Consider the following 47362-nt stretch of genomic DNA (forward strand, 5'->3'; position numbering starts at 1 on the left):
ACGGTCGTCACGACGCTCGAAACCCCGGTCGCCACGGTCCTGGTTGAAGGAACGACGCTCGCCACCGCGGTCGTCACGACGCTCGAAGCCACGGCCGCCACGGTCGTCACGACGCTCGAAGGAACGGCCGCCACGGTCGTCACGACGCTCGAAACCCCGGTCGCCACGGTCCTGGTTGAAGGAACGACGCTCGCCACCGCGGTCGTCACGACGCTCGAAGCCACGGCCACCACGGTCGTCACGACGCTCGAAGGAACGGCCGCCACGGTCGTCACGACGCTCGAAGGAACGGCCACCGCGGTCGTCACGGCGCTCGCCACGGTCGCGGTCGAAGGGACGGCGGCCCGCCGGGCGCTCGTCGCGCTCGGTCTCCCGGGCGGCCGGACGCTCCGCCTCGGCAGTCGCCTCGGCCACGGCCTGCTCGGCCGACGCCTGCGCCTCGGCCACGGCGGCCTCCGGGTCCTCTCCGCGCTCACGGGCGACGCGCGCCACCAGGCGGTCGGCCTCCTCGCGCAGCTCACCGGCGCGGCGCTGGGCGCGCTCCAGCTCCTTGACCAGGCCGGCGACCTCGCGCTCGGCCTGCTGAGCGGCGTTGCCCGCGGACTCGGCCTGCACCTCGGTCATGGACCGGGCGCCGGTGATCTCGGCGACCTCGGGCTCGAAGGCGCCGGCCCCCTGGATGATGTGGCGCGCGGCGTCGACGCCCGCGTCCTCCATCAGCCGGAAGATCTGGCGGCGCTGGTGCGGCAGGGACAGCGAGACGACCGTGCCGGAGCGGCCCGCGCGGGCGGTACGGCCGGAGCGGTGCAGGTAGTCCTTGTGGTCGCCCGCCGGGTCCACGTTGAGGACCAGGTCGATGCCGTCGACGTGGATGCCGCGCGCGGCGACGTCGGTGGCGACGAGCGCGTTGACGTAGCCGTCCTTGAAGTCGGCCAGCGTCCGGGTGCGGGCGCCCTGGGTCATGCCGCCGTGCAGCGCGTCGGCCTTCACACCGGAGTCGCGGAGCTGCTCGGCGATGCGGTCGGCGCCGAGCTGGGTGCGCACGAAGATGATCGTGCGGCCCTTGCGGGAGGCGATCGCGGCGGTGACCGGCGCCTTGTCCTTGGGCTTCACGATGAGGATGTGGTGCGACATGGTCGTGACGTTGCCCTGCGCGCTGTCGACCTCGTGCGTGACCGGGTCGGTCAGGTAGCGCTTGACCAGCGTGGAGATCTCGTTCTCCATGGTCGCGGAGAACAGCATGCGCTGGCCGCCGGCCGGGACCTGGTCGAGCAGCTCGGTGACCTCGGGCAGGAAGCCCAGGTCGGACATCTGGTCGGCCTCGTCGAGGACGGCGATCTGGACGTCCTCCAGCGAGCAGGCGCCGCGGTTGATGATGTCGCGCAGACGGCCCGGAGTGGCGACGAGGACGTCGACACCGCGCTCCAGGGCGTAGATCTGGTTGCCCATCGAGGTACCGCCGCAGACGACCTTCATCTTCAGGCCGAGCACGTCGCCGTAGGGCTGGAGGGCGTCGGCGACCTGCATCGCCAGCTCGCGGGTCGGCGTCAGGATGACGGCGCGCGGGCGCTTCTTCTCGGTGCGGCCGCCGGCCAGCGTGGCCAGGGTGGGCAGACCGAAGGAGAGGGTCTTGCCGGAGCCGGTGCGGCCACGGCCGAGGATGTCCTTGCCGGCCAGGGCGTCCGGGATGGTCGCGGCCTGGATCGGGAAGGGGGTGGTGACGCCGTTCTGCGCGAGCTTGCGCACGACGCCCTCGGGGAGACCGAGGTCGGCGAAGGTGATCTCGGGGGTGGTGTCGGTGGTGTCGTCGGCCTCGACGACACCGGTGACCTCGTCCGCCTCGTCCACGAGGGCGGTCACGTCCTCGGGGTTCTCGGGCGCGACGAACTGGTCAGTACTGGAAACGGACATGCGAATGCGAAACCTTCCGGAGTCTCTCGGCACGCGCCCGTCAACTCCGTGATTCGCACAACACAACCGCCTCAATGCGGTCTGTCACGGCAAAGGAGAGTACGCGCCACACGGCGCGCTCTGCGATGGCGCCGGGCAAATGGGATCAAACGATCTACCACCATACGCACCCCCCACCCCCGAAGGCAAACCGGCTCGTCAACCCCGGTTCGGCGCCCTCGGAGGACTCACACCGCGACCCGGACCGTGGGCACCGGAACCCGTCGGCCGAGCTGCGGGGCGGGGTCCTCGTGGGCCGAGGACGACGGCTCGGCGGACGGCGGCTCGGTGACGGGCGGGGGCGGGGTCGACGCGGTGGGCCCGGGCGGCGCGGAGGTCACCGAGGGCGGTGTCGGTTCAGCCCCCGTGGGCACCGGCTCGCCGGGCCGCACCGTCTGCCCCGGCCCGGACGGCGCCGCCGAGTCCCTCTCGCCCGGCTCCCGTTCGTCCGCCGAGGCGGAGGCCTGCTCGCCGTGCTTCTTCTTCTTGCCGCCGTGCCCGTGCTTGCCGTCGCCCCGGCCCGCGTCGTCCGCCTCGGCCCCGCCGCCCCCGGGCACCGGCCCGCCCCCCGGGTCCGCGCCCTCCCGCTGGGCGGCGGAGTGCGGGGTACGGCGGGGGCCCGCGTCGTCACCGACGTGCACACAACCGGAGGCGGCGGCCGCGGCGAGCACCGCGACGACCAGACGGACGGGTACGTTCAAGCGGCACACGACGGCCACCTCCGACAGCGGGGGATCGGGAACGCCCTGCCCAACTCCCGCCGCCCGCGCAAGGACACGCCACCGTCCCGGCCCGCCGGTGCACGGCGGACCGCGCGGGCACGCCCCGCGCCGGGCGCGCTTGGCCGACAATGGGCCTGTGCTGGAGATGACACGCGACAGGTTCGAAGAACTGGTGAGCGAGGCCCTGGACCGGATCCCGCAGGAACTGACGCGGGTCATGGACAACGTGGCCGTCTTCGTGGAGGACGAACCCTCCCCCGACGACCCCGAACTGCTCGGCCTGTACGAGGGCACCCCGCTGACCGAGCGCGGCGAGTGGTACGCCGGGGTCCTCCCGGACCGCATCAGCATCTACATGGGCCCCACCCTGCGGTACTGCGGGACCACCGAGGAGGTGGTCCACGAGGTGGCCGTCACCGTGGTCCACGAGGTCGCGCACCACTTCGGCATCGAGGACGCCCGGCTGCACGAACTGGGCTGGGGCTGACCGTCCCGCATGTCCGGGCGGCGGTCCGGGCATAGGGCACCAATGCCCCGAGTCGCCGTCGCCGCAGCCCCGGAACCGCCCCACGGCCGGAAGTGGTGGCGTCCCCCGCACCGGGCGGGCGACGGCCGGTGGCGGAGGGCGTTCGGCCTGACGGGTGTCGTGCTCGCCGGGGCGTGGCTGGGCCTGCTGGTCGTCGGCGACGTCCGAACCCCGGTCGGCCCGATGGACACCACCATGGCCCTGCGGCCCTCGCTCAGCGGCGGCACCGAGGTCGACGTCTCCCCGCTCGGCGCGCTGACCCTCGACAGCCATGTCGCGCCGGTCCGGCTGGACGTCGACGTGGACCGGCTGGACCCGGGCCGCGCCCAGGCGCTGGTCGACCACCCCGAGCGACTGTCCGGGCTCCAGGACGAGGTGGCCCGTGACGTCGAGCGCGGCACGTTCGATCTCGCGGTGCGCTCGTGCGTGGCCGTCGTCACCGGCGCGACCGCGCTCGGCCTCGCCGTCTACCGCCGCCCGCGCCCCGCGCTCGCGGCCGGCGGTCTCGCCCTCGCGCTGCTCGCGGCCTCCGGGGTGTCGGCATGGGCCACCTGGAAGCCCGAGTCGGTACTGGAGCCGAAGTTCTCCGGCCTGCTCTCCTCGGCACCGTCCGTCGTGGGCAACGCCCGCAGCATCGTCACCGACTTCGACGTCTACCAGCAGGAGCTGGCCCGTCTGGTGACCAACGTGACCAAGCTGTACGACGTCGCCTCCACGCTCCCCGCCTACCAGCCCGACCCCTCCACGATCCGGGTCCTGCACGTATCCGACATCCACCTCAACCCGGCCGCGTGGAAGATCATCGGCTCGCTGGTGGACCAGTACAAGGTCGACGTGATCGTCGACTCCGGCGACACCATGGACCACGGCACCTCGGCGGAGAACGGCTTCCTCGATCCGGTGAAGGACCTGGGCGCGCCGTACGTCTGGGTCCGGGGCAACCACGACTCGCGCTCCACCCAGCGCCGCCTGGAGGGGATCGAGAACGCCCACGTGCTGGACGAGGGCGCGGCCGAGACGGTCGCGGGGGTGCGCTTCGCGGGCACCGGCGACCCACAGTTCACCCCTGACCGCTCCCGGGCCACCGGCGGCGACGCGGCGCAGCGGCTCGCGGGTGCCCGGCTCGCCTCGGCGCTGCGGGACCAGAGGGCCAAGGGCACCCCGGTGGACGTCGCGGTGGCCCACGAACCGGTGGCCGCCGCCGAGACCGACGGCACGGTGCCGCTGGTGCTCTGCGGGCATCTGCACACCCAGGGCACGAAGGTCCTTCCGCTGGGCACCCGGCTGCGCCGCGAGGGCTCGACCGGCGGCAGCGGACTGCGCGCGGTGGAGGGCCAGTACCCGGCGCCGATCGAGGCGTCGGTGCTCTACCTGGACCGCGACACCCGCCGGCTGCAGGCATGGGACGCGATCAGGCTGGGCGGGCTCGGGCGGACCACCGCCGAGGTCAGCCGGCACCTGGTGCAGCGGTGAGCTCCCGGTCCCGCACCCTCGTCGCGGCGAAGGGTTTTGCCCATACCGCTCGCGATCCCCTATGCTGCACACGTCCCCGACGCGCCGCGATGCGGCGCCCAGGCGGGCCGATAGCCCTCATCGTCTAGCGGCCTAGGACGCCGCCCTTTCAAGGCGGTAGCACGGGTTCGAATCCCGTTGGGGGCACCACAGCGGACTTGTCATGAAGGCCCGCCCTGATCCAGGGCGGGCCTTCGTGTTTGCCCACGTCCGGGCCCCGCCGGGCCGGAAAAGCGCGGTACGGAGCACCGCCCCCGCTCTGATACGCTTCTCCAGCGACGTCAGCCCAGCAGATGCGCACCTCACCCCGGTGGGGGGCGTGTTGGGAAGGCCCGCAACCTTGTGCGACACTGTCGTACAGCGCCTGGTCCTGTGGAGCAGTTTGGAGTGCTCGCCACCCTGTCAAGGTGGAGGCCGCGGGTTCAAATCCCGTCAGGACCGCTGAGGTTTCACGTGAAACCTCGTGGCTGGGTAGCTCAGTTGGTACGAGCGATCGCCTGAAAAGCGATAGGTCGCCGGTTCGACCCCGGCCCCAGCCACAACCGCCCGATCCGGGCCGAACCCCCTCCAGTCGCTGGAGGGGGTTCTTGCGTTTCCAGGCCATCGGAAGCTCGGTTGCAGGCAGATGGAGCGGGACTAGAGTGAAAAGCGTCCATTCGTGGGGAAAAATTACTTTAGGGGGCACTCCATGCCCGCCACGAACAGAAAGCGGACGGCTGCCCTGTGTTCGGTCTTCATGGCCGCCGGCGTCGTCCTCGCTCCGATCGGACTCCAGCAGGCGTCGGCGGCGCCCGCCCCGTCTCACGTGACGACGACGACCAAGGCGCCCACGTCCCAGGAGGACTACCAGCGCGGATTCCGGGACGGGTTCAGGTCCGGCTTCCGCGACGGCCGGCACTGCCACCATCACGACGGCGACCACCACGTCGGCATGGGGATGTCGCTGAGGGACGTGGACCGCGACTACCAGCAGGGATTCAAGAACGGCTACAAGTCCGGCTTCCGGCTCGGCATGAACTCCTGCTGACCCGGCCGCCCGCCCGGCGGCCCGGCGTCAATTCGTTCGCGTGGAATTTCCCCGAGGTGAGATCCTGGATCGCGTATGTCTACGCATCCCGCCCCCGCCTTGGGGTCTCTCGCCTCCCGTCTGACCGACCTGTCGCTGCGTGACGCGCACCGGCTGGGGCGCAGGCTCGAGGGCGCACGCAAGATCCGTAAGCCGGAGGCGCGTGCCGCCGTTCTGGCCGAGCTGGAGGGCGAGGTCGACAAGGCCGCCTCCCGGATGGCCGAGCGGCGCTCCCGCGTGCCCTCGGTCAGCTATCCCGAGCAGCTTCCGGTCAGCCAGAAGAAGGACGAGATCGCGGCCGCCATCCGCGATCACCAGGTCGTCATCGTGGCCGGCGAGACCGGCTCCGGGAAGACCACGCAGATCCCGAAGATCTGCGTGGAGCTGGGCCGGGGCCTGCGCGGGATGATCGGGCACACCCAGCCCCGCCGCATCGCCGCCCGGACGGTCGCCGAGCGCGTGGCCGAAGAGCTGCGCACCCCGCTCGGCGAGACCGTCGGCTGGAAGGTCCGCTTCACCGACCAGGTGAACCCGGACGCCACCTTCATCAAGCTGATGACCGACGGCATCCTCCTCGCGGAGATCCAGAACGACCGCGAGCTGCGCGCCTACGACACGATCATCATCGACGAGGCCCACGAGCGGTCCCTCAACATCGACTTCCTGCTGGGCTACCTCGCCCAGCTGCTGCCGAAGCGGCCGGACCTGAAGGTCGTCATCACCTCGGCCACCATCGACCCGGAGCGGTTCTCCCGGCACTTCGGGGACGCCCCGATCATCGAGGTCAGCGGGCGCACGTACCCGGTGGAGGTGCGTTACCGGCCGCTGCTGGAGGAGGACTCCTCCGACGCCGACCGGGACCAGATCACCGCGATCACCGACGCCGTCGAGGAACTGATGGCCGAGGGGCCCGGCGACATCCTCGTCTTCCTCTCCGGTGAGCGGGAGATCCGGGACACCGCGGACGCGCTGGAGAAGAAGAAGTACCGGACGACCGAGGTGCTGCCGCTGTACGCGCGCCTCTCGCACGCCGAGCAGCACCGGGTCTTCCAGCAGCACACCGGGCGCCGGATCGTGCTCGCGACCAACGTCGCCGAGACCTCGCTGACCGTGCCGGGCATCAAGTACGTGATCGACCCCGGCTTCGCCCGGATCAGCCGGTACAGCCACCGCACCAAGGTCCAGCGGCTGCCCATCGAGCCGGTCTCGCAGGCCAGCGCCAACCAGCGCAAGGGCCGCTGCGGCCGTACCTCCGACGGCATCTGCGTCCGGCTGTACAGCGAGGACGACTTCCTCGCCCGGCCGGAGTTCACGGACGCCGAGATCCTGCGGACCAACCTCGCCTCCGTCATCCTCCAGATGACCGCGGCCGGCCTCGGTGACATCGAGAAGTTCCCCTTCATCGACCCGCCGGACCACCGCAACATCCGCGACGGCGTCCAGTTGCTCCAGGAGCTGCACGCCCTCGACCCGGCGCAGAAGGACCCACGCAAGCGGCTCACCGACACCGGCCGCAAGCTCGCCCAGTTGCCGGTCGACCCGCGTCTGGCGCGGATGGTGCTGGAGGCCGCCAGGAACGGCTGTGTCCGCGAGGTCATGGTCATCGCCGCCGCCCTGTCCATCCAGGACCCGCGGGAGCGTCCGGCCGACAAGCAGGCCCAGGCCGACCAGCAGCACGCCCGTTTCCGTGACGAGACCAGCGACTTCCTGGCGTACCTCAACCTGTGGCGGTACCTGCGCGAGCAGCAGAAGGAGCGCGGCTCCTCCTCGTTCCGCCGGATGTGCAAGCAGGAGTACCTGAACTTCCTGCGGGTGCGGGAGTGGCAGGACATCTACCTCCAGCTCCGCACGGTCGCCAAGCAGATGGACATCCATCTCAACGAGGACGACGCCCCCGCCGACCGCGTCCATGTCTCGCTCCTCGCGGGCCTGCTCTCCCACGTCGGGATGAAGGACGTGAAGGACGGCAACAAGAACGAGTACCTGGGCGCCCGCAACGCCAAGTTCGCGGTCTTCCCCGGCTCCTCGCTGTTCAAGAAGCAGCCGAGGTTCCTGATGTCCGCCGAGCTGGTGGAGACCTCCCGGCTCTGGGCCCGCGTCAACGCCAGGATCGAGCCGGAGTGGGTCGAGCCGCTCGCCGGCCACCTGCTGAAGCGCACGTACAGCGAACCGCACTGGGAGAAGGACCAGGCGGCCGTGATGGCGTACGAGAAGGTGACGCTGTACGGCGTGCCGATCGTGGCCCAGCGCAAGGTGAACTACGGGCGGATCGACCCCGGGATCTCCCGCGAGCTGTTCATCCGCAACGCCCTAGTCGAGGGCGACTGGCGCACCCACCACAAGTTCTTCGCCGACAACCGCAGGCTGCTCAGCGAGGTCGAGGAGCTGGAGCACCGGGCGCGGCGCCGGGACATCGTCGTGGACGACGAGACGCTGTTCGACTTCTACGACCAGCGGGTGCCCGAACACGTCGTCTCCGGGGCCCACTTCGACTCCTGGTGGAAGCGCAAGCGGCACGAGCAGCCCGAGTACCTGGACTTCGAGCGGGAGATGCTCATCCGGGAGTCGGCGGAGGCGGTCACCAAGGCCGACTACCCGGACAGTTGGCGCCAGGGCGAGCTGAAGTTCCGGGTGACCTACCAGTTCGAGCCGGGCGCGGACGCCGACGGCGTGACCGTGCACATCCCGCTCCAGGTCCTCAACCAGGTCACCGGCGAGGGCTTCGACTGGCAGATCCCGGGTCTGCGCGAGGAGGTGGTCACCGAGCTGATCCGCTCGCTGCCCAAGCCGATCCGCCGCAACTACGTCCCGGCGCCGAACTACGCCAAGAAGTTCCTCCAGCGGGCGGTCCCCCTCCAGGAGCCGCTGGCGACCACCATGGCGCGCGAGCTGAAGCGCATGGTGGGCGTGCCCTTCGAGGCCGAGGACTTCGACTGGGCGAAGGTGCCGGACCACCTGAAGGTCACCTTCCGCATCGTCGACGAGCGGCGCCGCAAGCTGGCCGAGGACAAGGACCTGGAGGCGCTCAAGCTCCAGCTGCGTCCGAAGGCCCGCAAGGCCATCTCCCAGGCTGCCGCCGCCACCGCGTCCCGGCAGGGTGGTCCCTCGCTGGAGCGCTCGGGCCTGACCGACTGGTCGATCGGCACGCTCAGCCGGGTCTTCGAGACCCGCCGGGCCGGGCAGCCGGTGAAGGCGTACCCGGCGCTGGTGGACGACGGCGACACCGTCTCCGTCCGCCTCTTCGACACCGAGGAGGAGCAGGCCGAGGCGATGTGGAAGGGCGTACGCCGGCTGATCCTGCGCAACATCCCGGTGAACCCGGCCAAGTTCGCGTCCGAGAAGCTGACCAACGCGCAGAAGCTCGCGCTCTCCGCCAACCCGCACGGTTCGGTGCAGGCACTGTTCGACGACTGTGCCATGGCGGCGGCCGACAAGCTGATCGCGGACTTCGGCGGCCCGGTGTGGGACGAGGAGTCGTACCGGAAGCTCTACGACAAGGTGCGGGCCGACATCGTGGACACCACCGTGCGTGCGGTGGGCCAGGTGCAGCAGGTGCTGGCCGCCTGGCAGGCGTGCGAACGGCGCCTGAAGGCCGTCTCCAGCCCCGCGCTGCCGGCCAACCTGGCCGACGTGCGGCAGCAGTTGGACGCGTTGGTGAAGCCCGGCTTCGTGACCTGGGCGGGGATCGCGCGGCTGCCCGACCTGATGCGCTATCTGGTGGCCGCCGACCGGCGCCTGCAGCAGATGCCGGGCAACGTCCAGCGGGACACCACCCGCATGCAGAAGGTCCACGAGATGCGGGACGAGTACGCGTGGCTGCTGGAGCAGCTCCCCCAGGGGCGGCCGGTGCCGCGGCAGGTGCTGGACATCCGCTGGATGCTGGAGGAACTGCGGGTCAGCTACTTCGCCCACGCGCTGGGCACCGCGTACGCCATCTCCGACAAGCGGATCGTGAAGGCGATCGACGCCGCCGTGCCGTAACCGCGCGGTCGCACCGGGTGAGTTCGACCCGGGCACCCGGACTCCTGTACAGTCCTTCTCGCAGCGCAACGCAGAAGCGAAGCGCCGCACCAGATGGTCCTGTGGAGCAGTTTGGAGTGCTCGCCACCCTGTCAAGGTGGAGGCCGCGGGTTCAAATCCCGTCAGGACCGCAGCAAGGAGAAGGGCCCCCGGAAATCCGGGGGCCCTTCCGCCGTTCCGGATGCCCACGGGCACCCCGTGGGGCCTGCGGAGGCGGCGCACGTCGGCCTCGGCCCGGCACGGGGCACGGGCGCCCCTGGGCGGGCACCTGAGGGCCGCTCGGCACCGCCGGCGCCCTTTCCCGGCCGCTGCCCCAACGCCTGTTCCCACAGGGGACGGTGAGGCCGGAGAGGATCAATAGCGCACTCGTGCAGGAGGCAACAAGCATCTCGGCGTGTGACGGGAGTCACGGCATGAGTTTTTGAAACCCGGGTTTTTACCGCTGTCCTACAACGGGTCGATTTAATATGTGCAATTGCACTCTCCCCCGGGGTGTCCCACGGGGCTTCCGCGGCAGGCGAGGGGAACTTCCCGCAGCCCTCCCCAGACTCCGACAGGGCCGCTCACCCGGCGGCCCGCGGGCACCCGTGAGAGCACAAAAAAGATCGCGCTGGACCCGGCGGAGTCCAGCGCGATCGATGACGCTCTCGGTGCCACGTGCCTTCCGGAACTCGTCCGGCGTGGACATGGGGCCTGTTGGGGCAGGCCCGCGTCGTTGTGGAGCTGGGGTTCGGGCGTCCCGGCCGGTTGGGGGGCCGGTCGTTCTGCCCGGTTGTTCGGTTGTTATGCCTCGCTGCGCTGCTGCGGGATGCCCGCCAGCAGGGCGCGGACCTCCGCCTCGCGGTAGCGGCGATGCCCGCCGAGCGTGCGGATCGACGTGAGCTTGCCGGCCTTCGCCCACCGCGTGACCGTCTTGGGGTCGACACGGAACATGGTGGCGACCTCAGCCGGGGTCAGCAGCGGCTCGGCATCAGGGGTGCGAGCGGTCATGAGCGGCCTCCTCGGGAGAACCGAACCTTCTCGGTTCTTTCCTCTAAATTCTGCACCTTGACCCGCGTTGCCCGAAATGGCGGACGCGAGTCGAGTCGGTTATAGGACGAACGGCTTGTCCTCGGCACTACAACTACACCATCTGTCCAGCCGCGTCGGCCAAACCGATGGAATTGCCCTCCCAGGTGTTCATCCACGACGGAAGCCGATGGACCATGCCATAGCGGACAGTCACGCCGATGTGACGATCAGTCACATGGCGCTCGGGAGTCACAAGACCCCCCAAAGCTAGCAATGCAGAGAATCCACCCATAGTGGAGCACAGACGGGCAGACAGAGCCCTCCCCGGACTCCTTGTCCTATTTTGGCACGAGGAGTGGCAAGAGACGCAAGGGCCGTGTAAGTGCCGTCCATCACCCAATGAGGCAAAAGCCCGGTTCGAGGCCAACGCCCCGTCAAACGGTCCAAGTTCCGTAGACCGTACGCTGTTCGAGCCCATTTCGACCGTGACGTGCGTCACTCCGGGGCGGCTCAGTTCGCCGAGCGCAGGTCCCGGACCGAGCGCCAGCGGGTCGCGAGGCGGGTGTAGGCCCGGGTCGCGGCGCTCTCGTCGCCCCGGCGCAGCGCGTCGATGCCGGCGGCCACGTCCGCCGCCGAGTGGTCCTCCTCCAGGACCCCGCCCGGCACCGCGTGCACCAGGCCGCCGTAGTCCAGCTCCACCACCGAACGCGGGTGGAACTCCTCCAGCCAGCGGCCGACGTCCAGCACACCGTCGATCAGCGGACTCTCCTGCACGGTGTCCCGGAGCGTGCGCAGCGCCCGGGCCACCCGGCGCCGGGCCTGCACCATCGGCGTGCGGTAGCGCAGCAGGGCCGGGGTCTCGCCGCTGCGCGGCTCGAAGCGGCGCTCCTCGTCGGCGACCAGCACGAACCAGTTCAACGGGATCTGCCAGGCCGCCCCGCGGATCCAGGGGCGCGCCCCGGGGTTGCGCTCCAGCCAGCGCTCGTAGTCCTGGGCGGCCTGGTCGCGCACCAGGGGCGGGAGGACCGCGTCCAGCACCGGGGCGGGCAGCTCCTCGCCCAGGTCCGCCAGCGCCTGCCAGCCGCGCAGCCGGGTGCGCCAGGGGCAGACGAAGACCACACCGTCCCGCTCCAGCACGAACGCGTCGGCGCTCTCGTGCACCGGGACCGCGACGGGCGGGGTGGGCAGCAGGTCGGCCAGTGAACGGCGCAACTCGTCCTGGTAGGTGGGGCGGTCGGCGCGACGGGCGTAGCGGGCCCAGTGCTCGCGCTCCGGCTCCGGGAAGGCGGCCAGCGGCTCGTACACGCGCAGGTAGGCGGCGTAGGGGACGATCACCGAGGACACCTTGGCCACGCCTGCTCCCTCCCCGTCGGGGTCACCTCGAAACCACTGCGAATCGTGCCACGCCGCCGCCGGGGCGTCGCACCTGTGGGTGATCCTCGCCGGAGGCCGGTCACGGGCCGGGCGCAGGCTCTACCCTCAGCCGTGCGGCCCAACCGCCGCGTGGCAGCACCCCGCCGCCTCCCCCGCCACCAAAAGTGTGGGGGAACCCCCAGGGGCCCCGGCCCCGCCCGCCGCTTCTTACACAGGAGTCACCACAGTGACCGAGGTAACCGGCGCCACCGCAGATGTCCTGCACACCCTGTTCCACTCGGACCAGGGCGGCCATGAGCAGGTCGTGCTCTGCCAGGACCGCGCCACCGGCCTGAAGGCCGTCATCGCCATCCACTCCACCGCCCTGGGCCCCGCGCTCGGAGGCACCCGCTTCCACCCGTACCCGAACGAGGCGGCGGCCGTGGCCGACGCGCTCCAGCTCGCGCGCGGAATGTCGTACAAGAACGCCATGGCCGGGCTCGACCACGGCGGCGGCAAGGCCGTGATCATCGGTGACCCCGCACGGGACCGCACGGAGGAGCTGCTGCTCGCCTACGGCCGCATGGTCGCCTCGCTCGGCGGCCGCTACGTCACCGCGTGCGACGTCGGCACCTATGTCGCCGACATGGACGTGGTGGCCCGCGAGTGCCGCTGGACCACCGGTCGCTCCCCCGAGCAGGGCGGCGCCGGCGACTCCTCGGTGCTCACCGCGTTCGGCGTCTACCAGGGCATGCGCGCCTCCGCCCAGCACCTGTGGGGCGACCCCTCGCTGCGGGACCGGGTGGTCGGCATCGCGGGCGTCGGCAAGGTCGGCCGCCACCTGGTCGGGCATCTGCTCGCGGAGGGCGCGCGGGTCGTGGTGACGGACGTGCGCGGCGAGGCCGTGGACGGCATCGTCGAGGCCCACCCGGCCGTGCGCCGGGTCGCGGACACCGAGGAGCTGATCCGGCTGGAGGGGCTCGACATCTACGCCCCCTGCGCGCTCGGCGGGGCGCTGGACGACCACACGGTGCCGGTGCTCACCGCGTCCGTGGTGTGCGGCGCGGCCAACAACCAGCTCGCCCACCCCGGTGTGGAGAAGGACCTCCAGGACCGGGGCATCCTCTACGCGCCGGACTACGTGGTGAACGCGGGCGGGGTCATCCAGGTCGCCGACGAGCTGCACGGCTTCGACTTCGAGCGGTGCCGGGCGAAGGCCGCGAAGATCTTCGACACCACGCTGGCGATCTTCGCGCGTGCGAAGACGGACGGGGTTCCGCCCGCCGCGGCGGCCGACCGGATCGCCGAGCAGCGGATGGCCGACGCGCGCGCCCCGCGCTGACCGACACGCCGGGGAGACACGGACCCGGTGATCTTGCCCGGCCCGCGTGCGGGTGGGCACCCGAGGGCCCCCGGCGGTACCCGCCGGGGGCAACTTGGAGAGAACTGTCACTTCCGTCGGCGGGTCGTAGCCGGATAAGTGGTTAAAATCGCCATTGACCAGCGAGGACAGGGCTCCTCGCGGGTCCTGTGCACACGCGCGTGCTGCGGGCGACGTACCGTATGGGCGCGGGCTCAGGTACCGTGGAAGCCCTACGGACCGGCCTCTCTGCGGGGAGTCCGTTTCGGATCATGAACGCGTGTCAGACTCTGGGGCCGTTGAGCCCCGTCACCGAGGGGGTCGAGCCATGGGGCGCGGCCGGGCCAAGGCCAAGCAGACGAAGGTCGCCCGCCAGCTGAAGTACAACAGCGGTGGGACTGATCTGTCGCGTCTGGCCAGTGAACTGGGCGCATCGACTTCGAACCAGCCGCCGAACAGCGAGCCGTTCGAGGAAGATGAGGACGACGAGGAAGACCTCTACTCCCGTTACGCCGACCTCTATGAGGACGACGAGGACGAGGACGACGGTCCCTCACAGCAGCGTCGCGGCGCTTGACCATGCACTGAGCACGTTGCGATGAGCAACGGAAAGCCGGTCGGTGGCACTGCCACCGACCGGCTTTCCGTGCTGTCCGGCCACCGGCCGGCGGCGGCGCTAGACCGCGTAGTCGCCGACGAGCCCGGCGGCGCTCTCCTGCTCGCCGCGCTCGGCGATCGTGCCGGCCACCCAGGACTCGACGCCCCGGTCGGCCAGCGTGGTCAGGGCCGCCTCCACGGACTCCGCCGGGACGACGGCCATCATGCCGACGCCCATGTTCAGCGTCTTCTCCAGCTCCAGCCGGGCCACGTCGCCGCTCCGGCCGACCAGGTCGAAGACCGGACCCGGCGCCCAGGTGGAGCGGTCCACGGTGGCGTGGAGGCCGTCCGGGATCACCCGGGCCAGGTTGGCCGCGAGGCCGCCGCCGGTGATGTGCGAGAAGGCGCGCACCTCGGTGGTGCGGGTCAGCGCCAGGCAGTCCAGCGAGTAGATCTTCGTGGGCTCCAGCAGCTCCTCGCCCAGCGTCCGGCCCAGCTCCGCGACCTCGCTCTCCAGCGCCAGCCCGGCCCGCTCCAGCAGGACGTGGCGAACCAGGGAGTACCCGTTGGAGTGAAGCCCGGAGGACGCCATGGCGATCACCACGTCGCCGGAGCGGATGCGGTCGGGGCCCAGCAGCCGGTCGGCCTCCACCACGCCGGTACCGGCGCCGGCCACGTCGAAGTCGTCCGGACCGAGCAGTCCGGGGTGCTCGGCGGTCTCGCCGCCCACCAGGGCGCAGCCGGCGAGCACACAGCCCTCCGCGATGCCCTTGACGATCGCGGCGACCCGCTCGGGGTGGACCTTGCCGACACAGATGTAGTCGGTCATGAAGAGCGGCTCGGCGCCGCACACCACGATGTCGTCCATGACCATGGCGACCAGGTCGTGCCCGATGGTGTCGTACACGCCGAGGCGGCGCGCGATGTCCACCTTGGTGCCCACCCCGTCCGTGGCGGAGGCGAGCAGCGGGCGCTCGTAGCGCTTGAGGGCGGAGGCGTCGAAGAGGCCGGCGAAGCCGCCGATGCCGCCGAGGACCTCGGGGCGGCGGGTCTTCCTCACCCACTCCTTCATCAGCTCGACGGCGCGGTCGCCCGCCTCGATGTCGACGCCCGCGCTCGCGTAGCTGGCGCCCGTGGTCTCAGAGGACATGCTTGAGAGAACTTTCCTGTCGTACTGCTCGGACGGCGCAGCTCAGGGACGCCGGATGGCGTCGGCCGCGGCGGTGGTGGCGGGCCCGGCCGCCAGCTCGGTCTCCAGCAGCTGCTTGCCGAGCAGCTCGGGGTCGGGCAGATCCATCGGGTACTCACCGTCGAAGCAGGCGCGGCACAGGTCCGGCTTGGCGATGGTGGTCGCCTCGATCATGCCGTCGATGGAGATGTACGAGAGCGAGTCGGCGCCCAGGCTGGTGCCGATCTCCTCGATCGTCATGCCGTTGGCGATCAGCTCGGCACGGGTGGCGAAGTCGATGCCGAAGAAGCAGGGCCACTTCACCGGGGGCGAGGAGATCCGGATGTGGACCTCGGCCGCGCCCGCCTCGCGCAGCATGCGGACCAGGGCCCGCTGGGTGTTGCCGCGCACGATGGAGTCGTCCACGACCACCAGGCGCTTGCCCTTGATGACTTCCTTGAGCGGGTTCAGCTTCAGCCGGATGCCGAGCTGGCGGATCGTCTGCGAGGGCTGGATGAAGGTCCGGCCGACGTAGGCGTTCTTCACCAGGCCGTTGCCGAAGGGGATGCCGGACGCCTCGGCGTATCCGATCGCGGCCGGGGTGCCGGACTCCGGGGTCGCTATGACCAGGTCTGCCTCGGCGGGCGCCTCCTTGGCGAGGCGGCGGCCCATCTCGACGCGGGACAGATAGACGTTCCGGCCGGCGATGTCGGTGTCCGGGCGGGCCAGGTACACGTACTCGAAGACACAGCCCTTGGGCTTCGCTTCCGCGAATCGGGAGCTGCGCAGACCGTTCTCGTCGATGGCGATGAACTCGCCCGGCTCGATCTCCCGGACGTAGGACGCGCCGCAGATGTCGAGCGCGGCGGACTCGGAGGCGACCACCCAGCCGCGCTCCAGCCGGCCGAGGACCAGGGGGCGGATGCCCTGCGGGTCACGGGCGGCGTAGAGGGTGTGTTCGTCCATGAAGACGAGGCTGAAGGCGCCCTTCACCTTGGGGAGCACCGCGTGGGCGCCCTCCTCGATGGTCAGCGGCTTGCCGTCCTCGTCGGTCTGCGCGGCGAGGAGCGCCGTCAGCAGATCGGTGTCGTTGGTGGCCGCGACCCGGGTGGAGCGGCCGTTGGTGTCCTTGGGCAGGTCGGCGACCATCTCCGCCAGCTGGGCGGTGTTGACCAGGTTGCCGTTGTGGCCGAGCGCGATCGAGCCGTGCGCGGTGGCGCGGAACGTCGGCTGGGCGTTCTCCCACACGGAGGCGCCGGTGGTCGAGTAGCGGGCGTGACCGACCGCGATATGACCCTGGAGCGAACCGAGCGAGGTTTCGTCGAAGACCTGGGAGACCAGGCCCATGTCCTTGAAGACGAGGATCTGGGAGCCATTGCTGACCGCGATTCCCGCGGATTCCTGACCCCGGTGCTGGAGGGCGTAGAGCCCGAAGTACGTGAGCTTTGCGACCTCTTCGCCAGGCGCCCAGACACCGAAGACGCCGCAAGCGTCCTGGGGGCCCTTCTCGCCGGGAAGCAGATCGTGATTGAGTCGACCGTCACCACGTGGCACGTCCCCGAGTGTAGGCGAGGCCGACCACTGGGCCGAATCAGGGATATGTGGCCCCCGCCGAACCCGGACTCGCGATCACTTTGGTGGATTTTGCGTTTATGCAGGTCAGAGAGGTGATCGCGAGTCGGGGCAGGGGCGGCCCGGGCTCAGGTGAGCGCTCCTGGGGCCTCTGGGGGCGGTCCTGAGTGAGTTGTCGCACATCATCCGGCCGCGCTCTGCGTGAGCTGTACGCGCCCGCCCTTGCCCGTGGTGAGCGTGAGCGCCCCGTCGTCGCCACGGGCGGTCAGGGCGCCGGAGCCGAGGGCGCGGGTGAGCGCGCGCTCGAAGGTCGTCCTGGTTTCGTCGCAGGCCATCCGGGTCGTGCGCAGGGTGCCGAAGTCGATCCGGCCGCCGTCGACGGTGGTGGGCGCGGAGAAGGTGTTGCAGCCGAGGTTGCCGCTCGCGCGGCCCTCGTCGTCGATGCGGATGCGGGCGGCCGCGGGGGCGCTGAGCGTCGTGCCGCCCTCGGTGACGCTGTCCACCCGCCAGTCGGTGCCGGTGAGCTTCGGCGGTGGGGCCACCGAGCCGCTGCCGGTGTCGACGGTGTCGTTCCCACAGGCCACCGCGAGCGGTACGAGCGCGGCGGCCACGGTCAGTGTCATGCGCTGCCTGTGCCGGTCCATACCCCTCCGACGTGCGCGGCGCGGCCGGGGTTCCCCGCTATCCGCCCAGCGGCAGCAGCCCGGAGAGGTCCGCGCGCTCCCCGCTGGCGCTCACCTGGGCCCGCGCGACGGCGTCCGCCCAGCTCAGACGGCCGGTGGCGAGGCGTACCCAGGTGAGCGGATCGGTCTCGACCACGTTGGGCGGGGTGCCCCGGGTGTGCCGGAGCCCCTCGACGCACTGCACCACGGCGTAGGGCGGCACCCGCACCTCGGTCGAGCCGCCGGGTGCCTTCGCGGCGAGGGCGTCGGCGAGCAGCCGGGTCGCGGCGGCGAGGGCGTGCCGGTCCTGCGGCACCTCCAGCCCCGGTACCGCGTCGGACAGGTCGTCGGCGGCGAGGACCAGTTCGACGGCACGGGTGACCAGGTACTCGTCGAGCGGCAGCACCCCGGCACCGGTGTCCACCAGCGGGCTGCCCGGGTGGTCGTCCAGCAGGGCACGCAGATCGGCCTCGGCGCCGGCCAGACCGACCGGCACGGGAGGGAGGGCGGCGTCCCCGCGCAGCGGCCACTCCGCGAGCGGCAGCGTCTGCTTGGACCGGGCCGGCCGTTCCACCGCCTGCCGTACGGCGACGACGGACGCGGCGACCTGCGCCGCCAGCTCCCGCACGGTCGTCCCGTCCCGCCTCGTGGGCAGGGCGAGCCGACCGGGATCGAGTCCCTCCACGGCCTGACGCACCGCGCCGAGCTGCGCGAGCACGGCGGCACGGGTCCGGAGGGGGTCGTACTTACGGGCGCGCTTCTTGGCCGGAGGCATGGAGCGACCCTATGCCGGGACGGCCCCCGCCCGGCATGGGCGGGGGCCGTCCGCGGTCGTCACGCCAGCAGCGCCGGAATCGTGTTCTCGTGCGCCTCGCGCAGCTCGGCCAGGGAGAGGGTGAACTCGCCCTGGACGTCGACCGAGTCACCGTCGACGACACCGATCCGCGTGGCCGGAAGGCCCCGCGCGCCGCACATGTCGGTGAAGCGCAGCTCCTCCGAGCGCGGCACGGCCACGAGCGCGCGGCCCGCCGACTCCGACAGGAGGAAGGTGAACGCGTCCAGACCGTCCGGGACGATCAGCCGCGCGCCCTTCTCCCCCAGCAGCGCCGACTCGACCACGGCCTGGATCAGGCCGCCGTCGGAGAGGTCGTGCGCGGAGTCGACCATGCCGTCGCGGGAGGCGGAGATCAGGATCTCGGCCAGCAGCCGCTCCCGCTCCAGGTCGACCTTCGGGGGCAGTCCGCCGAGGTGGTCGTGGACCACCTGGGACCAGGCCGAGCCGCCGAACTCCTCCAAGGTGTCGCCCAGCAGGTAGAGAAGCTGGCCCTCCTCCTGGAAGGCGACCGGGGTGCGCCGGGCCACGTCGTCGATGACGCCGAGGACCGCGACCACCGGGGTCGGGTGGATGGCGGCCTCGCCGGTCTGGTTGTAGAGCGAGACGTTGCCGCCGGTCACCGGGGTGCCGAGCTGGAGGCAGCCGTCCGCCAGACCGCGCACGGCCTCCGCGAACTGCCACATCACGGCCGGGTCCTCGGGCGAGCCGAAGTTCAGGCAGTCGGAGACGGCGAGCGGCTTGGCGCCGGTCGTCGCCACGTTCCGGTAAGCCTCCGCCAGCGCGAGCTGCGCGCCGGTGTACGGGTCGAGCTTGGCGTAGCGGCCGTTGCCGTCGGTGGCGATCGCGACGCCGAGGCCCGTCTCCTCGTCCACGCGGATCATGCCGGAGTCCTCCGGCTGGGCGAGGACCGTGTTGCCCTGCACGAAGTGGTCGTACTGCGAGGTGATCCACTTCTTCGACGCCTGGTTCGGCGACGCGACCAGCTTCAGGACCTGCTCGCGCAGCTCCTCGGGCATGGCCGGGCGGGGCAGCTTGTTCGCGTCGTCGGCCTGGAGCGCGTCCTGCCAGCCGGGGCGGGCGTAGGGGCGCTCGTAGACCGGGCCGTCGTGCGCGACGGTGCGCGGGTCGACGTCGACGATCTTCTCCCCGTGCCAGAAGATCTCCAGCCGGTCGCCGTCGGTGACCTCACCGATGACGGTGGCGATGACGTCCCACTTCTCGCAGATCTCCAGGAAGCGGTCGACCTTCTCCGGCTCGACCACCGCGCACATGCGCTCCTGCGACTCGCTCATGAGGATCTCCTCCGGCGAGAGCGTGGAGTCGCGCAGCGGTACGTCGTCCAGGGTGACGCGCATGCCGCCGGAGCCGTTGGAGGCCAGCTCGCTCGTCGCGCAGGACAGGCCCGCCGCGCCGAGGTCCTGGATGCCGACGACGAGCTTCTCCTGGAACGCCTCCAGGGTGCACTCGATGAGGAGCTTCTCCTGGAAGGGGTCGCCGACCTGCACCGCGGGGCGCTTGGAGGGCTTGGCGTCGTCGAAGGTCTCCGAGGCCAGGATCGACGCGCCGCCGATGCCGTCGCCGCCGGTGCGGGCGCCGTAGAGGATGACCTTGTTGCCCGCGCCGGACGCCTTGGCGAGGTGGATGTCCTCGTGCCGCATGACGCCGATGGCACCGGCGTTGACCAGCGGGTTGCCCTGGTAGCAGGCGTCGAAGACGACCTCGCCGCCGATGTTGGGCAGGCCCAGGCAGTTGCCGTAGCCGCCGATGCCGGCGACGACGCCGGGCAGCACGCGCTTGGTGTCGGGGTGGTCGGCGGCGCCGAAGCGCAGCGGGTCCACGACGGCGACCGGGCGGGCGCCCATGGCGATGATGTCGCGGACGATGCCGCCGACGCCGGTGGCCGCGCCCTGGTAGGGCTCCACGTAGGAGGGGTGGTTGTGCGACTCGACCTTGAAGGTGACCGCGTAGCCCTGGCCGACGTCCACCACACCGGCGTTCTCGCCGATGCCGACGAGCATGGCGTCCGACTGGGGCGCCTTCTCGCCGAACTGGCGCAGGTGGACCTTGGAGGACTTGTACGAGCAGTGCTCGGACCACATGACGGAGTACATGGCGAGTTCGGCGCCGGTCGGGCGGCGGCCGAGGATCTCGACGACCCGCTCGTACTCGTCCTTCTTCAGGCCCAGTTCGGCCCAGGGCAGCTCGACGTCGGGGGTGGCGGCCGCGTGCTCGACCGTGTCCAGAGGCGTCCGGCTCATGCGTTGACCAGCTTCTTCAGGATCGAGGTGAAGAACGGCAGGCCGTCGGTGCGGCCGGTTCCGATCAGCGGCTCGACGGCGTGCTCGGGGTGCGGCATGAGGCCGACCACGTTCCCGGCCTCGTTGGTGATGCCGGCGATGTCGCGCAGCGAGCCGTTGGGGTTCATGTCCAGGTAGCGGAAGACCACCCGGCCCTCCGCCTCCAGCTTGTCGAGCGTGTACTCGTCGGCGACGTACCGGCCGTCCATGTTCTTCAGCGGGATGTGGATCTCCTGGCCCTGGCGGTAGTCGCCGGTCCAGGCCGTCCCCGCGTTCTCCACCCGCAGCTTCTGGTCGCGGCAGATGAAGTGGAGGTGGTCGTTGCCGAGCATTCCGCCGGGCAGCAGGTGCGCCTCGGTGAGGACCTGGAAGCCGTTGCAGATACCGAGGACCGGAAGGCCGGCCCTGGCCTCGTCGATGACGGACTCCATCACCGGCGAGAAGCGGGAGATCGCCCCGGCGCGCAGATAGTCGCCGTAGGAGAAACCGCCCGGCAGCACCACGGCGTCGACCTGCTTGAGGTCCTTGTCCTTGTGCCACAGGGCCACGGGTTCGGCGCCGGCGAGGGTGATCGCGCGCCGGGTGTCACGGTCGTCGAGACTTCCCGGGAATGTGACGACGCCAATACGAGCGGTCACTCCGCGGCCCCCGCGACTTCCTCCACCTTCACGGTGAAGTCCTCGATCACGGTGTTGGCGAGGAAGGATTCCGCCAGCTCGTGGATGCGGGCGAGCGCGGCCTCGTCGACCGGCCCCTCTACTTCCAGCTCGAATCGCTTTCCCTGGCGGACGTCCGAGATCCCGGTGAAACCCAGGCGCGGCAGCGCACGCTGGACCGCCTGGCCCTGGGGGTCGAGGATCTCCGGCTTGAGCATGACGTCGACTACGACGCGTGCCACTGGCACTCCCGGTGTGTGGTGCTGAGCAGGTTCCTTCAGACTACCCGTACAAAATTTCTACGCGGGTAGAGTTGGAGGTTTCTACGTGACCCGCATCACGATCGGGTGTCGGGCACCGAACCCGGCGGAAATTTCTGGGAAAGTTCTGCGGGCCACTGGCGATGCCTATTGAGTCCGGACACGCGGATGTATTCAGTAGGACTTCCCATTTCATTGGCGCGCACTGTACAAATGAATTGGCAAAAGCCGATACTCGGCACGTCATTGCCGGTCAACACCGGTGGACCGACGTGCCGCACGAAGGGACCGATATCCGTGGCGCAAAAGGTCGTGGTCACGCTCTTCGACGACATCGACGGCTCGGAAGCGGCGGAAACGATCGCCTTCGGACTCGACGGCAAGTCGTACGAGATCGACCTGAACGAAACCAACGCCAAGAAACTGCGCAAGGCGCTCGCGCCCTACGTGGAGGCCGGCCGCAAGCGCGCCCGGTCCGGCAAGGCGTACCGGCAGACCGAGGTCGCCCCCGACCCGTCCGCCATCCGCGCCTGGGCCCAGGCCAACAAGATGGACGTGCCCGCACGCGGCCGCATCCCCAAGAAGGTCTACGAGGCGTTCAGCGAGGCCCGCTGAGCCCGTACGGGCGAACCCCTCAGGGCCTGGACCCGCGGGCCCTGAGACTCGTTCACCCGCCCCCGGCGGGCCCCGACTTGCGCAACCCCCCTGCTGATCGGCTAATGTCTGGCTCACGCCGAGGGGCGAGGCCGAAAGGCCGAATCCCACGGACCGTGCGGGTGTAGTTCAGTAGTAGAACACCCCCCTTCCAGGGGGGAGGCGCAGTGTGCGATTCCTGTCACCCGCTCTGGCACCGGTCATGACCATCCTTTTGGATCAGGTAGGCTGGTGCTCGCACCGATCGGTGGGAGCCGGTCGGGAGCAGTGCGGACGTAGCTCAGTTGGTAGAGCGCAACCTTGCCAAGGTTGAGGTCGCGAGTTCGAGCCTCGTCGTCCGCTCAGCGAAAAGGCCCCGGTCTTCGGACCGGGGCCTTCTTCATGCCGTCGGCAGGCTGACATCTGTCATGCCGGCCGATGACACCGCGCACTGCCGGGGCGCCCGGAACGCCGGGACGCTGAAGTCATGGACTCCAACCCACACGATCCCGTGATCGAGGTCACCGGACTGCGCCGGGTCTACGGCTCCGGATTCGAGGCCGTACGCGGCATCACCTTCTCCGTGGCCCGCGCCGAGATCTTCGCCCTGCTCGGCACCAACGGCGCCGGCAAGACCTCCACCGTCGAACTGCTGGAGGGCCTCGCGGCACCCTCCGGGGGCCGGGTGCGGGTCCTCGGCCACGACCCCCGCACCGAGCGGGCCGCCGTACGGCCGCGCACCGGCGTGATGCTCCAGGAGGGCGGCTTCCCCGCCGACCTCACCGTCACCGAGACCGTCCGGATGTGGGCGGGCTGCACCAGCGGCGCCCGGCCCGAGGGGGAGGCGCTGGAGCGGGTCGGCCTCACCGGGCGCAGCGGCGTACGCGTCAAGCAGTTGTCCGGCGGTGAACGGCGGCGGCTGGACCTGGCGCTCGCCCTGCTCGGTGACCCGGAGGTGCTGTTCCTGGACGAGCCGACGACCGGGCTGGACGCCGAAGGACGCCGGGACACCTGGGAGTTGGTGCGCTCGCTGCGCGACGCCGGGACCACGGTGCTGCTCACCACGCACTACCTGCAGGAGGCGGAGGACCTGGCCGACCGGCTGGCGATCCTGCACGAGGGCCGCATCGCCGCCTCCGGCACCCCTGCCGAGGTGACCGCGGACCGCCCGGCGAGCATCTCCTTCCGGCTGCCCGAGGGGTACTTCCCCGGCGACCTGCCTCCGCTGGCCGAACTCGGCGTGTCCGCATACGAGTTCACCGGGCGGAAGGTCCGGCTCAGCACGTGCGGGCTCCAGCGGTCGGCCACCGGGGTGCTGGCGTGGGCGGAGCGGGCCGGGATCGAACTGCACGGCCTGGACATGCGGTCCGCGTCACTGGAGGAGGCGTTCCTCCAGATCGCCGGAGAGCGTGAGGTGGCCGCATGAGCGCGGAGACCCTGCCGGCCGGAGCGGTGAGCCGACCGCTGCGACGGATGCGGGCGCTGGCCCGTGCCGAACTCACGCTGCTGGGGCGGAACAGGAGCGTGGTGTTCACGGCGCTGCTCGTGCCGCTGACGCTGCCGCTCACCGCACGGCAGGCCCTCGACCGGCCGGAGCTGGAGGGGCTCGGCCTGAGTGCGGGCACGGTCATGCTCCCGGCGGCCGTCGGCTTCACCTTCCTCTTCGCCGTCTACGCCTGCCTGGTCAACGCCTACGTCGCCCGCCGCGAGGAACTCGTCCTCAAGCGGCTGCGCACCGGTGAACTCTCCGACCCCGAGATCCTCACCGGCACCGCCCTGCCCGCCCTGGGCCTCGGTCTCGCCCAGGCGCTGCTGCTCTGCGCGGCCTGCACGGCCCTGCTGCACCTCGGCGCTCCGAAGGCACCGCACCTGGCGCTCCTCGGGCTGCTCGCCGGGCTCGTGACCAGCGCCGCCCTGGCCGCGCTCACCGCGTCCTTCACCCGCAGCGCCGAGAGCGCCCAGGTGACGGCGCTGCCGGTGGTCTTCGTCTCCATGCTCGGTTCCGGCATCATGTTCCCGATCGAGGCCATGCCCGACCGGCTCGCCCGCCTCTGCGAGTTCCTCCCGCTCTCACCGGCGATCCGCCTGGTGCGCGGCGCCTGGACCGGCCATCTGGGCGCGTACGAGGCTCGGGGCGCCGCGGCGGCCGCGCTGGCCTGGGCGGCCGTGGCGGTGTTCGCCGCGAGGCACTGGTTCCGCTGGGAACCGCGCCGCTGACACGGAGGGGGAGCCGGGTGCTGGAGAAGACCGCGAGCCGCGTGGGATCGCGGGGGCTGGGCCGGGTACGCGCGCTGCGCGAGCGGCACTGGCGGGCGCGGAGCAAGGCGGAGCGGGTCGAGCTGACCACGCTCGGCATGTGGCACGTGTCGCCGTGGCTGCTCACGGTGAGCTGGCTGCTGATGCCCCTGGCCGGCGGGGTGCGCCACCGCCCGGTGCCGCTGGCACTCGGCGCGCTGCTCCTCGTGGTGGGCGCCGCGCAGTGTGCGGCGGCCGACCGGCTCACCCGGCCCGCCCTGGACCACTACCTCGGCCGGACCCCGCTGCCCGGCCGCGCGCTGGGCACACCGGTCGCCCTCCTCGGTGCCGCTCTCGCCCTGATCGTGGCGCTGACCGCGCTGGACGGCATCGAGAGCTGGACGGCCCGGCTCGCCGTGGGCGCGGTGCTCATGGCGTTCGGGCAGCCCTACGCGCTGCTGGTGCCGATGGCGGTGTACCTGCGCCGGGCCGGGGCGCTCACCGTGGTGCTGGTCGCAGCGCTCGGGCCGGCCCTGCCGGACGGCGGAGCCGGCGTGCTGGGCGTGGGGCTCACCGTGGTCTTCGTCGTCCTGCTCGCGCTGGCCGCCGGGCGCACCGGCGCGTGGACGCTGTCGGTGCTGTGGGAGGCCGAGCGGGCGCGGGAGGTCCAGGCGCGGCTCGCGGTCGCCGAGGAACGGCTGCGGTTCGGGCGGGACCTGCACGACGTACTCGGCCGGAACCTGTCGGTGATCTCCCTGAAGAGCGAGCTCGCCGTCCAGTTGGCCCGGCGCGGCCGGCCGGAGGCGGTGGAGCAGATGATCGAGGTCCAGCGCATCGCCCAGGAGTCGCAGCGTGAGGTGCGCGAGGTGGTGCGCGGCTACCGGGAGGCCGACCTGACGGCCGAACTGGCGGGCGCCAAGGGCGTACTGGGCGCCGCCGGTATCGAGTGCGCGGTGCGGGCCGAGGACGCGGTGCTGCCGGTACCGGTGCAGTCCGCGCTGGCGTGGGTGGTGCGCGAGGCGGCCACCAATGTGCTGCGGCACGGGGACGCGCGGTACTGCGCGGTGGAACTGGTGGCGGGGAAGGATCACGTGGTGCTGACGGTGGAGAACGACGGCGACGGCGAGGCGGAGGGGGACGGCGGCTCCGGTCTGGCCGGGCTGCGGGAGCGGCTGGCCGCCGTCGGGGGCACGCTGACGGCGGGACCGGTGGGCGGGGACCGGTTCCGGCTCCGGGCGCGGGTGCCGATGGGCGGGGTGTCCGCGTGAGCGGGCCGGTACGGCTGCTGCTCGCCGACGACGAGCACCTGATCCGGGGCGCGCTGGCCGCCCTGCTCTCCCTGGAGGACGACCTGGCCGTCGTGGCGGAGGCGGCGAGCGGACCCGAGGCGCTGGCGATGGCGCGGACGCACACCCCCGACGTGGCGGTGCTGGATCTGCAGATGCCGGGCGCCGACGGTGTGAGGGTCGCCACAGCACTGCGGGCCGAACTGCCCGGCTGCCAGGTGCTGATCGTGACCGGGCACGGGCGGCCGGGCCACCTGAAGCGGGCGCTCGCGGCAGGGGTGCGGGGGTTCGTGCCGAAGACGGTCAGCGCCGGACGGCTCGCCGAGATCATCCGCACCGTGCACGCCGGACACCGCTACGTCGACCCCGAGTTGGCCGCCGACGCGATCTCCGCCGGGGACTCCCCGCTGACCGCGCGGGAGGCCGAGGTGCTGGAACTGGCGGCCGACGGGGCGCCGGTCGCGGAGATCGCCGCGCGGGCCGCGCTGTCACCGGGGACGGTGCGGAACTACCTCTCCTCGGCCGTCACCAAGCTGGGTGCGGAGAACCGGCACACCGCGGTGCGTCTCGCACGCGACCGGGGTTGGGTATAGTTGGCTCCGCGCCACGGCGCACTGCGGACGTAGCTCAGTTGGTAGAGCGCAACCTTGCCAAGGTTGAGGTCGCGAGTTCGAGCCTCGTCGTCCGCTCCACGAAGAAGCCCCCCGGTTCCCACCGGGGGGCTTCTCCCGTCCTGGGCCGTGCCGGCTCAGCTCCAGCGGGTGCCGGTCAGGCGCTCGTACGCCTCGATGTACTTGGCGCGGGTCGCCTCCACCACCTGCTCGGGCAGCGCGGGCGGGGGCTGCTCGCTCCCGCGGTCCCAGCCGGACTCGGGGCCGGTCAGCCAGTCCCGCACGAACTGCTTGTCGTACGACGGCTGGGCGCGCCCCGGCTCCCAGGTCTCGGCCGGCCAGAAGCGGGACGAGTCCGGGGTGAGCACCTCGTCGGCGAGGACGAGGGTGTCGCCGTCGAAGCCGAACTCGAACTTGGTGTCCGCCAGCACGATCCCCCGCTCCCGGGCGATGTCGCGGGCGCGGCCGTACACGGAGAGGGTGAGCCGGCGGAGCTGGGCGGCGGTCTCCGCGCCGACCCGGCGGGCCACCTCCTCGTACGACACGTTCTCGTCGTGCTCGCCGACCTCGGCCTTGGTGGCCGGGGTGAAGATCGGTCCCGGCAGCTCCGAGCCGTCCTGAAGGCCCTCGGGCAGCGCGAGCCCGCAGACCGTGCGCGACTCCTGGTACTCGGCCAGACCCGAGCCGGTCAGGTAGCCGCGCGCCACGCACTCCACCGGGACCATGTCCAGCGACTTGCAGACCAGGGTGCGGCCCGCCCAGTCGGCCGGGGCGCCCTTCGGCAGCACGGTGCCGATGACGTGGCTGGGGGCCAGGTCCCGGAGCCGGTCGAACCACCACAGGGACAACCGGGTGAGCACCCGCCCCTTGTCGGGGATCTCGGTGGGCAGCACCCAGTCGTACGCGGAGATGCGGTCGCTGGCGACCATCACGAGGTCGCCCGCCTCGTCGCGGTACAGGTCGCGCACCTTGCCGGTGTGCAGGTGCACCAGACCCGGAACCTGGATCGGCTCGGGCTTTTCTACGAATCCGGACACGGTTCCTCCCCGTGGTTCTGTCCAACTGCCTCGATTCTCCCGTATGCCGGAGGCGGGTCGGGTGGCAGGGTCAGTCCCGCTTGCAGATGCGGTCCAGCAGGTTGGCGGTGGCGCGCTGGACGCGGGCGTCCACATGGCCGGGCCGGTCCAGCGCCGGTGACCAGGCGAAGGTGCCGGAGGCGAAGACCCAGGCGCCGGAGGGCGCGCGGTACAGGGAGGTCTCCTGGTGGCGCCGGGCGCCCTCACCGTCGGTGTAGGGGGAGTGCGCGAGCAGCACGCGCTCCTCGTGCTCGGGCAGGGCGGTGCGCGGGAAGTACCGGTCGGCCTCGCCCGCGACCAGGCCCTCGATCTCGTCGCCCTCGCGGGCACCGGTGGCGTCCCACAGCCAGTGGCCGGCGTTGCGGACGATCAGCGGGTGCGGCTCGGGCACCCGGCCCGCGTACTGGATGCCGATCACCTGCTGTTCGGGGCGGTCGACCTCCCGCCACAGCACGGGCCTTCCGGGGCCCTTGCGCTTGCGGCAGGTCAGCAGCCGGTCCGGCACCCCGGACGCGGAGGGCGACAACTCCACCTGCCAGTACATGCTGTTGGCCGACAGGAAGACCAGCGAGGTCCCCTGATCGCGGGCCTCCTCCACCTCCCGCCGCATGGACGCCGACCAGTACTCGTCGTGGCCGGGGAAGACCAGGCCCCGGTACCGCGTGGGATCGATCCGGCCGGCGTGCAGATCGCGGGCGTCGGCGTACGCGAGGTCGTAGCCGTAGCGCTCGGCCCAGCGGATGAAGTCGTAGGCGTGGCCCACGTGCAGGGGCAGACCCGCACCGGCGTACGGGCGGTCGAAGGAGACGGTGGTGGCCGCGTCCGCCTCGCCGAGCAGGGAGCCCTTCTCGTCCCAGGCGTGGTAGAGGCTGGCCCCGGTGCGGCCGTCCTCCGGGTACAGGTTGTACGCCTGCCAGGTGATGTCCGGGAGCAGCAGGAGCAGGTCGGCGGGCTCGTCGTCGCGGACCGTGAAGGGCACGTGGGAGCGGTAGCCGTCGGCGGTGGTGAGGACGGCGACGTACGCCCCGACCCGCCACTCGGCGGGCACCTGGAGGCGCCAGGACAGCCACCAGTGGTGGCAGGAGACCGTGCGGTCGGCGGCCAGCGGCGCGGACTGGACGATGCCGGAGAGCCGGGGACTGGTGGTGATCTTGGCGGCGCCGTGACCGGCGTAGTGGCCGATCCGGTAGATGTCGACGCTGAACTCCTGCGGCGGGTCGACCGTGATGTGGAAGTCGATCGCCTCGCCGGGCGCGACCGCGCCGGTGGACGCGAACCCCTTGATCTGACGGCCCACGTCGTCGGCCGAGCGCGGGCCGGGACCGGCCGAACGCGGCGCCGGCACGCGCGCGCCGGGCCGCCCGTACCGGGCCCCGGCCGGGGCCGGCTGGATGGGGTCGACGTACCAGGGCACCACGTGTCCGGTGTCGTCGAAGTAGGTCTCACTGCCGCGCAGCCAGGGCACCGGGCCCAGGCCGAAGGGATCGGTGACGGCGTGCGCGAGCGCTCCCGACTCCCACCGGCGGATGTGTTCCGAGGTCATGGACGCCCCCTCCCTCGTGTCCCCCGTTGCCATGATGGCGTTGTCTGTGGTGCCAGGACCGGAACCCGGTGTCGTCGCCTGCGTCTCGGGTGTGCTCGGTTCGCCGGATCGCTCGGCCGTACGGACGTATGTCGTATGCCCGTGCCATGTGCGTGTCGGTTCCAGCACATCACATAACGCATGGCTCCGGTCACTGTTCGTCGTGAATTGGCCTGAAGTGGAAGAGGCTGCTCCGTTACAGCGGTTGACCACCGGGGCTCCCTGTGCCCGGTGACGACTTCTGTGCCACGTCGCTCAGACCAGCCGGACCGGCTTCTCCGGCCGTATCCCGGACTCGGCCAGCCAGACGCGCAGCGGACCCGGATCTCCCTCCTCGATCAGGGCGAGCACCTTCGGGGCGAGGCCGGCGGCGCGCTCGCCGTCCAGCAGCAGAACGGGGCCGTCCAGCCAGTCCAGGCCGGGGGCGGCTCCGGCGCTGTCGACGGCCGCGCAGCAGATCATCGCGGTGATGTGCGCGGCCAGCAGCTCGCGTCCGGTGCGCGGGGACTGGAGCGGGAACAGCGGAAGGTCGCCGTCCTCCCAGAGCGCGCTGTCCGGGCCCTGCGCCCGCGCCCCCCGCGGTACGGCGCTCTCCTCGCGCTCCTCGCGGGCGAGGGCCGCGCTCAGACCGGCGGCCAGGAGGGCACTGCGCTCGGTGGCCGGGTCCGCGTCACCCGCGCCGTCCGTGTCGTCGGGGGCTGTGGCCGGGGCCGGGACCGCGGGAGCGCCGTCGGCGGTCTCGGCCAGGTGGTCCAGGACGCGGGCCAGGGTGGGGCCGCCGGGGTCGGGGGTGGCCGGGTCCAGGCTGGGGCTGACGCCCAGGGAGTCCAGTACCCGGTGCAGCCGGGCCGCCTCCGCGCGCCAGGTGCGGTCCACGACCTCCTCCGGGTACGCCTGCCAGTCCACCGGCGCCCAGCTCGGGCCCGACTCCGCCGGACCGCCGTGGAAGAGGCGGGCGGTGAGCAGGGACACCGCCTCGTCCACCGCGCCTGGCTCCTCCAGCAGGTCGCACGCGGGGCGCTCGCCCAGCCGGGCGGCGAAGCCGTCGGCCAGCCGGTCGCGCCGGGACAGCTCGGTCAGCGCGGCGGCCACGCCCACGTCCAGCCGGGAGGGCCAGCGGCCCATCCGCCAGGCGGGCAGCGCCACCTTGGTCAGCAGCCGGTCCCAGCCCGCGTACGCCAGGCCGACCTGCTCCTGGGCGGCGATCCGGGGTCCGTAGTCCACCGCCTGGGCGCGCTCGGCGGCGGCCATGGCGACGCCGCGCTCCATCAGCGCGGCATGCTCACGGCAGCACTGCAGCAGCAGCCGGGCCACCCGGCCGAGGGCCGCGTACACCCCGCGGGTCAGCGGGCCGCGGCCCGGCGCGTCGGCGACGGTCACCGCGGCGTCCAGACCGCGCACGAATCGGCGGGCGGCGGCTATGTCGGGCTGCGCGGACGGGCCCGTGCCGGCGACGACCGGGGCGAGCACCGCGCGCAGTTCGGCGACGCGCATCCACCACAGGAACGGCGACCCGATCACCAGCACCGGTGCCGGTACGGCCGGCCGCCGCTCGGGGCGGGCGCCGGGGATGACCGGCTCGTCGTGCGCCCGCGTGATCGGCGGGGCGTGCGCGGGGTGCGTACGGTCCTCCAGCCAGCTGTCGCAGTCAGGGGTGAGCGCTATCGCGGAGGGCGCGGGCACGTCCAGCCGGTCGGCCAGGTCGCGCACCATCCGGTACAGGTCGGGGGCGGAGCGCTCGGACACCGGGACCGTGGGGCTCGCGGCGGGGCGCGCGCGGGCCACGACCAGGGCGATGCCGGCGGCGGCCAGCAGCACCAGCACCGCGAGGACGCCCACCACCCAGCGCGCGGTGTCCCAGCCCCGGCCGGTGAACTGGCCGGTGGCGGCACCGGTCAGCAGGATCACCTCGGCCGCCCCGGGCAGCAGCGCCGCGGCGAGCGCCCGGCTGCGCACCCGCAGCACGGCCAGCGCGCGCGAACGCGCGGCCCTGGCGCCCAGCTCCCCACCGGTTACGGTCATGCGCGACGCTCACCCCCTGCCTGCCGATCGCGTGCTGTCATGGCGGTGCCCACTCCCCCACTGTGGCATCCGTCACTGACATCGCAATGCCGGTGGGCCAAGTGCCGGACCGCTTGCGCCGCACCATAGTTGGGGCCCCGGCCCCCGTCAGCCGGATGGCGCATTGCTCACTCGATGGAATGGCCTTGGTCAGAGCTGGGTGACAGACGGCAAAGGTCAGGCCCCGGATTTCGGGGTCCGGGGCCTGGGGCGGAGCGGGGGCTCCTATGCCACGGTCGTGGCCGTCCCGGCCGCCTTCGCCGCGATGTCCGTGCGGTGGTGCGAACCGTCGAGGCCGATACGGGCCACCGCGCGGTAGGCGCGCTCGCGGGCCTCGGCGAGATCCCCACCGGTGGCCGTGACGGACAGCACGCGGCCGCCCGCGCTGACGGTCCGCCCACCGTCCTGCTTCGTCCCGGCGTGCAGGACGTAGGCGTGCGGGGCGTCCTCGGCGGCGACCTCGGCCAGGCCGGTGATCGGGTCGCCGGTGCGCGGGGTGCCGGGGTAGTTGTGCGAGGCCACGACCACGGTGACGGCCGCGTCCTCGCTCCAGCGCAGCGGCTCCAGGTCGGCGAGGGTGCCGTTCGCGGAGGCGAGCAGGAGGGAGGCGAGCGGGCTCTTCAGGCGGGCCAGCACGACCTGCGTCTCGGGGTCGCCGAAGCGGGCGTTGAACTCGATGACCCGCACACCGCGCGAGGTGATGGCGAGCCCCGCGTACAGCAGGCCGGAGAAGGGTGTTCCGCGCCGGCGCAGCTCGTCCACCGTCGGCTGGAGCACGGTGCGCAGCACGTCGTCCACCAGGGCGGGGTCGGCCCACGGCAGCGGGGAATACGCGCCCATGCCACCGGTGTTGGGCCCCTCGTCGCCGTCGAGCGCGCGCTTGAAGTCCTGCGCGGGCTGGAGCGGGACGACCGTCTCGCCGTCCGTCACCGCGAACAGCGAGACCTCGGGGCCGTCGAGGAACTCCTCGATCACCACCCGCTCGCACCCGGCCGCGTGCGCCTCGGCCTCCTCGATGTCCGAGGTGACGACGACACCCTTGCCCGCGGCCAGTCCGTCGTCCTTGACGACGTACGGCGCGCCGAAGGCGGCCAGCGCCTCGGCGACCTCCTCGGGGGTGGTGCAGACGTACGAGCGCGCGGTGGGCACGCCGGCCGCGGCCATGACGTCCTTGGCGAACGCCTTCGACCCCTCCAGCACGGCGGCCTCGCGGGACGGCCCGAAGACCGGGAAGCCCGCCTCGCGCACGGCATCGGCGACACCCGCGACCAGCGGGGCCTCCGGACCGATCACGACCAGGCCGGCCTCCAGCTCCGTGGCGAGCGCCGCGACGGCCTTGCCGTCCAGGGCGTCCACCTGGTGCTGCCGGGCCACTTCGGCGATGCCCGCGTTCCCTGGCGCGCAGTGCACTTCGGTGACGTCGGGGTCGAGGGACAGAGAGCGGCACAGGGCGTGTTCGCGGGCGCCGCCGCCGATGACGAGGACCTTCACGCGGGTCAGCTTATCGGCTGGGTTGCCGAAGGCTGGGGGGTGGGGAAGTTGGAGGAAGCTACCAGGCGGGGAGGGGGGTGCGGTTCGTGCGCGGCTCGCGGATCGGTGGTGGCTGGTCGCGCAGTTCGCCGCCCCTGGGTCGGCAGGGCGCAGGTCGGCAGGTCGCGCGCGTGAACGGACGGGCGTCCCGACCCACGTTCGCCGCACCTGGGCGGAGGAGGACGTCATGGCGGAGCCATGGCAACCGACGACGCGTCGAGGTGCGGCACCAGCCCCCGCGAGCCCGGCCTGATCCAGACGAAAGCCCCCAGGGGCGCGGGGAACCGCGCGCTCGGCCGCGAGGGCCCGCAGCCGCCCACTCGGGACCTACTGGTCGTGGGAGAACTCGTCCAAGACCGTGGCGCCGAGTTCGCGGACGATCAGGTCGCGACCGGATAGGGCGGATTCGTCCAGGTCGGGGTCGTCGTCGGCAGGAGTGTCGTCCTCGGGGGAGACCGAGGGCGGCTCGGGGGCCGTGGGTCTCGGAGCCGGGGCCGGGGCCTGCTGGGCAGGGGCGCTCTGCTGGGGGGCGGCCGGGCGGGACGGGGCCGGAGTGCCGTAGCCGCCCGCGTTCGCCGCGCCGCCTCCGCCGAAGCTGGGCGCGCCTCCCGCGGGCGGGGGAACCGAGCCGCCGCCCGAGGGGTCGACGACCGACTCGATCTTCCACTGGACGTTGAACTGCTCGGCGAGCGCCTGCCGCAGTACGTCCTCGCTGCCGCTGGCGGAGAAGTTGTCACGGGCACCGGCGCTGGCGAAGCCGAGCTGGAGCGTGGTGCCGTCGAAGCCGGTCACCTGGGCGTTCTGGCTGAGCAGAATCCAGGTGAAGCGGCGACGGTTCTTGACCGCCTCCAGGATGTTCGGCCAGAGCATGCGGGGGTCGAGCCCGCCGGAGGGGGTGGGTCCCGCCGGCGCGGGGGCCGCCGGGGCGGCTGCCGCCGGCTGCTGGGGCCGACTCGGGGCCTGCGGCCGGCTGGGCGGGGTCTGCTGCTGCGGCTGACCCTGGCCCGCGGGGGTGGCGGTGGGCCACGCACCGGAACGGCGGCCCCCACCGGCGGAAGCGGCGGTGGGCCAGGCGCCCGGAGCGGCCTGGGCGGCGGGCGCGGCCTCCGGCGCCGGAGCGGGCGGCGGGGTCGGCGCGGGAGGCTGCGCCGCGGGAGCAGGAGCAGGGGCGGGGGCGGGGGCCGTACCCCCGCCTGGTCCACCGGGGTTCCGTACCGCCGCGCGCGCGGCAGCGGGCCCCCCGCCGGGTGTCACAGGAGCCTCGGCCGGGGCCACCGCGCCGGGGTGCGCCTCGGGCCCGGGCACGTACTGCATGGGCGGGGCGCCCGTACCCGCCGAGAAGTTCACGCCCCGCTCGATACGGTCGAGGCGGGCCATGACGGAACGCTCGTCGCCGTACGCGGCGGGAAGCATCACGCGCGCGCAGATGAGTTCGAGCTGGAGGCGGGGCGAGTTGGCGCCGCGCATCTCGGTGAGGCCCTCGTTGACGAGGTCGGCGGCGCGGCTGAGCTCTGCGGCGCCGAAGATCTCGGCCTGGGCCTGCATGCGCTCGAGCACGTCGGCGGGGGCGTCGATGAGCCCCTTGTCGGCGGCGTCGGGCACGGCGGCGAGGATCACCAGGTCGCGCAGGCGCTCCAGGAGGTCGGCGACGAAGCGACGGGGGTCGTTGCCGCCCTCGATGACGTGGTCCACGACCTCGAAGGCCGCGGCGCCGTCCCCCGTGGCGAAGGCCTCCACCACGGAGTCGAGGAGGGAGCCGTCGGTGTAGCCGAGGAGGGAGGTGGCCATGGGGTACGTCACACCGTCCGCACCGGCGCCGGCGAGGAGCTGGTCCATGACGGACATGGAGTCACGCACGGAGCCCTGGCCCGCGCGCACGACCAGCGGGAGGACGCCCTCCGCGACCGGGATGTCCTCCTTCTGGCACACCTCGCCGAGGTACTCGCGCAGGGTGCCGGGCGGGACGAGCCGGAAGGGGTAGTGGTGCGTACGCGACCGGATGGTCCCGATGACCTTCTCGGGCTCGGTGGTGGCGAAGATGAACTTGAGGTGCTCCGGCGGCTCCTCGACGACCTTCAGCAGCGCGTTGAAGCCGGCCGACGTGACCATGTGGGCCTCGTCGATGATGTAGATCTTGTACCGGCTGCCGGCGGGCCCGAAGAACGCCTTCTCGCGCAGCTCACGGGCGTCGTCCACACCACCGTGGGAGGCGGCGTCGATCTCGATGACGTCGATCGAACCGGGGCCGTTGCGCGCGAGGTCGCGGCAGGACTGGCACTCGCCGCAGGGGGTGGGGGTGGGACCCTGCTCACAGTTGAGGCAACGGGCCAGGATGCGGGCGCTGGTCGTCTTGCCGCAGCCGCGGGGTCCGCTGAACAGGTACGCGTGATTGACCCGGTTGTTCCGCAGCGCCTGCTGCAGCGGGTCGGTTACGTGCTCCTGCCCGATGACCTCGGCAAAGGTCTCCGGGCGATAGCGGCGGTACAAGGCGAGTGACGACACGCATACGAGGTTATAGGCGCCCACGGACATTCGGACCCGGCGCTGCCGCCGCGCAGGTCAGGGCCCTGCGCATCACCTCCGGGCCGTACGCCCACCGGAGTCACCCGCACCGGCCGCGCTCTGGCCGCCCCGGAAACACAAGGGCCCCCCACGCACCCGCCAGAGCCGACCTACCCTTGCTGCCTTCCGGCCCTGGGGGAGTTCAGTCAGATAGCGCCGCGTGAGGGGCTGCGCAAAGAGTACCTGATCCCGGGACGGGGGGACGAGTTCGCGACCACTCCTTCCGGTCATGTAATGTCTCCCTCGGAGGATTCGCCTAGAGGCCTAGGGCGCACGCTTGGAAAGCGTGTTGGGGGCAACCCCTCACGAGTTCGAATCTCGTATCCTCCGCCAGTGCCTCACCGGGCACGATGTCGAAGGGCCCCACCGCTTGCGGTGGGGCCCTTCGACGTGCTTGGTCTCAGTTTTGGTCTCAGTTGGCGCGAGTGCCCGTCGCGGCAGCGCTTCAGCTGGGTTGCTCACATCTGGAAGGCAGCGCGCAGCTCGTCGTCCCGCAGGAGGTCCAGGACGCCCGGCTCCTCGGCCACGAAGACCCGGGGCGCATCCTCAGACACGGCCTTGTGCAGCGCCGCGTAACAGACGTCGGCGAACGGCTGGGTGCGCATGCGGTAGATCTTGCGGCGCATGTTCCTGACATCGCCGACGGCCCGGGCCTGGGCCCAGCCCCGCAGGTCGTCGGCCAGGTTCAGCTAGGCCCGGCCGCGACCAGGACGCCACCCTCGCCCAACTCGCCCACCACCTCGACGAGCCCGTTCACCTTCGGAACAGCGAGTTCGGAAGGAGGATCACCGACCACGTCTGGCACTGCCCCGTTCGTACCGCCCCCGAGGACCGTCATCTCTCCGACGCCGAATGGGCCGATATCGCCCAGCGCATCGTCGAGGCCGCCGGGATCGCCCCGCCCGGAGACGACCTGGCCTGCCGCTGGATCGCCGTACGCCACGCAGAGGACCACATCCACATCCTCGCCACCACCGTCCGCGAAGACGGCCGCCGCCCGGGGCTCCACGACAGCGGCATCCGCGTCGGCGACGCCTGCCGCCAGATCGAGAAGGACTACGGCTTGCGCCAGCTGAAGAAGGGCGACCGCACCGCCGAACGCCGACCCACCCAGGCCGAGATGCACAAGGCCGAACGCCTCGGCTGGGAGCAGACCAGCCGCGCATGGCTCCAGGACCGCATACGCGCCGCCATCCCCCACGCCAGCAGCGCCGAAGAACTCCTCGCCTACCTCCAGGCCGACGGCATCGCGGTCAAACCCCGCCGCGGACCGTCGGGAGACCTCCTCGGGTACGCCGTCGGCCGCCCCGGCGACCTCAACAAGGACGGCGAACAGATCTTCCACTCCGGCGGAAAGATCGCCCCCGACCTCACCCTCCCCAAGCTCAAGGCCCGCCTCGAAACCACCGCACCAGAGGAACACCCCACCGCCCGCCGCAACCGCCCCACCACCCCCTGGCACCAGGCCGCCGACGCCCTCGACACCCTCCACACCGACATGGCCGACGACACCCACGCCCAAGCCCAGATCACCGCACTCGGCGGACTCATCGAAGCCACCGCCCAGAAAGCCCCCACCCACCTCCACGCCGAACTACGAGCAGCATCAAAGGCATTCACCCACGCCCAGCGCTCCCAGATCAGCGCCGAGAACCAGGCCGCCCACACCCTCCGCACAGCGGCCCGCGACATCGCCCACACCGCCACCGGCCCCGACGGCAGCGCCCTGGCCGCACTGCTCTCCGCCCTCGTCTGGGCCACGATCATCGCCGGGCGCTGGCACGAGGCGAAGGGCCACGCCCACCAGGCCGAAGCCGCCCGCCAGACCCTCCACCACCTGAAGACCGCCACCGATAACGCCCTCGCGCCCGTCGTCGACAGCCTCGCCGCCCGTCAGCCGAGCGACCAGGCGCGCCAGCCCCTCGCCCACGACGTCCGTGCCGCCATCCGCGACCACGCCGACCGCATCCTCACCGACACCGCCTGGCCGGCCCTCGCCACCGTCCTCGCCGACGCCGAAGCAGGCGGCCACAAACCCCACCAGCTCCTCAAGGAAGCAGCCGCCCAGCGCGAACTGACCACTGCCCGCACCCCCGCCCGCGTACTCATCACCCGCATCCAGCACACCAGCCGCAACCCCGCCCCCAACCCCCGCGCTGAAGCCGCCCGGCTACTCACCACCACTCGGGCGCATGCGACTGGCCTCGGGGCACACGCGACACAGCTAGCCGCGACTCCTGTAACCGCGAATCCGATCAACCGTCCACGGCTGTAAGGAGGCCGGCCCCGACACCAATCGAGGCCGGTACACGCAAACATCCCCCGCCGGTCGCACATGGGCTCCTCTGGCCATTTCGTCACAGAAACCGCAAGATCGTCGACCAAGACCGTTCTCCTTCACGGCCTCGTGGTACGCCGTTACTACGCTGCCCGTCATGCGCGAAGTCGAATACCGGAGCAGCGGCGTTCCGTTGGAGGAATACGCACTCACCCGCTGGGACCACCGCCGTCAGAAGCAGCGCGCGGAGACCAGCGAGTCGATTCGGCTTCAGGTCGAAGAGGACAACGCCAAATGCCTGGCGGACCCGGCGAGGGCGGAGCGCCGCCGCCAGGCGTTCGCGGAAGCCGCCAAACTGATGCAGTCCTTTAAGCCGGCCGACCACGAGATCATGCGGTGGCGTGTCCGGCTGTACTGCGGCCACATCATCGAGATGGACGCGCACTACACGTACCCCGACCCCATCTCCGCTGGGGCGTACGGCAAGCGATGCCCTGAGTGCGGGCAAGACCGGCAAACGCTCGTGGCCTTCGAACCCATCGGACTGCGTGCCGAGCCACCGGGACCAACGGAGCCCATGCCTCCGCCGCCCCCGAAGAAGCCGACACGAGCCCAGCTCGAACGACGCGTTAAGGCCCTGGAAGAGGAGAACGAACGTCTTCGCAGGAAGCTCACCGGTTGAAAGGGGACCCGTTCGAGAGCAACCGGTCCGTAGCGTTCCCAGGGCAGCGATACGAACATGGCCCCTTGGTCCCCAAGGCCAGTCAGGAGATGAGGACTGCGTCCAGGTACTCCTGCACCGACTCGAACAACCCGTACGGCACGTACTGCGGGATCTCACCATGGGCGACCCAAGCCAGTTCGGCTAGCTCCTCGGTGTCCGCAACGTACGCGGTTCCGCCCAGCACCTCGCAGGCCGTGTACGACATCAGCCGGCCCGTATTCGGGTGAACGCGCTCGCCGAGCAGCTTCACAGCGGCCACGGTCAGCCCAGTCTCCTCCTGGGTCTCCCGCACAGCGGCGTCCTCAAGGGCCTCGCCAGGCTCGACCTCACCGGCCGGGAACTGCCAGGAGAGCTGTCCCTCGCTGACGCGGCGGCGCACCATCAGCACGCGCCCCTCATGGACGACGATGGCTGCGGCGATGGGCCGCTGGCCCCCTTCCCTCATCTGCGTACCTCTTCCTCGATGGCACAAGCGATATGCGGCCACGGAGCACGTAGGGCACCGAAGAGTGACCAGTAGCCGTGCGCCGCGCGAACTATGGCGCTGACACCTAGGCGTACCGCTTCGGGGTCGATCGTGCCTATGACCCGCCGGGCGACACCCCCGGCCCCGCGCGGTGCGGGGTTGATCCCGCTGCCCAAGAGGAGCGTGGCCGTGCGGATGGCGTCCAGTGTGGTGGGCGGTGCCGCGCCGGCGAAGTCTCCGTAGACCAGATCGCGCCAGCGCTGCTGGGTGCGTGCCCAGGCGAGTCGTTCCAGTCCGGTTCCCAGATCTACGGCCATGTGGGTCGGGTCATCGGCATTCCACAGCAGGACGATGTCGCCGAGATCGAGCCCGAGGTGGCGGAAGTGCAGTGTGATGCCCGCGACCTCGCGCCGGCGCCAGGGTGTCAAGGTCCCGTGGATGCGCAGGTGGCGGGCGTGGAAGCCGAGTTGGGAGAGGACGGAGAACCAGCCGTCGAGAATCGCGCCGTACTCGTCGAGCCCTCCGACTGGTTGGACGCGGGAGATGTTGACGAAGGAAGTCAGGAAGCCGTCGCAGAGGTCACCGGAGGTATCGCGTTCACCGGTGAAGCGGACGACGGGCTGGGGAAGGAAGCCCCTTCGGTACGTCTGGGGTCTTCCGTCCTTGAGGAGCGGGTCGAGGGCCTGGATCGCCGAGATGGTCAGCTCCGTGTCGCGCCTCCAGCGGAGCGGGAGACAGTCATCGCGTGCAGCGCCGACGTGGGCGAAGGCGGTCTCCACGCTGTGGAGTAACTCCCTCCACGAGGGTGGCCGGCGCGGCGGGCGGTAGGGGGTGTCTCGCCGCTGGTGTCGGATGGCGACGTGGGGACCGTCGATGGTGAACTCCCACTGAGGGTGGGACAACGCCCCACGGAGTACGGAGGGTATCCGCGAGGCCAGCTCGTCTCCGGTCGTACGAGCTGTGCCGGTCAGCACGACCGCGACGCCATCGCCAGGAAGTGCCGGGCGGGGTCGAAGCGGTGTTGGCCGATCTCCTGGACCTGCCGGTGGTCGAGGGTCTCCGCCTGCTCGATGGCGAGCGCGAGCCGCTGGGCCGCGGTCTCGTCGTCCTCGTCCGGGTCGGCCACGGTGATTGCGCCCGTCTGCTCGCAGAGGGCCGCCTCGGCACAGGTGCCCGTACGCCAGGTGAGCGCAGCCATGGGAGTGCCGGCACGGAGGGACTCGCCGAAGACGGCGGCGCCGGCTTCCACGTACGTCCGTGCGTACGTGTAGACGAAGACAGACGCCTCGGCGATGACGGCGGTCTTGGCGGGGCCGCCTAGCTCGCCGGCCCACTTCACGTGGTTGGCGGTGAGGAGGCGCTCGTGGCGACGGACGTACGTCTCGTCGAAGACGGGGCCGACGATCTGGATACGCCGGCCGAGGATCTGCGCTGCGCGGGCGGCGATGTGTGGCGCCTTGTCCTCGTCGATCCGGCCGAGCCAGACGAGGTCACGTCCGGCGGTCGCCGGCGGTTCCTCCTCATCGAGGCCGAGGTGTACGGCCAGCTCGGGGATCGGCCGGTGGTCCGCGTACCGCTCGACCATCTCGGGCGAGTAGCAGTACAGCCGGGAGTGTCTGCCGTCGAAGGCGGAGGGGGTGTGCTGGAAGGCCGGGGAGTGCTGGAAGGTGGCGACGTCGCAGTCCAGCGCGTTCCAGGTGCGGGTCCAGGCGGGCAGCGAGGGGTACTCGTGCCCGACGATCAGGAGGTCGTACTTGGTGTCGCGGACGTCGCGCTCGGCGAGCGATCCGGGGGTGATGTCCTCCAGGCGGACCGGCTTGCGGACCCAGTCGTTCTCCAGGTCCGTGAGCCAGCCCGGCCCGAGGAGGTGTACGTCGGCGCCTGCGGCCCGGGCGCCTACGGCGACCGCCCACAGCCATCGTTCGATCCCGCCGTAGCCGGCGGGCGGAAAGGCGTAGCTACCAGGGAAATCGCAGACGCCGACGAGCACGCTATGCCTCCGGTGTTCCGTCCGCCTTGATCCGGCGGAAGCCGAGGTACGGGAAGAGGGATTCGGGCAGGACGAGCGAGCCGTCCTCCTGCTGGCACTGTTCGAGGAGCGCGGCCAGCGTGCGTCCGACGGGCAGGCCGGAGCCGTTGAGGGTGGCGACGAGCTTGGGCTTGCCGTCCTCGCCTCGGGTCCGGATGTTGGCGCGGCGGGCCTGGAAAGTGCCGAAGTTGGAGACCGAGGAGATTTCGCGGTACGTGTTCTGGCTCGGGATCCAGACCTCGATGTCGTACGTGAGCTGGGCGGAGAAGCCGGTGTCACCGGCGGGCAGCTTGATGACCCGGTAGGCGAGGCCGAGTTCCTTCAGGCACGCCTCGGCGTGACCGACCATCGTCTCCAGCTCGGCGTCCGCCGTGTCCGGGTCGACGATCTTGACCATCTCGACCTTGGCGAACTGGTGCTGGCGGATCAAACCGCGGGTGTCCCGGCCGTAGGAGCCGGCCTCGGAGCGGAAGCACGGGGTGTGGGCGGTCATGGCCAGCGGCAGCTCTGCCGGCGGGATGATCTCGTCGGCGTAGAGGTTGGTCAGCGGGACCTCAGCCGTCGGGATCAGGAAGAGCTCGCGGTCGGCGACGCCGGTCTTGAACAGGTCCTCCTCGAACTTCGGGAGCTGGCCGGTACCGGTCATCGTCTTGCGGGTGACCAGGTAGGGGACCGCGTACTCGGTGTACCCATGTCGGCGGGTGTGGATGTCGAGGAAGAGCGTGGCCAGCGCCCGCTCCAAGGCGGCGCCCGCACCGCGGGAGACCGCGAAACGCGACCCGGAGAGCTTCGTCGCCCTGCCGAAGTCAAGGATGCCGGTGGCCTCGCCGAGGTCGACGTGGTCCTTCGGCTCGAAGGTGAACGCGGGGGGCGTACCGACGCGCCGTACCTCGATGGCGAACTCCTCGGAGTCGCCGTCCGGGGCGGAGTCGTCCGGCAGGTTCGGGATGCTCAGGAGCAGGTCACGGAGCTGGGCCTCGATCACCTCCTGCCCAGCCTCGATGTCGCGGATCTGGTCCTTCAGCTCGCGGGCGCGCTCCTTCAGCTTGCCGATGTCCCCGCCCTGCTTCGCGGTCTGCTGGACCTCGCTCGCCACCCGCTTGGACTCCGCCCGCAGCTCGTCGGCAGAGCGGATGTTCTGGTTGCGCCGGGACTGAAGGGACTCCAGCTCGGGCAGGTCCAGGGAGTAGCCGCGACGAGCGAGCCGACGAACAGCTTCGGCACCCATTTCGATCAGGGCGCGGGCGTCATGCATGAGGAAGATCCTTTTTATCCAGCGAATGGGATGGGGATACCGAATCGACGGTAGCAACCGCCGCCCCCTCGCTGATCCGGAATATGGCCGTGCCACCGGCGCCGCTGGTCTTTTCGCACATGCCCGAATCAAGATCATCCAGGAGGGTGGTGATCAGAACGGCCAGCTCATCGTCGGGAATGGCGATCGGTTCGACGTACGGGGCCTCGGGAAGGAACAGCGGCATGGGCTCGCCCTCGGCGCGCTCGCGGCACCAGAGGAGGACGGAGACCATCAGGCCATGGCCGACGAGCACCCTGGGACCGGGGTGCTCGCAGGCGGAGAGCACCCCCGTGAGCATGCGCCGGATGCCCTCGCGCTGGGACTCGGACGCGTCGGGCGGACGCTCATCGGCTCCGTGGGCGTCGAGCCAGACGGCGTAGTCGAGGAAAGGGCCGCCCTCGAATTGCCCGTAGTCGAGCTCGTTGAGCCGCGCGTCGATGACGAGCCCGGCGGACGGAACACCCATCAGCAGCGAGGTGGTCTGGCGAGCCCGGGGGAATTCGCTGGTCAGCCAGGTGGCCACGGAGTGCAGTGGGAGCGTGGTCCAGGCGTGACTCAGGGATTGCCGGCCTTCCTCGTCGAGGTGGATGCGCTTCCCCGGGTCACCGTTGACGAGGTAGCGCTTGCTGTAGTTCGTCTGTCCATGGCGAAGGATGTACGTCGTCATCGGTCCCGCCCCGTCCCGAACGTCGCCGTTCCGAATGCCATCAGAGAAGACAGCACCGCCGCGATCTTCGGCCTCGCGGGGTCGTCGATCTCCGTGTAGTAGAGAAGCCCGTCTAGCGCGAGCGCCCTGCACCAAGGCGTGATCTCCGGTACGGGGATGCGGGAGATCCGGGCGGCCGTGGCGAGCCGGTCGGCCATCCCTTGTTCGAGGTCGTAGTAGACGCTCCAGAAGGCCCAGTCGAAGACCGCGTCACCCTCCACAGGGTGGGGATCGATCAGACGAGGGCGCTGCTCCACGTCAAAGATCACGTTCTCCGCGTACAGGTCGGCATGCAGGACCGTCGTCCGGGTGGGGACTTCGCGCAGGCCGGCGAGCTCGTGGCATACCTGCCTCGCGATTCCTCCGTGGGAGCCGAGGTCGAGTACGCGCATCCTTCGGTGGACGCGCGGTAGGACGACCTCGTGAAGGAAGTCATCCAGGCTGGGCACGCCCGGTCCCGGCGTACGCCGGCCGAGCGTGTGAAGCCTGTGGATAGCGGCGGCCACCGCCTGCGTCTCGTGTACGGGACGAACATCGCCCCCGGGCTGGCCGCCGACAAGCTCAAGGGCAGCCACCGACAGGTCATCCCCGGCGTGGACAACGTTCGCGGTCGGGCCGCCAGCCCACACCCGCAAGGCGGCCGTCTCGTGGCGGTAGCGGGTGGGCTCCACCCATGCCTTCAGCACCAAGCGGCTCCGATCAGGGGCCGCGGCGAGCGCGACCGCCGAGGCGTGTCCCGCGTCGTGGTAGCTCCTCAGCGAGAGGTTCCACCGCCTGGCCGCCTCGGCCAGGCGGCCAGGGGCAGTGTCCAGCCACTCCTCGACCGAAGGGCCGTAGTGCGCGAGCAACCGCTCCCGACATCCCGACGGCACATCTCCGAGCGTGCGCCTGGTCATCAGCTCAGCACGATCCCGTCGGAGACCAGCTCGTCCGTGAGGGCGGGGAATCCTTCCAGGGTCTCGGCGACGATGGCCTGGACCTTGTCGGCCTCGAAGTCCGGAGAGGAAAGCCGGATCAGGATGCGCCATGGCTGGTCGAGACGCTTGCCGGTGGTGCTGACAAGGTGGACCTCGGCGTGGCTGTCGGTGGCCTCGTGCAGCCGCTGGGCCAAGCGCTGGGCGGCAATGTTGTAGAGCTTGCCGACGTGGTAGACGGGGTTCTTGCCATTGGCGCCCTCCAGGTTCATCGGCCGCAGAGGCGTGATCAGCCCGTTGATGCGGTTGCCGCGACCGACGACGCCCTCGTCTCCGGACTCGATCGAGCTGCCGGTGTAAGTGAGGTACAGCTCGTCCTTCTCCGGGACGTCGCGGGCGTTGAGTCGGAAGCGGGCCTCGGCGCCGGGAAGCCTGAGCTCGGCGAGCCGGTAGCACTCGGCGAGGACGCTCTCGGCGTTGCGGACGTACTCGGCGCGGCTGCCGACGTGGCGCGACTTCTGCGGCACGCACAGGACGACATCGGCCTGGTCGCCGTCCCAGTAGCCCATCAGCTTGACGTCGGAGCCGCACCAGGCGTTGGAGAGCGTGAACTCGCTCTCGCCGGAGAAGTGGTTCACCAACTCGCGGACGAACGACTCGAAGGCGCTCTCCGGAGCCCACCCGGTCCCGAGCGAGGTGTCGTTCGACAGCCGGACCCGCCGCTCGCGCAGGTCGTCGATGGAACGGGGGTTGAACCAGCGGGTGCGGTCCGGAACCTCGTCGCCGGTGAGGACGGCGCCGGGGCTGGAGTTGCTGGTGATGTTGAACTTGATGTCGAGGTGGTCCGAGACATCGCGAAGCCTCTCGGCGAAGAACGCGCGGACCTCGGCCTCGACGATCTCCTCGACGGGGATCCTCTCGCCCCCGCACATGGGCGCGGCCCGCCCGTTGACCAGGACGCGCACCGGGGCCGTGATCCGGCCGGCTCCGTATCGGACCTCGCTGGCCCCGCCCAGAAGGGCGAGCTTGTCGAAGTTGTGGTGCAGCACGGCGCCGAAGCGCTGAACGGTGTAGTGGCTGTACGCCCGGGACAGCCGCTCGGCAAGGTGATCGGCCAGGGTGTCCGGGTGGCCGAGGCCCTTCCGCTCCACAATGGTCGTCGCGTCGGGCTTGAGCATGCCGGTGTCGATGACGAGGTGGCTGTGGTTGATGGTCGTGCTCGTACGAGGCATCACGAACTCCCGTTCACGGGGGACAGGGCGGAGACGAGCGCTACGGGTCTTGCGGAGATGCCAACTATCCGGGCCCCATAGGTCCTATTCGAGGACCCTGACAGGTCATCAAGAGGACTTTCACAGGGCTTAGTTGGCTTCTCGTGGACGATTTCGCGCCGCGACAGGGACACCGCATGTCACTCTCAGACGAGAGTTCGCCCCGGAGGAGATTCATGTCCCGTCCCGCAGGCAACACCCGACTCAAGTCCGCTCGCCTGGCTGCCGGATACAACTCGCAACAGGCCCTGGCCGACGCCATCACCAAGACAGCACCCAAGCTGGGCATCAGGGGGCTCGCCGTCGGCGTCCGCCAGATCCGGCGCTGGGAGTCCGCCACACCGCCCTGGCCACAGCCTGACATCCACCGAGTCCTGACCCACCTCCTGGGCCAGAGCATGGAGGACTTGGGTTTCACCCCGCCCTGGGGGACCGAGAGCCGCCCTGCCGGCTCGACGGTCCGCAACACCCCGCGCACCCCCCTGACGGGCGCGCGGCTAGCCAGCGTCCCCGCGCAGGCAGGCGTCACCAGGCAGCCGGTCACGGTGGGCAAGGACTTCGAAGCCGTCACCCGTTCCCATCGGCACCTCTACTGGTCCGTGGCGCCGGCCGTACTTCACCCCGCAGTCCTGGAACACGCTCGTCTGGGATGCGCTCTCCTGCCCGAGACGGCGAACCCTGCTCGCCAGACCCTCGCCGGCGCACTCGCCGAGTCCTATCTCCTCGCAGGCCGCATCGAGTTCTTCGATCTACACCAGCCCGAGCAGTCCTCGGAGACCCTCTTGCGTGCCCTGCAGGCGGCAGGGGAAGCGGACGACCCTCTTCTCGGATCGGCCATCCTCGCGCACATGGCCTTTGCCCCCGGCTGGGCCGATGACCGTGAAACGGCGATCGAGCGCATGGTGGCGGCGCGCACCTACGCTCGACGCGCACACGCCTCCGCGGAGCTCTGGGCTTGGCTGGACGCAGTCGAGGCGGAATGTGAGACCCGATGCGGCGACCCTCGTGCGGCGCTCCGCCTGATCCACCACGCCGAGGACGCCCTTGTCTCGGGCTCGGAGCACCCCACTCCCGACTGGCTGGACTGGTTCAGCCGAGTGCGCCTGTCCGCGTTCAAGGGGAACACGCAACTGAAGGCCGGCCACCTGCCGCAAGCCCGCCAGACCCTCCAGGAGGTTCTCGACGACCTGCCACCTGAGTCGGACAAGCAGCGGACGGTCGTGCTCGGCGATCTCGCAGCGGTCGAAGCCGCGGACAGCCACCCGGAGGCGGCATGCCAGTACGCCGTCCAAGCCCTCGACCAGCTCGCCATCACCTGGTACGCGACAGGCATGGAGCGGATCCGTGAAGTCCGACGCACGCTCGCCCCATGGCAGAACGAGCAGTGCGTCCGAGACCTCGACGATCGTCTCTACGACTGGGGTACGACTGTCAGCGCTCTCCAGCGTTGAACTTGGCGATCTTCTCAGGCAGCTCCGCGAGCGAGTCGATGCGCATCGTGGTGATCGCGTCCGCGTCCGGGTCACGCTGCTGAATCGTGCCCCAGGGCCCACGCCGAATCAGAGCTGTCAGAAGCCCGGCCTGCACGGCCGGACGGATGTCATTGTCGAGCCGGTCCCCGACGTACAGGATCTCTCCCGGCTCGGCAGGCGTCGCCTCGATGACGTGCTCGAAGAACTTCACGTCCGGCTTCGACGCTCCCCAGTCGTCACTGGTGGCGATCAGGTCGGACGGAAGGTCCAGCCCGCGGAGCAGGCCACCCGCACGCACGGTCTGGTTCCCGGCGATGCCCACCCACAGGCCGGCCTCTCGCAGCGCGGCCAGCGTGGGGCGCACATCGGAGTAGAGGTCGTCCTCACCGAACCATTCAGGCTTCCCGGCCGCCGCGCGCTTCTCGCGCTCTTCGGTCAGGTCGAACCCCGGCCGGAACTCCTGGAACGTCTCGCGGTAGTCGCGCCCCTGCGCGATGACAGCCCCGAACATCGCCGCGAACGTATGCCGCGGCACCCCCAGCCAGTCCGCCCAGGTCCCGTACTCCCGGGTCTCGTCGACAAGACACTCACCCACGTCGAACACCACCGCACGAATCATGCTCCGCAGGTTAGACGGTGCGGCACGGGCGGTGACCGTCCCGCCGGACTGTGGCCGAACACCTACCCCTGCCCGGATCTGACACGGCGAGGGAACGGTCGTGGGGGGCGACACCCAACGCCGAGGGATCCAGCCACGGGGGAGCACGACGGCGGCCGGATCGCGCCCGTCTTGCGGACGCCGTTCTGCGTGTCCGCTCACAAAATTCTCACCCCTCACTTCTTCCAGCAAAAAGAAGCAGTGGCAAGAAGTCGAGGGAGAAATGACCCTCTCAAATTTCCAATCGGACAGGCAGCACACCCCCCATTGCGTCCACACCCTCCAGATGCCAATCTCTGACACGTCGACCTAAGGGCTGTCCCGTAATCCACGGTGGATCAGCGCGCGGCGTCAGATGCGGTGCATCGCAAGGCGGAGGGTCGTCCGCATACTGGGCGTATGTG

The 47362-nt window shown here is 71.1% G+C and carries 38 protein-coding genes, 8 tRNA genes, 1 other RNA gene and 1 pseudogene; 22 read left to right on the plus strand and 26 right to left on the minus strand.

Features of this window, described 5'->3' with window-relative positions; translation table 11 throughout:
* Positions 1-1911: DEAD/DEAH box helicase (locus ACWCV3_RS23880; protein WP_451227665.1), on the minus strand; the 1911-nt coding region annotated here is incomplete at its 3' end.
* Positions 1912-2138: 227 nt separating this feature from the next.
* Entirely contained in the window at positions 2139-2651 is a 513-nt protein-coding gene (locus ACWCV3_RS23885; protein ID WP_451227668.1) for a hypothetical protein, read from the minus strand.
* A 157-nt stretch (positions 2652-2808) separates the two neighbouring features.
* On the opposite strand from ACWCV3_RS23885, the gene ACWCV3_RS23890 reads away from it, so the two are divergent.
* The 8 genes from ACWCV3_RS23890 (at position 2809) to ACWCV3_RS23925 (ending at position 9927) form a co-directional block, all read left to right on the plus strand.
* On the plus strand, positions 2809-3159 hold the full coding sequence (locus ACWCV3_RS23890) for a metallopeptidase family protein (RefSeq protein ID WP_451227671.1): 351 nt from the start codon (positions 2809-2811) through the stop codon (positions 3157-3159).
* Positions 3160-3168: 9 nt separating this feature from the next.
* On the plus strand, positions 3169-4671 hold the full coding sequence (locus tag ACWCV3_RS23895) for a metallophosphoesterase family protein (RefSeq protein WP_451227674.1): 1503 nt from the start codon (positions 3169-3171) through the stop codon (positions 4669-4671).
* Positions 4672-4784: 113 nt separating this feature from the next.
* A tRNA-Glu gene (locus tag ACWCV3_RS23900) sits at positions 4785-4860 on the plus strand.
* A gap of 216 nt (positions 4861-5076) precedes the next feature.
* A tRNA-Asp gene (locus tag ACWCV3_RS23905) sits at positions 5077-5151 on the plus strand.
* A gap of 24 nt (positions 5152-5175) precedes the next feature.
* Positions 5176-5249: transfer RNA gene (locus ACWCV3_RS23910), tRNA-Phe, on the plus strand.
* Between the two features lie 149 nt (positions 5250-5398).
* Positions 5399-5737, plus strand: coding sequence for a hypothetical protein (locus ACWCV3_RS23915; protein ID WP_451227677.1), 339 nt, complete (start codon positions 5399-5401; stop codon positions 5735-5737).
* Between the two features lie 75 nt (positions 5738-5812).
* A complete protein-coding gene (hrpA, locus tag ACWCV3_RS23920; RefSeq protein ID WP_451227680.1) occupies positions 5813-9757 on the plus strand; it encodes an ATP-dependent RNA helicase HrpA in 3945 nt (1314 codons plus the stop codon).
* Between the two features lie 95 nt (positions 9758-9852).
* Positions 9853-9927: transfer RNA gene (locus ACWCV3_RS23925), tRNA-Asp, on the plus strand.
* A gap of 652 nt (positions 9928-10579) precedes the next feature.
* Here ACWCV3_RS23925 and bldC read toward each other — a convergent pair.
* On the minus strand, positions 10580-10786 hold the full coding sequence (bldC, locus tag ACWCV3_RS23930; RefSeq protein WP_003949541.1) for a developmental transcriptional regulator BldC: 207 nt from the start codon (positions 10784-10786) through the stop codon (positions 10580-10582).
* A 531-nt stretch (positions 10787-11317) separates the two neighbouring features.
* Positions 11318-12160 (minus strand): hypothetical protein, encoded by an 843-nt coding sequence (locus ACWCV3_RS23935; protein WP_451227683.1) that lies wholly within the window; start codon positions 12158-12160, stop codon positions 11318-11320.
* A 247-nt stretch (positions 12161-12407) separates the two neighbouring features.
* Here ACWCV3_RS23935 and ACWCV3_RS23940 point away from each other — a divergent pair, with 247 nt between their 5' ends.
* On the plus strand, positions 12408-13502 hold the full coding sequence (locus ACWCV3_RS23940) for a Leu/Phe/Val dehydrogenase (protein WP_451227686.1): 1095 nt from the start codon (positions 12408-12410) through the stop codon (positions 13500-13502).
* Between the two features lie 346 nt (positions 13503-13848).
* Positions 13849-14097, plus strand: a complete 249-nt coding sequence (locus tag ACWCV3_RS23945) for a DUF3073 domain-containing protein (protein ID WP_451227689.1) — start codon at positions 13849-13851, stop codon at positions 14095-14097.
* Positions 14098-14196: 99 nt separating this feature from the next.
* Here ACWCV3_RS23945 and purM read toward each other — a convergent pair whose 3' ends face one another.
* The 7 genes from purM to purS all read right to left on the minus strand — a co-directional run bounded on the left by purM (position 14197) and on the right by purS (position 21549).
* Entirely contained in the window at positions 14197-15267 is a 1071-nt protein-coding gene (gene purM, locus ACWCV3_RS23950) for a phosphoribosylformylglycinamidine cyclo-ligase (protein ID WP_451227691.1), read from the minus strand.
* A 42-nt stretch (positions 15268-15309) separates the two neighbouring features.
* Complete coding sequence (purF, locus tag ACWCV3_RS23955) at positions 15310-16839, minus strand: amidophosphoribosyltransferase (RefSeq protein ID WP_451227694.1); 1530 nt, start codon at positions 16837-16839, stop codon at positions 15310-15312.
* A gap of 200 nt (positions 16840-17039) precedes the next feature.
* Entirely contained in the window at positions 17040-17480 is a 441-nt protein-coding gene (locus ACWCV3_RS23960) for an META domain-containing protein (RefSeq protein ID WP_451227697.1), read from the minus strand.
* A 58-nt stretch (positions 17481-17538) separates the two neighbouring features.
* Entirely contained in the window at positions 17539-18294 is a 756-nt protein-coding gene (locus ACWCV3_RS23965) for a sterol carrier family protein (protein WP_451227700.1), read from the minus strand.
* A gap of 59 nt (positions 18295-18353) precedes the next feature.
* On the minus strand, positions 18354-20612 hold the full coding sequence (gene purL / locus ACWCV3_RS23970) for a phosphoribosylformylglycinamidine synthase subunit PurL (protein WP_451227703.1): 2259 nt from the start codon (positions 20610-20612) through the stop codon (positions 18354-18356).
* The gene (gene purQ / locus ACWCV3_RS23975; RefSeq protein WP_451227706.1) at positions 20609-21289 is read right to left on the minus strand and encodes a phosphoribosylformylglycinamidine synthase subunit PurQ; all 681 of its coding nucleotides are present in this window, start codon (positions 21287-21289) and stop codon (positions 20609-20611) included. Before purQ ends, purL begins: the two co-directional genes overlap by 4 nt.
* Positions 21286-21549, minus strand: a complete 264-nt coding sequence (purS, locus tag ACWCV3_RS23980; RefSeq protein WP_451227709.1) for a phosphoribosylformylglycinamidine synthase subunit PurS — start codon at positions 21547-21549, stop codon at positions 21286-21288. Before purS ends, purQ begins: the two co-directional genes overlap by 4 nt.
* Before the next feature lie 315 nt (positions 21550-21864).
* Here purS and ACWCV3_RS23985 point away from each other — a divergent pair, with 315 nt between their 5' ends.
* The 8 genes from ACWCV3_RS23985 to ACWCV3_RS24020 all read left to right on the plus strand — a co-directional run bounded on the left by ACWCV3_RS23985 (position 21865) and on the right by ACWCV3_RS24020 (position 26413).
* Positions 21865-22182 (plus strand): histone-like nucleoid-structuring protein Lsr2, encoded by a 318-nt coding sequence (locus ACWCV3_RS23985; RefSeq protein ID WP_030816899.1) that lies wholly within the window; start codon positions 21865-21867, stop codon positions 22180-22182.
* A gap of 157 nt (positions 22183-22339) precedes the next feature.
* Positions 22340-22411: transfer RNA gene (locus ACWCV3_RS23990), tRNA-Gly, on the plus strand.
* 79 nt (positions 22412-22490) lie between these two features.
* A tRNA-Gly gene (locus ACWCV3_RS23995) sits at positions 22491-22563 on the plus strand.
* A gap of 124 nt (positions 22564-22687) precedes the next feature.
* On the plus strand, positions 22688-23626 hold the full coding sequence (locus ACWCV3_RS24000; RefSeq protein WP_451227713.1) for an ABC transporter ATP-binding protein: 939 nt from the start codon (positions 22688-22690) through the stop codon (positions 23624-23626).
* A complete protein-coding gene (locus ACWCV3_RS24005) occupies positions 23623-24417 on the plus strand; it encodes an ABC transporter permease (protein ID WP_451227716.1) in 795 nt (264 codons plus the stop codon). Before ACWCV3_RS24000 ends, ACWCV3_RS24005 begins: the two co-directional genes overlap by 4 nt.
* 20 nt (positions 24418-24437) lie before the next feature.
* The gene (locus ACWCV3_RS24010) at positions 24438-25703 is read left to right on the plus strand and encodes a sensor histidine kinase (RefSeq protein WP_451227773.1); all 1266 of its coding nucleotides are present in this window, start codon (positions 24438-24440) and stop codon (positions 25701-25703) included.
* Complete coding sequence (locus ACWCV3_RS24015) at positions 25700-26314, plus strand: response regulator (RefSeq protein WP_451227719.1); 615 nt, start codon at positions 25700-25702, stop codon at positions 26312-26314. Before ACWCV3_RS24010 ends, ACWCV3_RS24015 begins: the two co-directional genes overlap by 4 nt.
* A 23-nt stretch (positions 26315-26337) precedes the next feature.
* Positions 26338-26413: transfer RNA gene (locus ACWCV3_RS24020), tRNA-Gly, on the plus strand.
* A 56-nt stretch (positions 26414-26469) separates the two neighbouring features.
* On the opposite strand, the gene ACWCV3_RS24025 is transcribed toward ACWCV3_RS24020, so the two are convergent.
* The 6 genes from ACWCV3_RS24025 to ffs form a co-directional block, all read right to left on the minus strand.
* Positions 26470-27369, minus strand: a complete 900-nt coding sequence (locus ACWCV3_RS24025) for a phosphoribosylaminoimidazolesuccinocarboxamide synthase (RefSeq protein ID WP_451227722.1) — start codon at positions 27367-27369, stop codon at positions 26470-26472.
* A gap of 70 nt (positions 27370-27439) precedes the next feature.
* Positions 27440-28951 carry a N,N-dimethylformamidase beta subunit family domain-containing protein gene (locus ACWCV3_RS24030; RefSeq protein WP_451227725.1) on the minus strand — a complete coding sequence of 504 codons (1512 nt, stop codon included), beginning with the start codon at positions 28949-28951 and terminating at the stop codon, positions 27440-27442.
* A 294-nt stretch (positions 28952-29245) separates the two neighbouring features.
* Complete coding sequence (locus ACWCV3_RS24035; RefSeq protein ID WP_451227728.1) at positions 29246-31012, minus strand: hypothetical protein; 1767 nt, start codon at positions 31010-31012, stop codon at positions 29246-29248.
* Positions 31013-31276: 264 nt separating this feature from the next.
* Positions 31277-32542: a phosphoribosylamine--glycine ligase gene (gene purD, locus ACWCV3_RS24040; RefSeq protein ID WP_451227730.1), complete on the minus strand. Its 1266-nt coding sequence runs from the start codon at positions 32540-32542 to the stop codon at positions 31277-31279.
* Positions 32543-32908: 366 nt separating this feature from the next.
* Entirely contained in the window at positions 32909-35083 is a 2175-nt protein-coding gene (locus ACWCV3_RS24045; RefSeq protein WP_451227733.1) for a DNA polymerase III subunit gamma and tau, read from the minus strand.
* Positions 35084-35220: 137 nt separating this feature from the next.
* Positions 35221-35315: signal recognition particle sRNA small type (gene ffs, locus ACWCV3_RS24050), an RNA gene on the minus strand.
* A gap of 73 nt (positions 35316-35388) precedes the next feature.
* Here ffs and ACWCV3_RS24055 point away from each other — a divergent pair.
* Positions 35389-35476: transfer RNA gene (locus tag ACWCV3_RS24055), tRNA-Ser, on the plus strand.
* A gap of 125 nt (positions 35477-35601) precedes the next feature.
* Here the strand turns inward: ACWCV3_RS24055 and ACWCV3_RS24060 are convergent.
* Complete coding sequence (locus tag ACWCV3_RS24060; RefSeq protein ID WP_451227736.1) at positions 35602-35769, minus strand: hypothetical protein; 168 nt, start codon at positions 35767-35769, stop codon at positions 35602-35604.
* A gap of 56 nt (positions 35770-35825) precedes the next feature.
* On the opposite strand from ACWCV3_RS24060, the pseudogene ACWCV3_RS24065 reads away from it, so the two are divergent.
* Positions 35826-37418 (plus strand): annotated as a pseudogene (locus ACWCV3_RS24065) (relaxase/mobilization nuclease domain-containing protein); the annotation flags it as partial.
* A 160-nt stretch (positions 37419-37578) separates the two neighbouring features.
* Complete coding sequence (locus ACWCV3_RS24070) at positions 37579-38103, plus strand: hypothetical protein (protein ID WP_451227739.1); 525 nt, start codon at positions 37579-37581, stop codon at positions 38101-38103.
* An 82-nt stretch (positions 38104-38185) separates the two neighbouring features.
* On the opposite strand, the gene ACWCV3_RS24075 is transcribed toward ACWCV3_RS24070, so the two are convergent.
* The 7 genes from ACWCV3_RS24075 to ACWCV3_RS24105 all read right to left on the minus strand — a co-directional run bounded on the left by ACWCV3_RS24075 (position 38186) and on the right by ACWCV3_RS24105 (position 44789).
* Entirely contained in the window at positions 38186-38590 is a 405-nt protein-coding gene (locus ACWCV3_RS24075; protein WP_451227742.1) for an NUDIX hydrolase, read from the minus strand.
* Entirely contained in the window at positions 38587-39390 is an 804-nt protein-coding gene (locus tag ACWCV3_RS24080; protein WP_451227745.1) for a hypothetical protein, read from the minus strand. Before ACWCV3_RS24080 ends, ACWCV3_RS24075 begins: the two co-directional genes overlap by 4 nt.
* Positions 39391-39578: 188 nt before the next feature.
* Positions 39579-40601: a glycosyltransferase gene (locus ACWCV3_RS24085; RefSeq protein WP_451227747.1), complete on the minus strand. Its 1023-nt coding sequence runs from the start codon at positions 40599-40601 to the stop codon at positions 39579-39581.
* 1 nt (position 40602) lies between these two features.
* Positions 40603-41895, minus strand: a complete 1293-nt coding sequence (serS, locus tag ACWCV3_RS24090; protein ID WP_451227750.1) for a serine--tRNA ligase — start codon at positions 41893-41895, stop codon at positions 40603-40605.
* Positions 41888-42604, minus strand: a complete 717-nt coding sequence (locus ACWCV3_RS24095) for a histidine phosphatase family protein (RefSeq protein WP_451227753.1) — start codon at positions 42602-42604, stop codon at positions 41888-41890. The genes serS and ACWCV3_RS24095 overlap by 8 nt, the downstream gene beginning before the upstream one ends.
* Positions 42601-43539 (minus strand): aminoglycoside phosphotransferase family protein, encoded by a 939-nt coding sequence (locus tag ACWCV3_RS24100; RefSeq protein ID WP_451227756.1) that lies wholly within the window; start codon positions 43537-43539, stop codon positions 42601-42603. Before ACWCV3_RS24100 ends, ACWCV3_RS24095 begins: the two co-directional genes overlap by 4 nt.
* Positions 43539-44789: a methionine adenosyltransferase gene (locus ACWCV3_RS24105; protein ID WP_451227759.1), complete on the minus strand. Its 1251-nt coding sequence runs from the start codon at positions 44787-44789 to the stop codon at positions 43539-43541. The genes ACWCV3_RS24100 and ACWCV3_RS24105 overlap by 1 nt, the downstream gene beginning before the upstream one ends.
* Positions 44790-45004: 215 nt before the next feature.
* On the opposite strand from ACWCV3_RS24105, the gene ACWCV3_RS24110 reads away from it, so the two are divergent.
* Positions 45005-46279 carry a transcriptional regulator gene (locus tag ACWCV3_RS24110; RefSeq protein WP_451227761.1) on the plus strand — a complete coding sequence of 425 codons (1275 nt, stop codon included), beginning with the start codon at positions 45005-45007 and terminating at the stop codon, positions 46277-46279.
* Here the strand turns inward: ACWCV3_RS24110 and ACWCV3_RS24115 are convergent.
* Positions 46260-46919 carry an HAD family hydrolase gene (locus ACWCV3_RS24115; RefSeq protein WP_451227764.1) on the minus strand — a complete coding sequence of 220 codons (660 nt, stop codon included), beginning with the start codon at positions 46917-46919 and terminating at the stop codon, positions 46260-46262. The genes ACWCV3_RS24110 and ACWCV3_RS24115 overlap by 20 nt on opposite strands.
* Between the last annotated feature and the right edge of the window lie 443 nt (positions 46920-47362).

Source organism: Streptomyces sp. NPDC001781 (assembly GCF_053596035.1).

Coding starts and splice junctions, on each gene's coding strand:
- ACWCV3_RS23895 (WP_451227674.1), top strand. CDS start 3,169: ATGTCCGGGCGGCGGTCCGGGCATAGGGCACCAATGCCCCGAGTCGCC.
- ACWCV3_RS23915 (WP_451227677.1), top strand. CDS start 5,399: ATGCCCGCCACGAACAGAAAGCGGACGGCTGCCCTGTGTTCGGTCTTC.
- hrpA (WP_451227680.1), top strand. CDS start 5,813: ATGTCTACGCATCCCGCCCCCGCCTTGGGGTCTCTCGCCTCCCGTCTG.
- bldC (WP_003949541.1), bottom strand. CDS start 10,786: ATGACCGCTCGCACCCCTGATGCCGAGCCGCTGCTGACCCCGGCTGAG.
- ACWCV3_RS23945 (WP_451227689.1), top strand. CDS start 13,849: ATGGGGCGCGGCCGGGCCAAGGCCAAGCAGACGAAGGTCGCCCGCCAG.
- purM (WP_451227691.1), bottom strand. CDS start 15,267: ATGTCCTCTGAGACCACGGGCGCCAGCTACGCGAGCGCGGGCGTCGAC.
- ACWCV3_RS23960 (WP_451227697.1), bottom strand. CDS start 17,480: ATGACACTGACCGTGGCCGCCGCGCTCGTACCGCTCGCGGTGGCCTGT.
- ACWCV3_RS23965 (WP_451227700.1), bottom strand. CDS start 18,294: ATGCCTCCGGCCAAGAAGCGCGCCCGTAAGTACGACCCCCTCCGGACC.
- purL (WP_451227703.1), bottom strand. CDS start 20,612: ATGAGCCGGACGCCTCTGGACACGGTCGAGCACGCGGCCGCCACCCCC.
- ACWCV3_RS24000 (WP_451227713.1), top strand. CDS start 22,688: ATGGACTCCAACCCACACGATCCCGTGATCGAGGTCACCGGACTGCGC.
- ACWCV3_RS24005 (WP_451227716.1), top strand. CDS start 23,623: ATGAGCGCGGAGACCCTGCCGGCCGGAGCGGTGAGCCGACCGCTGCGA.
- ACWCV3_RS24030 (WP_451227725.1), bottom strand. CDS start 28,951: ATGACCTCGGAACACATCCGCCGGTGGGAGTCGGGAGCGCTCGCGCAC.
- ACWCV3_RS24035 (WP_451227728.1), bottom strand. CDS start 31,012: ATGACCGTAACCGGTGGGGAGCTGGGCGCCAGGGCCGCGCGTTCGCGC.
- ACWCV3_RS24060 (WP_451227736.1), bottom strand. CDS start 35,769: ATGCGCCGCAAGATCTACCGCATGCGCACCCAGCCGTTCGCCGACGTC.
- ACWCV3_RS24070 (WP_451227739.1), top strand. CDS start 37,579: ATGCGCGAAGTCGAATACCGGAGCAGCGGCGTTCCGTTGGAGGAATAC.
- ACWCV3_RS24075 (WP_451227742.1), bottom strand. CDS start 38,590: ATGAGGGAAGGGGGCCAGCGGCCCATCGCCGCAGCCATCGTCGTCCAT.
- serS (WP_451227750.1), bottom strand. CDS start 41,895: ATGCATGACGCCCGCGCCCTGATCGAAATGGGTGCCGAAGCTGTTCGT.
- ACWCV3_RS24095 (WP_451227753.1), bottom strand. CDS start 42,604: ATGACGACGTACATCCTTCGCCATGGACAGACGAACTACAGCAAGCGC.
- ACWCV3_RS24100 (WP_451227756.1), bottom strand. CDS start 43,539: ATGACCAGGCGCACGCTCGGAGATGTGCCGTCGGGATGTCGGGAGCGG.
- ACWCV3_RS24105 (WP_451227759.1), bottom strand. CDS start 44,789: ATGCCTCGTACGAGCACGACCATCAACCACAGCCACCTCGTCATCGAC.
- ACWCV3_RS24110 (WP_451227761.1), top strand. CDS start 45,005: ATGTCCCGTCCCGCAGGCAACACCCGACTCAAGTCCGCTCGCCTGGCT.
- ACWCV3_RS24115 (WP_451227764.1), bottom strand. CDS start 46,919: ATGATTCGTGCGGTGGTGTTCGACGTGGGTGAGTGTCTTGTCGACGAG.